General features: G+C 43.9%; 63 protein-coding genes (2 of these 63 only partly in view). 45 read left to right on the top strand and 18 right to left on the bottom strand.

The genetic code is table 11. The features are described from left to right. From rny to mutL, 13 genes are all read left to right on the top strand, one after another. Positions 1-609 carry the 3' portion of a ribonuclease Y gene (rny, locus tag MHB63_20240; protein ID MEK3808863.1) on the top strand. The gene continues 954 nt to the left of window position 1, outside the view, so only the last 609 of its 1563 coding nucleotides appear in the window; its start codon lies beyond the left edge, outside the window; the stop codon is at positions 607-609. A gap of 119 nt (positions 610-728) precedes the next feature. After that, a complete protein-coding gene (locus tag MHB63_20235; GenBank protein MEK3808862.1) occupies positions 729-1523 on the top strand; it encodes a TIGR00282 family metallophosphoesterase in 795 nt (264 codons plus the stop codon). 197 nt (positions 1524-1720) lie between these two features. Next, positions 1721-1981: a stage V sporulation protein SpoVS gene (gene spoVS, locus MHB63_20230; protein ID MEK3808861.1), complete on the top strand. Its 261-nt coding sequence runs from the start codon at positions 1721-1723 to the stop codon at positions 1979-1981. Between the two features lie 88 nt (positions 1982-2069). Further along, entirely contained in the window at positions 2070-2987 is a 918-nt protein-coding gene (locus MHB63_20225) for a dipeptidase (protein MEK3808860.1), read from the top strand. Between the two features lie 190 nt (positions 2988-3177). Beyond that, on the top strand, positions 3178-4914 hold the full coding sequence (locus MHB63_20220; GenBank protein MEK3808859.1) for a 2-oxoacid:acceptor oxidoreductase subunit alpha: 1737 nt from the start codon (positions 3178-3180) through the stop codon (positions 4912-4914). Continuing rightward, positions 4915-5781, top strand: coding sequence for a 2-oxoacid:ferredoxin oxidoreductase subunit beta (locus MHB63_20215; GenBank protein MEK3808858.1), 867 nt, complete (start codon positions 4915-4917; stop codon positions 5779-5781). Positions 5782-5987: 206 nt separating this feature from the next. After that, complete coding sequence (gene tdh / locus MHB63_20210; GenBank protein ID MEK3808857.1) at positions 5988-7028, top strand: L-threonine 3-dehydrogenase; 1041 nt, start codon at positions 5988-5990, stop codon at positions 7026-7028. Between the two features lie 21 nt (positions 7029-7049). After that, complete coding sequence (locus MHB63_20205) at positions 7050-8228, top strand: glycine C-acetyltransferase (GenBank protein ID MEK3808856.1); 1179 nt, start codon at positions 7050-7052, stop codon at positions 8226-8228. 203 nt (positions 8229-8431) lie between these two features. Continuing rightward, entirely contained in the window at positions 8432-9961 is a 1530-nt protein-coding gene (gene miaB, locus MHB63_20200) for a tRNA (N6-isopentenyl adenosine(37)-C2)-methylthiotransferase MiaB (protein MEK3808855.1), read from the top strand. Between the two features lie 4 nt (positions 9962-9965). Then, a complete protein-coding gene (locus MHB63_20195; protein ID MEK3808854.1) occupies positions 9966-10400 on the top strand; it encodes a RicAFT regulatory complex protein RicA family protein in 435 nt (144 codons plus the stop codon). 480 nt (positions 10401-10880) lie between these two features. Then, complete coding sequence (gene cotE, locus MHB63_20190; protein MEK3808853.1) at positions 10881-11426, top strand: outer spore coat protein CotE; 546 nt, start codon at positions 10881-10883, stop codon at positions 11424-11426. A gap of 138 nt (positions 11427-11564) precedes the next feature. After that, positions 11565-14159, top strand: coding sequence for a DNA mismatch repair protein MutS (gene mutS / locus MHB63_20185; protein ID MEK3808852.1), 2595 nt, complete (start codon positions 11565-11567; stop codon positions 14157-14159). A 16-nt stretch (positions 14160-14175) separates the two neighbouring features. Further along, positions 14176-16026, top strand: coding sequence for a DNA mismatch repair endonuclease MutL (mutL, locus tag MHB63_20180; GenBank protein MEK3808851.1), 1851 nt, complete (start codon positions 14176-14178; stop codon positions 16024-16026). A 200-nt stretch (positions 16027-16226) separates the two neighbouring features. Here mutL and MHB63_20175 read toward each other — a convergent pair whose 3' ends face one another. Continuing rightward, complete coding sequence (locus MHB63_20175; GenBank protein MEK3808850.1) at positions 16227-17198, bottom strand: alpha/beta fold hydrolase; 972 nt, start codon at positions 17196-17198, stop codon at positions 16227-16229. Between the two features lie 18 nt (positions 17199-17216). Further along, entirely contained in the window at positions 17217-17549 is a 333-nt protein-coding gene (locus tag MHB63_20170) for a hypothetical protein (GenBank protein MEK3808849.1), read from the bottom strand. A gap of 291 nt (positions 17550-17840) precedes the next feature. On the opposite strand from MHB63_20170, the gene MHB63_20165 reads away from it, so the two are divergent. From MHB63_20165 to MHB63_20155, 3 genes are all read left to right on the top strand, one after another. Next, complete coding sequence (locus tag MHB63_20165; GenBank protein MEK3808848.1) at positions 17841-18029, top strand: hypothetical protein; 189 nt, start codon at positions 17841-17843, stop codon at positions 18027-18029. 1 nt (position 18030) lies between these two features. Further along, positions 18031-18504 carry a spore coat protein gene (locus tag MHB63_20160; protein MEK3808847.1) on the top strand — a complete coding sequence of 158 codons (474 nt, stop codon included), beginning with the start codon at positions 18031-18033 and terminating at the stop codon, positions 18502-18504. Between the two features lie 144 nt (positions 18505-18648). Continuing rightward, complete coding sequence (locus MHB63_20155) at positions 18649-21306, top strand: NTTRR-F1 domain (GenBank protein MEK3808846.1); 2658 nt, start codon at positions 18649-18651, stop codon at positions 21304-21306. Positions 21307-21358: 52 nt separating this feature from the next. On the opposite strand, the gene MHB63_20150 is transcribed toward MHB63_20155, so the two are convergent. Then, positions 21359-21838: a hypothetical protein gene (locus MHB63_20150; protein ID MEK3808845.1), complete on the bottom strand. Its 480-nt coding sequence runs from the start codon at positions 21836-21838 to the stop codon at positions 21359-21361. A 135-nt stretch (positions 21839-21973) separates the two neighbouring features. On the opposite strand from MHB63_20150, the gene MHB63_20145 reads away from it, so the two are divergent. The 4 genes from MHB63_20145 to spoVK all read left to right on the top strand — a co-directional run bounded on the left by MHB63_20145 (position 21974) and on the right by spoVK (position 24850). Next, a complete protein-coding gene (locus MHB63_20145) occupies positions 21974-22357 on the top strand; it encodes a YmaF family protein (protein ID MEK3808844.1) in 384 nt (127 codons plus the stop codon). A gap of 114 nt (positions 22358-22471) precedes the next feature. Beyond that, complete coding sequence (gene miaA / locus MHB63_20140) at positions 22472-23413, top strand: tRNA (adenosine(37)-N6)-dimethylallyltransferase MiaA (GenBank protein MEK3808843.1); 942 nt, start codon at positions 22472-22474, stop codon at positions 23411-23413. A 36-nt stretch (positions 23414-23449) separates the two neighbouring features. Further along, the gene (gene hfq, locus MHB63_20135) at positions 23450-23674 is read left to right on the top strand and encodes an RNA chaperone Hfq (protein MEK3808842.1); all 225 of its coding nucleotides are present in this window, start codon (positions 23450-23452) and stop codon (positions 23672-23674) included. Between the two features lie 225 nt (positions 23675-23899). Then, positions 23900-24850, top strand: a complete 951-nt coding sequence (gene spoVK, locus MHB63_20130; protein MEK3808841.1) for a stage V sporulation protein K — start codon at positions 23900-23902, stop codon at positions 24848-24850. A gap of 36 nt (positions 24851-24886) precedes the next feature. Here the strand turns inward: spoVK and MHB63_20125 are convergent, their stop codons facing one another. Next, positions 24887-25489, bottom strand: coding sequence for a trimeric intracellular cation channel family protein (locus tag MHB63_20125; GenBank protein MEK3808840.1), 603 nt, complete (start codon positions 25487-25489; stop codon positions 24887-24889). 240 nt (positions 25490-25729) lie between these two features. Here MHB63_20125 and hflX point away from each other — a divergent pair, with 240 nt between their 5' ends. The 4 genes from hflX to glnA all read left to right on the top strand — a co-directional run bounded on the left by hflX (position 25730) and on the right by glnA (position 30167). After that, positions 25730-27001, top strand: a complete 1272-nt coding sequence (hflX, locus tag MHB63_20120) for a GTPase HflX (protein MEK3808839.1) — start codon at positions 25730-25732, stop codon at positions 26999-27001. Next, positions 26994-28262: a methionine gamma-lyase family protein gene (locus tag MHB63_20115; protein ID MEK3808838.1), complete on the top strand. Its 1269-nt coding sequence runs from the start codon at positions 26994-26996 to the stop codon at positions 28260-28262. Before hflX ends, MHB63_20115 begins: the two co-directional genes overlap by 8 nt. A 98-nt stretch (positions 28263-28360) precedes the next feature. Further along, positions 28361-28765 (top strand): MerR family transcriptional regulator, encoded by a 405-nt coding sequence (locus MHB63_20110; protein ID MEK3808837.1) that lies wholly within the window; start codon positions 28361-28363, stop codon positions 28763-28765. Between the two features lie 67 nt (positions 28766-28832). Then, a complete protein-coding gene (gene glnA / locus MHB63_20105; GenBank protein MEK3808836.1) occupies positions 28833-30167 on the top strand; it encodes a type I glutamate--ammonia ligase in 1335 nt (444 codons plus the stop codon). A gap of 50 nt (positions 30168-30217) precedes the next feature. Here glnA and MHB63_20100 read toward each other — a convergent pair whose 3' ends face one another. Together MHB63_20100 and lexA are read right to left on the bottom strand one after the other, a co-directional pair. Then, complete coding sequence (locus tag MHB63_20100; protein MEK3808835.1) at positions 30218-31660, bottom strand: hypothetical protein; 1443 nt, start codon at positions 31658-31660, stop codon at positions 30218-30220. A 96-nt stretch (positions 31661-31756) separates the two neighbouring features. Continuing rightward, a complete protein-coding gene (gene lexA, locus MHB63_20095) occupies positions 31757-32377 on the bottom strand; it encodes a transcriptional repressor LexA (protein MEK3808834.1) in 621 nt (206 codons plus the stop codon). Positions 32378-32536: 159 nt separating this feature from the next. Here lexA and yneA point away from each other — a divergent pair, with 159 nt between their 5' ends. The 6 genes from yneA (at position 32537) to MHB63_20065 (ending at position 36876) form a co-directional block, all read left to right on the top strand. After that, a complete protein-coding gene (gene yneA / locus MHB63_20090) occupies positions 32537-32848 on the top strand; it encodes a cell division suppressor protein YneA (protein MEK3808833.1) in 312 nt (103 codons plus the stop codon). Between the two features lie 13 nt (positions 32849-32861). Then, a complete protein-coding gene (locus MHB63_20085) occupies positions 32862-33509 on the top strand; it encodes a recombinase family protein (protein MEK3808832.1) in 648 nt (215 codons plus the stop codon). 70 nt (positions 33510-33579) lie between these two features. Beyond that, the gene (locus tag MHB63_20080) at positions 33580-33810 is read left to right on the top strand and encodes a DUF896 domain-containing protein (protein MEK3808831.1); all 231 of its coding nucleotides are present in this window, start codon (positions 33580-33582) and stop codon (positions 33808-33810) included. A gap of 171 nt (positions 33811-33981) precedes the next feature. Further along, positions 33982-35988, top strand: a complete 2007-nt coding sequence (gene tkt, locus MHB63_20075) for a transketolase (protein MEK3808830.1) — start codon at positions 33982-33984, stop codon at positions 35986-35988. Between the two features lie 137 nt (positions 35989-36125). Beyond that, positions 36126-36572, top strand: coding sequence for a sporulation inhibitor of replication protein SirA (gene sirA, locus MHB63_20070; protein ID MEK3808829.1), 447 nt, complete (start codon positions 36126-36128; stop codon positions 36570-36572). Between the two features lie 85 nt (positions 36573-36657). After that, positions 36658-36876 (top strand): YneF family protein, encoded by a 219-nt coding sequence (locus MHB63_20065; protein MEK3808828.1) that lies wholly within the window; start codon positions 36658-36660, stop codon positions 36874-36876. A 65-nt stretch (positions 36877-36941) separates the two neighbouring features. Here the strand turns inward: MHB63_20065 and MHB63_20060 are convergent, their stop codons facing one another. After that, positions 36942-37121, bottom strand: a complete 180-nt coding sequence (locus tag MHB63_20060) for an aspartyl-phosphate phosphatase Spo0E family protein (protein MEK3808827.1) — start codon at positions 37119-37121, stop codon at positions 36942-36944. A 266-nt stretch (positions 37122-37387) separates the two neighbouring features. On the opposite strand from MHB63_20060, the gene MHB63_20055 reads away from it, so the two are divergent. The 3 genes from MHB63_20055 (at position 37388) to MHB63_20045 (ending at position 39147) form a co-directional block, all read left to right on the top strand. Further along, positions 37388-38095, top strand: a complete 708-nt coding sequence (locus tag MHB63_20055) for a cytochrome c biogenesis protein CcdA (GenBank protein ID MEK3808826.1) — start codon at positions 37388-37390, stop codon at positions 38093-38095. A gap of 115 nt (positions 38096-38210) precedes the next feature. Further along, entirely contained in the window at positions 38211-38570 is a 360-nt protein-coding gene (locus tag MHB63_20050; protein ID MEK3808825.1) for a response regulator, read from the top strand. A gap of 97 nt (positions 38571-38667) precedes the next feature. Beyond that, positions 38668-39147, top strand: coding sequence for a CcdC protein domain-containing protein (locus MHB63_20045; GenBank protein ID MEK3808824.1), 480 nt, complete (start codon positions 38668-38670; stop codon positions 39145-39147). A gap of 38 nt (positions 39148-39185) precedes the next feature. Here the strand turns inward: MHB63_20045 and MHB63_20040 are convergent, their stop codons facing one another. The 6 genes from MHB63_20040 to MHB63_20015 all read right to left on the bottom strand — a co-directional run bounded on the left by MHB63_20040 (position 39186) and on the right by MHB63_20015 (position 42415). Then, positions 39186-39611 (bottom strand): DUF2621 domain-containing protein, encoded by a 426-nt coding sequence (locus MHB63_20040; GenBank protein MEK3808823.1) that lies wholly within the window; start codon positions 39609-39611, stop codon positions 39186-39188. A gap of 71 nt (positions 39612-39682) precedes the next feature. Beyond that, the gene (locus MHB63_20035) at positions 39683-39877 is read right to left on the bottom strand and encodes a hypothetical protein (GenBank protein ID MEK3808822.1); all 195 of its coding nucleotides are present in this window, start codon (positions 39875-39877) and stop codon (positions 39683-39685) included. Between the two features lie 185 nt (positions 39878-40062). Beyond that, positions 40063-40206: a YflJ family protein gene (locus MHB63_20030; GenBank protein ID MEK3808821.1), complete on the bottom strand. Its 144-nt coding sequence runs from the start codon at positions 40204-40206 to the stop codon at positions 40063-40065. 247 nt (positions 40207-40453) lie between these two features. Beyond that, positions 40454-40648 carry a hypothetical protein gene (locus MHB63_20025; protein ID MEK3808820.1) on the bottom strand — a complete coding sequence of 65 codons (195 nt, stop codon included), beginning with the start codon at positions 40646-40648 and terminating at the stop codon, positions 40454-40456. 296 nt (positions 40649-40944) lie between these two features. After that, complete coding sequence (locus MHB63_20020; protein ID MEK3808819.1) at positions 40945-41346, bottom strand: Hsp20/alpha crystallin family protein; 402 nt, start codon at positions 41344-41346, stop codon at positions 40945-40947. 922 nt (positions 41347-42268) lie between these two features. Then, complete coding sequence (locus tag MHB63_20015) at positions 42269-42415, bottom strand: small acid-soluble spore protein P (GenBank protein MEK3808818.1); 147 nt, start codon at positions 42413-42415, stop codon at positions 42269-42271. Between the two features lie 128 nt (positions 42416-42543). Here MHB63_20015 and MHB63_20010 point away from each other — a divergent pair, with 128 nt between their 5' ends. Next, the gene (locus MHB63_20010) at positions 42544-42807 is read left to right on the top strand and encodes a hypothetical protein (GenBank protein ID MEK3808817.1); all 264 of its coding nucleotides are present in this window, start codon (positions 42544-42546) and stop codon (positions 42805-42807) included. Positions 42808-42839: 32 nt separating this feature from the next. On the opposite strand, the gene sspO is transcribed toward MHB63_20010, so the two are convergent. After that, the gene (sspO, locus tag MHB63_20005; protein ID MEK3808816.1) at positions 42840-42989 is read right to left on the bottom strand and encodes a small acid-soluble spore protein O; all 150 of its coding nucleotides are present in this window, start codon (positions 42987-42989) and stop codon (positions 42840-42842) included. A gap of 243 nt (positions 42990-43232) precedes the next feature. Here sspO and acnA point away from each other — a divergent pair, with 243 nt between their 5' ends. The 7 genes from acnA (at position 43233) to MHB63_19970 (ending at position 48205) form a co-directional block, all read left to right on the top strand. After that, positions 43233-45959 carry an aconitate hydratase AcnA gene (gene acnA / locus MHB63_20000; protein ID MEK3808815.1) on the top strand — a complete coding sequence of 909 codons (2727 nt, stop codon included), beginning with the start codon at positions 43233-43235 and terminating at the stop codon, positions 45957-45959. A 126-nt stretch (positions 45960-46085) separates the two neighbouring features. Next, positions 46086-46610, top strand: coding sequence for a redoxin domain-containing protein (locus MHB63_19995; protein ID MEK3808814.1), 525 nt, complete (start codon positions 46086-46088; stop codon positions 46608-46610). 104 nt (positions 46611-46714) lie between these two features. Beyond that, positions 46715-46846: an FbpB family small basic protein gene (locus tag MHB63_19990; protein ID MEK3808813.1), complete on the top strand. Its 132-nt coding sequence runs from the start codon at positions 46715-46717 to the stop codon at positions 46844-46846. A gap of 66 nt (positions 46847-46912) precedes the next feature. Beyond that, on the top strand, positions 46913-47056 hold the full coding sequence (locus MHB63_19985) for an acid-soluble spore protein N (protein ID MEK3808812.1): 144 nt from the start codon (positions 46913-46915) through the stop codon (positions 47054-47056). Between the two features lie 73 nt (positions 47057-47129). Continuing rightward, the gene (gene tlp, locus MHB63_19980; GenBank protein ID MEK3808811.1) at positions 47130-47360 is read left to right on the top strand and encodes a small acid-soluble spore protein Tlp; all 231 of its coding nucleotides are present in this window, start codon (positions 47130-47132) and stop codon (positions 47358-47360) included. A gap of 99 nt (positions 47361-47459) precedes the next feature. Next, positions 47460-47882, top strand: coding sequence for a thioesterase family protein (locus tag MHB63_19975; GenBank protein ID MEK3808810.1), 423 nt, complete (start codon positions 47460-47462; stop codon positions 47880-47882). Between the two features lie 2 nt (positions 47883-47884). Next, positions 47885-48205 (top strand): hypothetical protein, encoded by a 321-nt coding sequence (locus tag MHB63_19970; GenBank protein ID MEK3808809.1) that lies wholly within the window; start codon positions 47885-47887, stop codon positions 48203-48205. Here MHB63_19970 and MHB63_19965 read toward each other — a convergent pair. The 3 genes from MHB63_19965 to plsY form a co-directional block, all read right to left on the bottom strand. After that, entirely contained in the window at positions 48199-48501 is a 303-nt protein-coding gene (locus MHB63_19965) for a HesB/YadR/YfhF family protein (GenBank protein ID MEK3808808.1), read from the bottom strand. The genes MHB63_19970 and MHB63_19965 overlap by 7 nt on opposite strands. A gap of 59 nt (positions 48502-48560) precedes the next feature. Further along, positions 48561-49688 carry a CapA family protein gene (locus MHB63_19960; GenBank protein MEK3808807.1) on the bottom strand — a complete coding sequence of 376 codons (1128 nt, stop codon included), beginning with the start codon at positions 49686-49688 and terminating at the stop codon, positions 48561-48563. A 99-nt stretch (positions 49689-49787) separates the two neighbouring features. Then, complete coding sequence (plsY, locus tag MHB63_19955; GenBank protein ID MEK3808806.1) at positions 49788-50372, bottom strand: glycerol-3-phosphate 1-O-acyltransferase PlsY; 585 nt, start codon at positions 50370-50372, stop codon at positions 49788-49790. Between the two features lie 112 nt (positions 50373-50484). On the opposite strand from plsY, the gene MHB63_19950 reads away from it, so the two are divergent. From MHB63_19950 to parC, 3 genes are all read left to right on the top strand, one after another. Continuing rightward, positions 50485-50892: a CoA-binding protein gene (locus MHB63_19950; protein ID MEK3808805.1), complete on the top strand. Its 408-nt coding sequence runs from the start codon at positions 50485-50487 to the stop codon at positions 50890-50892. A gap of 453 nt (positions 50893-51345) precedes the next feature. Further along, positions 51346-53310: a DNA topoisomerase IV subunit B gene (gene parE, locus MHB63_19945; GenBank protein MEK3808804.1), complete on the top strand. Its 1965-nt coding sequence runs from the start codon at positions 51346-51348 to the stop codon at positions 53308-53310. A gap of 3 nt (positions 53311-53313) precedes the next feature. Then, entirely contained in the window at positions 53314-55737 is a 2424-nt protein-coding gene (parC, locus tag MHB63_19940) for a DNA topoisomerase IV subunit A (GenBank protein ID MEK3808803.1), read from the top strand. 192 nt (positions 55738-55929) lie between these two features. On the opposite strand, the gene MHB63_19935 is transcribed toward parC, so the two are convergent. After that, positions 55930-56238 (bottom strand): hypothetical protein, encoded by a 309-nt coding sequence (locus tag MHB63_19935; GenBank protein ID MEK3808802.1) that lies wholly within the window; start codon positions 56236-56238, stop codon positions 55930-55932. Positions 56239-56423: 185 nt separating this feature from the next. Between MHB63_19935 and MHB63_19930 the strand changes: the two genes are divergently transcribed. Beyond that, positions 56424-57671: the 5' portion of an alanine/glycine:cation symporter family protein gene (locus tag MHB63_19930; protein ID MEK3808801.1), read on the top strand. Its footprint extends 162 nt past the window's final position; only the first 1248 of its 1410 coding nucleotides appear in the window; the start codon lies at positions 56424-56426; its stop codon lies beyond the right edge, outside the window.

Below are 57671 nucleotides of genomic sequence, written 5' to 3'. Positions count from 1 at the left end.
TTGATCAAGATCATGGGCCGTCTGAAGTTCAGAACGAGCTACGGTCAAAATGTCCTGAAGCACTCCATGGAAGTTGCCTACCTCTCCGGCCTAATGGCTGCAGAGCTTGGCGAAGATGTTACTTTGGCAAAACGTGCAGGCTTGCTGCATGATATCGGTAAAGCAATCGACCATGAGGTAGAAGGAAGCCATGTTGAAATCGGTGTGGAACTTGCTACTAAGTACAAGGAGCATCCGGTTGTCATCAACAGTATTGCTTCTCACCATGGCGATCAGGAACCGACTTCCGTTATTGCGGTTCTGGTTGCGGCAGCAGATGCTTTATCTGCAGCACGTCCGGGCGCAAGAAGCGAAACGCTTGAAAATTATATTCGCCGACTTGAAAAACTTGAAGAGATTTCTGAATCGTACGAAGGTGTTGAAAAATCCTTCGCCATTCAGGCAGGCCGTGAAGTTCGCATCATGGTTAAGCCGGATACGATCGATGATCTACAGGCTCACCGTCTGGCACGTGATATCCGCAAGCGGATTGAAGAAGAGCTGGATTACCCAGGTCACATTAAAGTAACAGTCATTCGTGAAACAAGGGCTGTTGAATATGCAAAATAAAGCGATGCATCCCGCATCGCTTTATTTTTTGCCCGGAACTGAAATACAGGGGCCTACTTTAAGAAGATCTAAGCCAAACTAAAGAAAAAGACATATTTGCAGAGAGAAGGTTTTACAGCATGAAACTATTATTTGTCGGAGATGTCGTCGGCTCACCGGGCCGGGACATGATCAAAGAATATTTGCCAAAGCTTAAAAAGAAGTTCAGACCATCCTTAACTATCGTAAATGGAGAGAACGCTGCTCATGGAAAAGGACTCACACAGAAAATCTATCATGAGCTGATTCAGGCGGGAGCACAAGTCATTACGATGGGGAATCACACGTGGGATAAACGGGAGATTTTTGAATTTATTGAAGAGGTTCCTCATTTGATCCGCCCAGCCAATTTTCCTGAAGGGACACCAGGCGAAGGCATTACCTATATTAAAGCGGACGGAAAAGAAGTTGCTGTGATTAATCTTCAGGGCCGGACCTTTCTTGCTCCGATTGACTGTCCGTTTAAAAAAGCGGATGAGCTGATTGAGGAAGCTCGAAAACGAACACCTATTATCTTTGTAGATTTCCATGCTGAAGCTACAAGTGAAAAGCAGGCGATGGGCTGGTATCTGGACGGAAAGGCATCAGCTGTTGTCGGAACCCATACACACGTTCAGACGGCAGATGAACGGATTCTTGATCACGGGACTGCCTTTATTACAGATGTCGGCATGACAGGACCGTATGACGGCATACTCGGAGTTGAGCGGGAAGCTGTCATCAAACGCTTTTTAACAAGTCTGCCCGTCCGTTTTGAAGTAACGGAAGGCAAGGCGCAGCTGAGTGCAGTTGTAGTCGATATCAATGATAAAACAGGTAATGCATCAAAGATTGAACGGATTTTAATTAATGATGATCACATGTTTTTTGAATAGATCATTTATTTTGAAATTTTAGAAAAAATAAATGAACAAGCAGGAATACTCTTTCCCTCTAGTGAATATAGTATCAATGGAATGACTGTATAAGAGGTTTAGAAGGCTCATAAAGGGGATGAGCCCTCCGAACAGATCCGGTAATACACGATCCAATGTACATTCACGATCTATTGAAAACAAGGGGGATTCTAGAAATGGAAATATTAAAAGTTTCAGCAAAGTCCAATCCTAACTCCGTAGCGGGGGCTCTTGCAGGCGTTCTGCGGGAAAGAGGAGCTGCCGAGATACAGGCCATTGGCGCAGGCGCCCTTAATCAGGCCGTAAAAGCTGTAGCCATTGCCAGGGGATTTGTTGCCCCGAGCGGCGTTGACCTGATCTGCATACCCGCATTTACGGATATTCTCATTGATGGTGAAGAGCGTACTGCGATAAAATTAATTATTGAGCCTCGTTAAATAGAGAAGAGTACAGCCTGTTTGCGGGATACGCAAGCAGGCTTGTTTTTTCATAAATAAGGCCTTGCCGGAGAAGAGTTGATTTCTTATGCGTATCTTTGATGCTCATTGTGATCTGCTGTATAAGCTTTGGAAAGATCCTGAAAAGAGCGAATGGAACGATTTGAATCTTCACGTAACCATTGAGAAGCTCTTCAGATTTGGAGCGAAAATTCAGTGCTTTGCTATTTTTGTGCCAGTAGAGGCAGTTAATAAAAAAGAATGCGCGCTTGCACAGGCTGCCATTTTTCACGAGCGCATTCTTGAACGCTATGAAAAAATCAGGCTGATCAAAACAAAGCAGGATGCAGACCTCCTGAAGGAAGATGAAATCGGGGCCATCCTGACACTTGAAGGATTGGAACCCATCGGCCATGATCTTCAAATGCTGTCTGTTTTTTATCATCTGGGTGTAAGAGCAGCCGGGCTTACCTGGAATTTTGCAAACCTGCTTGCAGACGGCGCGCTCGAAACAAGGAATGCGGGACTTACCTTTTTTGGAAGGCATGCAGTTTCAAAACTGAATGCGTATAAAATGTGGACGGACGTTTCCCATTTGTCTGAGAGAAGTTTCTGGGATGTCATTGAACTGGCGGACTATCCGGTAGCAAGCCATTCCAATTCCTACGCTCTCTGTCCGCACCCGAGGAATTTAAAAGAAGATCAGCTGAAGGCGGTCGCTGAAAAAAAGGGAATCATCGGGATTACATTTGTTCCGCAGTTTACGGCGTCCCATGCACAAGCCGGCATGAAGCACATATTGAATCATCTTGATTATATTGTTGGCATTGTAGGGGAAGATGCGGTAGGATTCGGTTCGGATTTTGACGGAATTGACGAAACGGTAGAGGGTCTTGAAGGGTATGAGCAATATCCTTATCTCGTAAACACGCTTCTGAGGCACTATTCGGAAAGACAGACGGAAAAATTTCTTTGCCTTAATTTTATCAATGCGATTTCATTCTGACACAATAGATGGAAGATTTGAAAAAATCAAATAAATTCGCGGCGAAAACAGGTTTATTTGCCTGAAACGCTTGTTTTTTTCTCTTTATCGTTCTACAATTGTAACGTTTAGTACATAATCTGACGAAGTGTATCAGCTCTAAACAGAGCAAAAAATATATGAGTGTTTCTTAAGAAGGGGTGTAAGGCACATGATCAGTCAACTTTCATGGAAAGTTGGAGGACAGCAGGGCGAAGGTATTGAAAGTACAGGTGAAGTCTTTTCAATTGCTTTAAATAGAATGGGATATTATTTGTATGGGTACCGCCATTTTTCATCCCGAATCAAGGGCGGCCACACGAACAATAAAATTCGCGTAAGCACAACCCAAGTCCGCGCTATATCCGATGACCTTGATATATTAGTAGCTTTTGACCAGGAAACGATTGATGTGAATGTGTATGAGCTTCGCAAAGGCGGGCTTGTGATTGCAGATTCAAAATTTAATCCGACTATTCCGGATGACTGCAGCGCTGTCCTTTATTCTGTTCCATTTACAGAGATTGCAACAGAGCTTGGAACGTCTCTGATGAAAAACATGGTAGCGATAGGCGCAACAAGTGCGGTTCTTGACCTTGGAACAGAACAGTTCCAGAATGTTGTTCAGGAGATCTACGGAAGAAAAGGCCAGCAGATTGTCGAGAAGAACCTTGAGGCCATTGCAAAAGGCTCAAGTTACATGAAACAGGAGCTGCAGTTTGACCGCGATGATCTGTACCTTGAAAAAGCAGACGGAAACAAGCGCATGTTTATGATCGGAAATGATGCCATTGCACTCGGTGCTGTAGCAGGCGGGGCCCGGTTTATGGCTGCCTATCCGATTACTCCGGCTTCTGAAATTATGGAATACTTAATTAAAAAGCTGCCTGATTTTGGCGGAACGGTCATTCAGACTGAGGATGAAATTGCCGCATGTACAATGGCGATCGGAGCAAACTATGCCGGAACACGGACACTGACTGCTTCAGCAGGGCCTGGACTGTCATTAATGATGGAGGCAATCGGATTATCCGGTATCACCGAACAGCCGCTTGTCATCGTGGATACGCAGCGCGGAGGCCCGAGTACAGGTCTTCCGACTAAGCAGGAACAGTCAGATCTGATGGCCATGATTTACGGAACACACGGGGAGATCCCTAAGATTGTGATGGCGCCAAGTACGGTTCAGGAAGCTTTTTATGATACCATCGAAGCCTTCAACCTTGCAGAGGAATACCAGTGTCCGGTCATCCTTCTCACAGACCTTCAACTGTCACTGGGCAAACAGACGGTCGAACCGTTAGACTATGATAAAATTCAGATCCGCCGCGGCAAGCTCGTTCAGGAAGAACTTCCGGAAATCGAAAACAAAGGATATTTCAAACGCTTTGAAGTGACAGATGACGGCGTTTCTCCGCGTGTTCTGCCAGGTATGAAGAACGGCATTCACCACGTGACAGGTGTTGAGCATGATGAGACAGGAAAGCCTTCAGAAGTGGCAACGAACCGGAAAGCCCAGATGGACAAACGTCTCAGAAAGCTTTCAGCCATGAGGTTTGATACGCCTGTTCATCAGAATCTGATTCACCCTGAACCAGATGTTTTATTTGTCGGCTTTAACTCAACGAGAGGAACAATCGAAGAGGCAATGGTACGCCTTGAAAAGGACGGCGTGAAAGCAAATCACGCACATGTCCGCCTTCTTCATCCATTCCCGGCAGATGAAATGCTTCCGCTTGTTAAGGCAGCAAAAAAAGTCGTTGTAGTCGAAAACAACGCGACTGGCCAGCTTGCCAGCCTGATCAAAATGAATGTCGGCCATGCAGAGAAAATTTCCTCGATCTTAAAATACGATGGAAATCCGCTCTTGCCGCATGAAGTTCATTCAAAATGCAAGGAGTTGTTCTAAATGGCGACATTTAAAGAATTTCGAAATAATGTAAAACCAAACTGGTGTCCGGGTTGCGGAGACTTCTCCGTGCAGGCTGCCATTCAGCGCGCTGCCGCAAATGCAGGCCTTGAGCCGGATCAGCTTGCCGTTGTATCAGGCATCGGATGTTCCGGACGTATTTCAGGATATATTAATGCGTATGGGTTCCACGGCATTCACGGCCGCTCCCTCCCGATCGCCCAGGGCGTTAAAATGGCGAATAAAGATTTGACGGTTATCGCCTCCGGCGGTGACGGCGACGGGTTTGCCATCGGCATGGGACATACCATTCATGCGATCAGAAGAAACATTGATGTCACTTATATCGTGATGGACAATCAGATCTACGGCCTGACAAAAGGCCAGACATCACCGCGAAGCGATGTCGGATTCAAAACGAAGAGTACACCTAAAGGGTCCATAGAATCTTCTCTTTCTGTTATGGAAATGGCTCTTACAGCAGGTGCAACGTTTGTGGCCCAGAGCTTTTCAACCGACTTAAAAGACTTGACAGCCATTATTGAAGCGGGAATTAAACATAAAGGCTTCTCGCTGATCAATGTATTCAGCCCTTGCGTAACGTACAACAAAATCAACACGTATGACTGGTTCAAGGAAAATCTCACAAAGCTTGCAGACATCGAAGGATATGATCCTTCTAACCGGATGCAGGCCATGCAGACGCTGATGGAGAAAAACGGTCTTGTAACAGGACTGATTTACCAGAATGCCAATCAGCCGTCCTATCAGGAGCTCGTTCACAATTACAGCGAAGAGCCGCTGTCTCATGCAGACCTGAAAATCAGCGAAGAGAAGTTTAACGAACTTCTTGCCGAATTTATGTAAGCCAGAAAACGTCTATCTCCGGATAGGCGTTTTTAAGTGTTTTTGAGTCAGATCAAACTCGTTTGCAAAACTTTTTCTGCACTTTTTTCCGAGTGTGTGCAAGTGTCTTTTTGAAGAGGACACCCATCTTTACACTGCTTTTCAAGGATGATAAACTTCAACTATGATAACGTATTAAGCAGTTTTTTAAGCAGGGAGTGTTCTTTGTGAATGGAAAAATGAAAGCGGTTGTGAAGCATCACAGAGGATTTGGAGCCGAGCTGAAAATGGTGGATATTCCTCAGATTAACGATCACGAAGTACTGATTAAAGTAAAAGCTACGTCCATCTGCGGGACAGATGTTCATATTTATACGTGGGATGCCTGGTCGGAAAGCCGTGTAAATCCTCCATATGTTTTTGGCCATGAATTCTCCGGAGAGGTTGCGCAGGTTGGAAGCAAAGTGACAAACGTTGAGGTTGGAGATTTTGTTTCTGCTGAAACGCACCTTGTATGCTACGAATGTCCGCAATGTCTGACAGGAAACTATCATATCTGTAAAAATACGAAGATTATCGGCGTCGACACAGACGGCTGTTTTGCAGAATACGTGGCGCTTCCGGCAGTTAACCTCTGGAAAAATCCGAAGGAAATGCCGTTTGATACAGCGTCCATACAGGAGCCGATGGGAAATGCCGTACATACTGTCCTTGCCGGTGATGTAGCAGGCAAAAGCGTCGCTGTTATTGGCTGCGGTCCGATCGGCATCATGGCAGCAGGCGTTGCAAAAGCTGCAGGAGCATCACAGGTGATTGCGCTCGATTTAAATGACTACAGGTTGAATCTTGCAAAAGAAATGGGAGCAACAGCCGTCATCAATTCCAAGGATGAGAATCCGCTTGAAAGAATCAGCGAATTGACCGACGGAAATGGCGTCGATGTTGTGTGCGAAATGTCCGGCCACCCGGCTGCGATGGATCAGGGGTTCAAGATGGTGACAAACGGCGGCCGTGTGTCCATTTTAAGTCTCCCGGTCCGGCCTGTAGAGATTGATGTTACGAATGATATTGTATTTAAAGGTATAACCGTACAGGGCATAACAGGCAGAAAAATGTATGAAACATGGCAGCAGGTTTCGCGTCTTTTAAAATCAGGCCAGGTTGATGTCACGCCGCTGATTACCCATCACTTCCCGCTTGAAGACTTTGAAAAAGGCTTCAATTTAATGATCGAAGGAAATTGTGGTAAAGTCGTATTACATCCTTAAACATGAACTGGAGGGGCTATGATGAAAGGGTTTGAATACTTACAGGCAGAACTTGATGAAATGAAACAAAACGGGACGTTCCGAAAATTGATTCCGCTCGAATCTGATCAAAAGTCAAAAGTCGTTATCGGAGGAAAAGAACTGATTCAGCTTTCTTCAAACAACTATCTTGGGCTCACCACACATCCAAGACTTGTAAAAGCATCAGTAGAAGCTGCCCAAAAATACGGGGCCGGAACTGGCTCGGTCAGAACAATCGCAGGAACATTCTCCATGCATGAAGAGCTTGAGCAAAAGCTTGCCGAGTTTAAGCATACGGAAGCAGCGCTTGTGTTTCAGTCCGGTTTTACAACAAACCAGGGCGTGCTGTCTTCTATTCTGACAAAAGAAGATGTGGTCATTTCTGATGCTTTAAACCATGCATCCATCATTGATGGCATCAGACTGACTAAAGCAGCCCGCAAAGTGTATAATCACGTGGATATGGCTGACCTTGAACGCGCATTGAAAGAATCAGCAGACTTCCGTGTCCGCATCATTGTGACAGACGGTGTTTTCTCAATGGACGGCAATATCGCTCCGCTTCCGGAGATTGTCGAGCTTGCTGAAAAATATGACGCCCTCGTTATGGTTGATGATGCGCATGCTTCAGGTGTACTCGGCAAAAATGGCCGCGGCACAGTTAATCATTTTGGTCTTGACGGACGTGTACATATTCAGGTGGGAACATTAAGCAAAGCGGTAGGAGTTCTTGGCGGATACGTCGCAAGTACACGAACGCTGATTGACTACCTTATTCAAAAAGGACGCCCGTTCTTATTCAGCACATCTCATCCTCCTGCTGTCACAGCAGCATGCATGGAAGCAATCAATGTATTGCTTGAAGAGCCTGAGCTGATTGACAAGCTTTGGGAGAATGCAAAGTTTTTCAAAAAGGGTCTTGAAGATCTTGGTTTTGACACCGGGAAAAGCGAAACTCCGGTTACGCCTGTCATTGTCGGTGATGAAGCGCTGTCTCATCAATTCTCTGATAAACTGAGAGAATACGGCGTCTTTGCTCAGGGAATCGCATTCCCTACAGTTGCAAAAGGGCAGGCCCGCGTACGCACAATCGTCACAGCTGAGCACTCAACCGAAGAGCTTCAGCAGGCACTGGACATTTTTGAAAAAGCGGCAAAAGAGCTGAACATCCTTAAGTAATCGAAAAGAGAGGCTCGCAGCCTCTCTTTTTTTGCCGCAGTCAGAAGCCCTGCTTTTCTTTTTTTTCTCAATCATTTACTATAGACGTATGTCCTTTCTGAATATTTTATTGTTTTGTTCTTTAAGAACAGATATACTATAAAATTGGTATACTCTCACCCTGAGTGAGACGGTTTGAAAGGCCTGAAAGGAGACTGTTTTACATGAATGAAAAGCAGCGTCTGGAAAGCACGCAGGTAACGCCTTCGGACAAAAAATCCGAGAAGGATTACAGCAAGTATTTCCAGGCCGTGTACATGCCTCCTTCTTTAAAGGATGCTAAAAAACGCGGTAAAGAAGAAGTGAAATATCAAAATGATTTTAAAATCTCAGAAGAATTCAGAGGCCTCGGCAACGGAAAGAAATTCCTGATCAGAACGTACGGCTGTCAAATGAACGAGCACGATACGGAAGTAATGGCCGGGATTTTTACTGCACTTGGATATGAAGTAACAGCCGCAGCAGAAGATGCTGATGTGATTCTTTTAAATACATGTGCCATCCGTGAAAATGCAGAAAACAAAGTGTTTGGCGAAATCGGCCACTTAAAAGCGCTGAAACGCGAAAGACCGGGCCTTCTGATCGGCGTCTGCGGATGCATGTCCCAGGAAGAATCGGTTGTTAACCGGATTATGAAAAAGCATCAGCATGTGGACATGATCTTCGGCACACATAACATTCACCGCCTGCCGAATATTCTTAGCGATGCCTATATGTCCAAAGAAATGGTCATTGAGGTCTGGTCTAAAGAAGGCGATGTGATTGAAAATCTGCCGCGCGAACGCAAAGGCAAAATAAAAGCATGGGTCAACATTATGTTCGGCTGCGATAAGTTCTGCACGTACTGCATCGTTCCGTACACCCGCGGAAAAGAACGCAGCAGACGTCCGGAAGAAATTATTCATGAAGTAAGACAGCTTGCAGCAAGCGGCTATAAAGAAATTACCCTGCTTGGACAGAACGTAAATGCATACGGCAAAGACTTTGAAGACATGGAATACGGACTTGGCGATCTGATGGATGAAATCCGCAAGATTGACGTAGCCCGTGTCCGGTTTACAACAAGTCATCCGCGCGATTTTGATGATCATCTGATTGAGGTCCTTGCAAAAGGCGGAAATCTTCTTGATCATATCCATCTTCCTGTACAGTCTGGAAGCTCGGAAGTGCTGAAGCTAATGGCGCGCAAATACGACCGTGAAAAGTATATGACACTCGTCAAGAAAATCAAGGAAGCGATTCCAACGGCTTCTTTAACGACGGATATCATCGTCGGATTCCCGAACGAAACAGATGAGCAGTTTGAAGAAACGCTCTCTATGTACCGCGAAGTGGAATTTGACAGTGCGTACACGTTCATTTACTCTCCGCGCGAAGGAACGCCTGCAGCGAAAATGCAGGATAATGTTCCGATGGAAGTGAAAAAAGCACGCCTGCAAAAACTGAACAAACTGGTTAATGAGATCTCAGCGAAAAAAATGATGGAATATGAAGGACAGGTTGTGGAAGTCCTTGTTGAGGGCGAAAGCAAAAACAACCCTGAAGTGCTTGCCGGGTATACATCAAAAAGCAAGCTTGTAAACTTCAGAGGTCCAAAATCAGCCATCGGCGAGATTGTAAAAGTGAAGATTACGAAAGCAAAAACATGGTCTTTAGACGGGGAAATGGCAGAAGAAGCAATAGAGGTGAAATAGGGGGATGACAGTGTATACTAAAGAAGAAATCGTGGCCAGAGCACGTGAATTGGCGCAAATGGTAGCTGATACAAAGGAAGTTGAGTTCTTCAAAAAAGCAGAAGCTCAAATTAACGAGAATCAGAAAATCCGCGAAAAAGTAGCAAGCATTAAAAGCCTTCAAAAACAGGCAGTCAATTTTCAGCACTACAGCAAGCAGGAAGCTCTTAAACAAGTAGAAGACAAAATTGACAAACTTCAGGAAGAACTCGATGAACTTCCGATCATTCAGGAGTTCAAGGAATCTCAAGTTGAAGTAAATGATCTGCTCCAGCTGATCGCCGTTACAATATCAAATCATGTAACAGACGAAATTATCCGCACGACAGGCGGAGACCTTCTGAGCGGGGAAACAGGTTCAAAAGTGAATAACTCACCCGGCTCAGCCTGCAGCAGCTGAAAAAATGTCCTTTCTGTGAAAACAGGAAGGACATTTTTTTTATTCAATTATCAATTTAAATCATGTTCTAAATAATCACGTTGGCTGTTCAATAACGGTTAATTGAACTAATAGGAATTGAAACAGCACGATTTCAGTGAAAAAACCGTAAAAATCTCTAACAAAACTATGTTCCAAATAATCATATATAAAACCGCAGCCAGCAAAGGCCAAACCCGCCTTTGCTGAAAACCTCTACTAAAATGAACGGCTGTATCATATTTATAGGACGAACAAGATTTTATCCTATATGCCTGCAGCACAGCGGGAATTGGGTTTTCTTTTAAATTTTTAGGCACATTTCTGGGCGTACACGCATAGAATGAAGTATACCGATTCATGTATTGGCGGTACCTATTATTTATTCCTTTTAAGCAGCAGCACAAACCATACTAGCCCAGCATAGGATTAAATGAAGATGATTGAGGAGGGTATGTACGAATGGCTGAATACAGAGAAATAATCACGAAAGCGATAGTTGCGAAAGGCAAAAAGTTTACTCAATCCACCCACAGCATTGCTCCTTCGCAAAAGCCGACAAGCATTCTGGGCGGCTGGCTGATCAACCATAAATATGATGCAAAAAAGGTTGGGAAAACAGTCGAGGTAGAAGGTACTTATGACATCAATGTCTGGTATTCGTATGCAGACAATACGAAAACAGAAGTTGTCACAGAAAAAGTTTCATATGTTGACGTCATTAAGCTGAAATATAAAGATAACAACTTTCTTGACGATGAACATGAAGTGATTGCAAAAGTGATGCAGCAGCCTAACTGCATGGAGGTTAACATTTCTCCTAACGGCAGCAAAGTTGTCGTTTCAGCTGAGCGTGAGTTTTTGGCAGAGGTTGTCGGAGAAACAAAAGTGGTTGTTGCCATCAACAACGAAGGCTTTGTTGAATCAGATGAGGACTGGGAAGAGGATCTTGACGATGAGTTTGAAGACCTGAATCCTGAATTTCTTGTAGGCGGAGACGAAGAGTAAGAGGAAACTGGGGAGAATTATCTTCCTGGTTTTTTCTTTGGCAAAAACTCGAGCTTCTAGTATTCCCCAAACCAAAATTACTGGCATCTATGCTATAATTAAGGTTGTTTTGAAACGCAAGGTTAATGGGGGATTACAATGGCAGCATATACGCCGATGATACAGCAATATTTAAAGATAAAGGCAGAGTATCAGGATGCCTTTTTATTTTTTCGCCTAGGCGACTTTTATGAAATGTTTTTTGAAGATGCTAAAAAAGCATCTGCTGAACTTGAAATCACACTGACGAGCAGAGACGGAGGCAGTGCCGACAGAATTCCAATGTGCGGCGTTCCGTATCACTCTGCACCAGGATATATTGAAACATTGATTGAGAAAGGCTACAAAGTGGCCATTTGTGAACAGACGGAAGATCCTAAACAGGCTAAAGGTGTTGTGCGCAGGGAAGTCGTTCAGCTGATCACACCGGGAACAGTCATGAATGGCAAAGGCCTTCAGGAAAGAGAAAACAATTACATAGCCTCTGTATCCGAGTTCTCATCCTGCTTCGGATTTGCTGTTACGGATCTGTCTACCGGAGAAAACCAGGTCACTCTTTTAAACGGATTTGATGAAGTGATCAATGAGATGTATTCACTGAATGTAAGAGAGCTTGTCGCAGATCCTGACTTTCCGCAGGACGTACTGAAAAAGGTGACAGAGAGATCAAAAGTGACAATTTCTTTTCAGTCTGCAGAAAAATGGGATGCTTTTGCCCCCATTATGGACCACCTGACAGATGACCGGCTGAAAGAGACATTTGGCAGACTGTGCACTTATCTGCAGAAAACGCAGAAAAGAAGCCTCGATCACCTGCAAAAAGTAAAAGTGTACAAGCTTCAGGATTTTATGAAGATTGATATCTATTCAAAAAGAAATCTTGAATTGACAGAAACGATCCGTTCCAAAGGCAAAAAAGGATCGCTCTTATGGCTGCTTGATGAGACGAAAACAGCTATGGGCGGACGGATGCTGAAACAATGGATTGACAGGCCGCTGCTGTCTAAAACGGAAATAGAAAGCCGTCTCGATACGGTTCAGACGCTGCTGAATCACTATTTTGAACGCGAGGATCTCAGAGAGAAACTGAGAGAAGTGTACGATCTTGAACGCCTTGCAGGCCGAGTCGCTTTCGGCAGCGTCAATGCAAGGGATTTGATTCAGCTTAAAAAATCACTGCAGCAGGTTCCTGCTATTAAAGAAGTTTTATCCGGGATAAATCACGCTGCGCTTCGTGAAATGGAGCACAAGATTGATCCATGCACAGAGCTGTGTGAATTGCTTGACACTGCCCTTGTTGAAAACCCGCCTCTTTCGATAAAAGACGGAAACATTATGAAGGATGGGTTTCATGAACAGCTTGATCAATTCAGGGATGCAAGCAGAAACGGGAAGTCATGGATCGCGGAGCTTGAACAGCAGGAGAGAGTCCGCACTGGCATTAAATCACTGAAAATCGGATACAATCGTGTGTTCGGATACTATATTGAGGTTACCCGGGCAAATGCCCATTTACTTGAAGAGGGAAGATATACACGCAAACAGACACTTACGAATGCTGAACGGTTTATTACTCCTGAACTCAAGGAAAAAGAAACACTCATTCTTGAAGCAGAAGAAAAAATGGTTGATATCGAATACCAGCTGTTTACTGAACTGAGAGAACAGGTCAAACGCTATATTCCAAACCTGCAGTCTCTTGCCAAGTGCTTAAGCGAACTGGACGTCCTCCAGTGTTTTGCTGTTATCAGTGAAAAGCGCCATTATACAAAACCTCTGTTCTCAGATGGCGAACTGTTCATCAAAGACGGAAGACACCCGGTTGTTGAGAAAGTGATGAATTCACAGGAGTATGTTCCAAACGACTGCTATTTCTCGAACGATCGCGGAATGCTTTTAATTACGGGTCCGAATATGTCCGGTAAAAGCACCTACATGAGACAAGTGGCCCTGACGAGTATTCTTGCGCAAATCGGCTGTTTTGTTCCGGCTTCAGAGGCGGTGCTTCCGGTCTTTGACCAGATCTTCACAAGAATTGGAGCTGCCGATGATTTAATATCAGGACAAAGTACATTTATGGTCGAAATGCTTGAAGCCAAAAATGCGATTGTCCATGCAACCGGCAAAAGCCTGATTCTGTTCGATGAGATCGGCAGGGGAACATCCACATATGACGGCATGGCATTGGCCCAGGCAATTATTGAGCATATTCATCACCATATTGGAGCAAAAACACTCTTTTCCACGCACTATCATGAGCTTACAAGTCTTGCAGATGAACTGCCGATGCTTCAAAACGTTCATGTATCAGCGGTTGAAGAGAATGGAAAAGTTGTGTTTCTTCATAAAATTAAAGAAGGTCCTGCAGATAAAAGCTACGGAATTCATGTTGCAGAACTGGCAGAACTCCCACAGAACCTGATCAAGAGGGCAAAAGAAATTCTTGAAGGACTGGAGGGGGAACAAACGGTCAAAGCTCCTGCTGCCGTTCAGGAAAAAAGGGAAACCTTCGAAAAAACGGATGATGCCCAGCTGTCTTTCTTCAGTGAGCAGCCGGCCAGAAAAGAAAGCGGCAGACAGGCTCCCAAAAAAGATCTTCTTGTACTTGAGCAAATCCGGGCCATCAATCTGCTTGAAATGACGCCGCTTGATGCAATGAATGAGTTGTATCAGCTGCAAAAAAAATTAAAATAGCTGGAAGGTGAATAGGATGGGGAAAATAGTCCGCCTAGACGATTCACTGTCAAATAAAATCGCTGCCGGTGAAGTAGTAGAGCGTCCGGCTTCTGTCGTAAAGGAACTGGCAGAAAACAGCATAGATGCCGGAAGCACCGTGATTGAAATTCACGTGGAAGAAGCCGGCCTTGCAAAAATCCGCATTATCGACAATGGGGAAGGCATTCAGCCCGAAGACTGCCTTAATGCTTTTCACAGACATGCGACAAGCAAAATCAAAGATGAGAATGACCTGTTCCGCATCAGAACACTTGGTTTCCGGGGAGAAGCTCTTCCGAGTATCGCGTCCGTATCGCATATTGAGCTTAAAACAAGCACAGGTGACGGAGCGGGAACACGAATGGTTCTAAAAGGCGGAAAAGTGGAAGTGCACGAATCAGCCTCAAGCAGAAAAGGCAGCGACCTCACTGTGTCGAATCTGTTTTTCAATACACCTGCACGGCTGAAATATGTAAAGACAGTTCATACAGAGCTCGGGAATATAACAGATGTTGTGAACCGTCTGGCACTGTCCAATCCAAATGTATCATTTAAGCTGACTCATAACGGGAAACAGCTGCTTCATACGAGCGGCAACGGGGACGTGCGCCAGGTCATTGCAGGCATATACGGCCTTCCGATTGCCAAAAAGATGATTCCAATCCATCTGCAGTCACTTGATTTTGAAGTAAAAGGTTTTATCTCTCTTCCGGAAATAACAAGAGCTTCAAGAAACTACATTTCTACGATTGTTAATGGCAGATTCATCAAGAATTATCCGCTAGTAAAAGCGATTCAGCAGGGGTATCATACGCTTTTGCCGATTGGACGGTTCCCTGTCGTTTTTCTTGAAATACAAATGGATCCGATACTTGTGGATGTTAATGTGCATCCTGCCAAGATGGAAGTGCGCCTCAGCAAGGAAGCTGAATTGAATGAACTGATAACAAGCGGAATCAAACAAGCATTTTCAAAAAAACAGCTGATACCGGATGCCGCACTGCCGAAGCGAAAAGAAAAAGCACCGGAAGAACAGCAAAGCTTTACATTCAGCCACGTCAAAAAAGACGAACCCATTTTACCGGTGAGGAAGACAGAATCACAGGCCGTCGCCTTTCAAGTAAAGGAGGATTTTCCTATTGCTGCGGGAGAGGAAGCAGACTATTCCTCTGAAGCTGGTGATGAAACTCTGACGATAACAGAGGAAGCAGCAGTGGAGAAGGAGTACACAGACCGGGGCGCAGATCATTCAAGCACTGAATCCCTTATTCCGGTCCTTTATCCAATCGGCCAAATGCACGGCACATATATCCTCGCCCAAAATGAGAACGGACTCTATATAATTGATCAGCATGCTGCACAGGAACGGATTAATTATGAATATTATAAAGAAAAAGTGGGACAGGTCGCTTCAGAAGTTCAGGAGCTCCTCGTTCCCATCACGCTGCATTACTCAGCGGATGAAGCAGTCATTTTGACAGAGAAAATGCCTGAACTTGCCCAGGTCGGAATTTTTCTGGAGCCTTTTGGAGGAAACAGCTTTATCGTCCGTTCACACCCTCAGTGGTTTCCAAAAGGAGAAGAAGGAAGCATCATTGAAGAAATGATACAGGAAGTCCTTGATCATCGGCAGGCAGACGTTAAAAAAATCAGAGAAGAAGCGGCCATCATGATGAGCTGCAAAGCAGCGATAAAAGCAAACCATCATCTCCGCCAGGATGAAATATTTGCGCTGCTTGAAACCCTGAGAAAAACGGCAGATCCCTTTACATGTCCCCACGGCAGACCCATTATCATTCATCATTCCATTTATGAAATGGAAAAGATGTTTAAGCGCATTATGTGAAACAAGCCCCGCACTGATCTGTGCGGGGCTTGTTTTCGTCATTAGAACCTATCTGCAAAAAATCCTGAAAAATCACTTTTGTCCAGCAGAATCCCAAAAAAGAAACCGGCATAAATAATAGCTGAAAATCCGCAGTATTCCGTTACTGGGTCTGTTTTAGGCATGGAAGAGCAAATCATCATTTTCTATCCCCCTCATTGTTACGATCTCGGGGGCAGCCACTTATCCAGAAATTCAGGCAGCTGGCCTTCTGAAATGGTTACCCCCGTGTGTCCTTTTTTACTTAACATAAACGTCTTATCCTTGCTTGCAGCATGTTTCATGATGGAACTGCTCTGTCTGACTGACACAAGCTGGTCACTTTCTCCGGAGATCACAAGAAGATTGCAGGAGATGTTTTTAAGCTCAGCTTTTTTGTTTTTGATTGTGAGCTCTCCGCTGATCAAACTGTTTTCTTTAACTAATTTTAAAACCACGTCTTTTACAAAAGCACCCGGCATCGGGAGATAAGAATTCGCCCATTTATTAAACCTCATCCATTTCTGCATATAGGCTTCATCATCTGTTTTCCCTAAAAGAGCGAGGTAGGGTGTAAAGTATACGGGAGATGTAAGCAGCCTCATGCCGGCTTTTACACGGGCTGCAGAGATTAAAGTATTCCATTCCATCATCTGTTCAATATCAGTCTCATCCGCAGCTCTTAATGCAGTCAGCCATTTATCATAAAGGTGGGTTTCTTCAAAATCCACGGGAGCAGTGTAAAGGATCAGGTTCTTTATCTTTAGGTCTGTTACAGCAGCAAATATCGCCGCAAGAGTGCCTCCTAAACAATAGCCTATGACCGTCAAACTCTCTGCCCGGGAGTGAAGTAGCGTTCTTTTTGCTGCTTTTTGAATATACTTCGCAACATAATCCTCCAGCGTGTCATCTTTATCTTCATAACCGGGTTCTCCAAACTCAAGCAAGTAAACGTCAAAACCGGCTTGGATGAAAGAGGCAATCACGCTCTTTCCAGGAAAAAGGTCCAGAATATCCGGACTGTTTACAGGAGAATAAATGAGAAAAAGAGGAGTTTGATAGTTTCTCACCGCAGGAGGATAATGCCACAGAGTGATTTTATTTAACTGCCATACAGGGGTTTTGCTCAAGCCTGTCGGACTGATATGAGTCACTTTAAGCAGAGCTCCTCTCTATTTTTTTTTGTTTTTAGAGACTAAATTTCTCATTTCATCAAGTTTTGAATCGATCTCCAGAAGTTTCTCTTCAATGGAATCGATTTTTTCTTCTGTTCTAACGACGAGTTTGGATGTATTTGCTGTATCTTCATTGCCGGGAATTTTTTGTGCAGGAATCAGGATGCCGAATAATTTCTGCAGATCAGGGTTTTTTTGAGTGTTTGCGAGAATTCGGGTTAAATCCGTGTTATTAAGTTTTGCCTTTATGGTCTGATTGAGGTTTGACTCTAACTGAAAGCCTGCCTTTTTAACCAAGTCACTCAGTTGCAGGTTTTTCTTTTTTTGCATTTGATTTCCTCCTTCCCTTAATCGTAATGAGAAAATACAGGTGAAGCCACCTGTATTTTCAATGCTGCAGAGAAAGGCAGATTCTCTTTGTTGCTGAATCTTATTAATAGAGTATGTTCGACAAAAAATATAGATTGGGTTAATAAATCATGATTTTCGCCAATTTTTAAGGAATAAAGACATAAACGTTCAGCAGAAAAAATCGAAAAATGTGTTTTTGCAGGAGGTTATTTCCCCATACAGATAATCCTGCTGAGAATATGATGGAGTAAACAGGAAGGAGAGATGGTCATGATCAACCGTAAAACAACGGATCTGTTTGTCAAAATGCTTCTCGACAAATATGGATTGGAAACTAAGCTGAAAGCTATTCCGGAGGATAAGAAAAAACCTCTTAGAGACATGGTCACTGAATTAAATGGTCAAGTTGAGGATTTCCTCAATAATTTAAAATCCAAAACTGAGAAAGGGGGGAAATAATATGGGAAGAAACAGAGTAATTATGTCTAATTGCCGCCATGAAGAAGAAGTTGCAGGCGAAATGGACATGAGTATGGGCGGAAGCGGCCTTGGATCTGCAAATGGCGTATCTGAAAGAGCAAGACAATCTGTTCGCGCAGGCCAAAGATCATCTGAGAGAATCAGCATTGTCGATTCTACAGATGTAAACGTATTGACAATTGATGTTCAGGCTGCAATTGCACTTCAAGCTGCTATTCAGGCTGCCATCGTACTCATTGTCAGACTTTCTTTCGCTGATGATATTGAGCGGGCTGATCAGTTCAGTGAAGAGTTATTCCAGTTTGCAAGCATTGATCAAGTAAATGAGCAGGAAATTCTCATCAAAGATTCTCACAACGTTAACGTTGGAGCGCTTGATCTTGATCTTGTTATTACAATTCAGCTGTTAATTCAAGTCTTGGCAGCTCTTGCACTAACCCTGGATATTCTGTAACTCTATGAGTTAGAAGAGGTGTCCCAATTATTGGGGCACCTTTTTAATTCTTGTATTTTGCTGTCCAAAACATCAGCGAGATATCCATTTATATGACTGAGCATAGGATACATAGATAATTTGAACATCTGGCGGTGAAAAATTTTGATTGAAATCAATCGTATTGTAAATGGTGATTTTGGAACAGGTTCTTTTAATCCGTGGATAGTTTTGAATGCGGAGATTGTCCCATTAGCTGGGGGGATTACTGGATATGCTGCTGCATTAGACGGAAGTTTATATAATTCTTTTATCTATCAATTGGTTTCTGTTAATCAGGGGGAACAATTTACTTTTAAGGCTGAGCTGGTCAAGTCAAGCCCGATGCCAAGCGGATTAATTACGGTATCTGTAAATTATTATGATAAAAATCTTGCGTTTCTTGGATACGGACTTCTTGAATCAATCAATGACAGTTTTTTTGACTCTTATGCAGAATCGGATGAGGCGAGGCTCGTTATGGATGTCGATGCTGTTCCTGAAAATGCAGCCATTGCACTTGTTCTTATAAATTCTTTACCTGGACAAATCGTTTCTGACATATATGTTCTGAATGTCTCTCTTCTGTATAGAGAACAGCCTGTCAGTGGTCCAACAGGTCCGACAGGTCCAAAGGGGCCGTCTGGAGAAGCCGGTCCTCAAGGTGTGACAGGTCCAACCGGAGCTACAGGTCCAACTGGATTACAGGGACCACAAGGGATTACAGGTCCAACCGGAGCTACTGGTGCTGCAGGAGCAACAGGAATTACAGGATCTCAGGGCATACCGGGTCCAACGGGATTGACAGGAGCAGCAGGTATCCGGGGTCCACAAGGGATTACAGGACCTCAAGGCATACCGGGTCCGACTGGCGTTGCTGGTGTTAATGGAGCAACCGGCTCAACAGGAACTCAGGGGCCACGAGGAATTACGGGTCCAACAGGAAGTCAGGGACTGCAAGGAATAATGGGTCCAACCGGATCTCAGGGAATAACAGGTGTTCAAGGTCCAACCGGGGCTACTGGTGCTGCAGGAGCAACAGGATTAACTGGAATTACAGGAGTTCAGGGCATAACTGGTCCGACTGGTGCTCAAGGACCAACGGGATCCACGGGTGCATCAGGAATTCAGGGACTACAAGGGATTACTGGTCCAACCGGAGCTACTGGTGCTGCTGGAGCAACCGGATTAACCGGATCAACAGGAATTACAGGAGTTCAGGGCATACGGGGTCCGACTGGTGCTCAAGGTCCAACGGGATTGACAGGAGCAACCGGAATTCAGGGCCCACAAGGGATAACAGGTCCAACCGGTGCTGCAGGAGCAACAGGATTAACAGGAGCAACTGGTATTCAGGGACCGCAAGGAATAACGGGTCCAACCGGATTTCAGGGAATAACAGGTCCTCAGGGTATTCAGGGAATAACTGGTGTTCAAGGTCCAAACGGATTGACAGGAGCAACAGGAATACAGGGACCACAAGGGATTACAGGTCCAACCGGAGCTGCTGGTGCTGCTGGAGCAACCGGATCAACAGGAATTACAGGAGTTCAGGGCATACGAGGTCCAACTGGTGCTCAAGGTCCAATCGGATTGGCGGGAGAAACAGGTATCCAGGGCCCACTAGGCATTACAGGTCCAACTGGAGCTACTGGAGCTGCTGGAACTACAGGATCAACAGGATTAACAGGAATTACAGGACCGCAGGGCATACCGGGTCCAACTGGTGCTCAAGGTCCAACGGGATTCACGGGTGCATCAGGAATTCAGGGACTACAAGGGATTACTGGTCCAACCGGAGCTACTGGTGCTTCAGGAGCAATCGGATCAACAGGAATTACAGGAGTTCAGGGCATAACTGGTCCGACTGGTGCTCAAGGTCCAACCGGATTGACAGGAGCAACAGGAATACAGGGACTACAAGGGATTACTGGTCCAACCGGAGCTGCTGGTGCTTCAGGAGCAACCGGATCAACAGGACCGCAGGGTATACTGGGACCAACTGGTGCTCAAGGACCAATCGGATTGACAGGAGCAACAGGTATCCAGGGGCCACAAGGAATTACGGGTCCAACAGGATTGACAGGAGCAACCGGATTTCAGGGAATAACAGGTCCTCAGGGTATTCAGGGAATAACTGGTGTTCAAGGTCCAATCGGATTGACGGGAGCAACCGGAATACAGGGACCACAAGGGATTACAGGTCCAACCGGGGCTACTGGTGCTGCAGGATCAACAGGATTAACAGGAATTACAGGACCGCAGGGCATACCGGGTCCGACAGGTGTTCAAGGTCCAGCTGGATTGGCGGGAGAAACAGGAATACAGGGCCCAACCGGTGTTCAGGGTCCAACTGGTGCAACTGGACCAGACGGAGTTTCTATATCACAGACATCCAGTTCTGCAGCAAATACTTCGGGTTCTTCTATTTCTGTCATACTGTTGGGTTCCCTTGTTCCGCTGCCTTCTAAAAATCTTTCAAATGAAGTCAGTGCAAACGGAGCCAACACCATTTTCACTGTATTGCCGGCCGGCAGATATTATTTAACATTTTCAGTCAGATTATCTGCTTCTCTGCTTTTGGGTGTAAGGCTGCTGATCAATGGATCCGCTGTTGATGAACTTGACTGCAGGCCTTCACTTGCCGCTTCATTTTTTAATGCAGGTTTTATTTTCGATTTGCCAGCAGGAACCGCATTAAGTCTTCAGATGTACGGTTTGCTGGGAACGGCTGTTCTCCAGACGGGTGCAGGTGCTTCTATGACGATATTGAGAATTGGATAAACTACAATAAGAAGACCGGACAAAAAGAGTCCGGTCTTCTTACTAATGGTTACTAATCAAACTGGCTGCAGCTGCTCCCATACTTAATAACATCATAAATTGATCTGCCATCAGACGAATGCGTCTCTGAATATTTAAATGGCAGAAGCGAAAAGAAAACAAAGTAAACAGAAAAATAGACAAATTGATAAAAGAAGATGTGCGGATTCAGCAGCCCTGCATGAATCATAGAATTTACGATAGTGATGGAGGCCAGGTTAAAAATGGATCCTCCTGCATATACAAGTACGTGTGTCCACTTGCTTTCCCATCTCAATCGTTCGTACTGGCAAAAAGAGTCCAAAAAGTAGTATTGATTAATTTGCAGCTTTCCTACTCTGAGCAAAGATTTCCCTCTCCCTAACGTAAAAAAGGCCTTTCCTCCAAATATCCAAACAAAGACAAAGTGCCCAAGCTGATGAATGAAGGCAACGATGGGCAGAACAAAAAAGAATGCCCAGAAAAAAGTAATCATATCCTCCAGCTGAAACAACGGGCATGCCCCTCTCATTAGAATTACTTTTTAGTTTCCCTGTTTTACTTAGTTAAAACGGCAATTTGAGATATTTATGACCCTTTGCTCCATAACTTTCATATTTTAATAAAAAGCATGAAAGGAAGCTGCCTTATGAAGGAAATGAATGTTCGGGAGCCTCTGCCTGTTCCGCATGCTCACTTTTATCAGGGCGTGACAGAGGAACAGGAAGGTCACACGCATGCACTGCTTGGATTTTCAAAACCGATCAACGGTACATCATTTGACAGGCATTACCACTATGTAGAAGGGGTTACGACGTTTGACAACAATCATTATCACCGCTTTTATGTTAAAACCGGACCGCCCATTCCCATGCTTGACGGCACTCACTATCATCTGTTTTATGGAAAGACTTACAGAAACTACACAGAAGGAGAGCCGACTCAGTTTGGAGGGGTTGTATACTCTCCGCAGCAGAAACAGGTTCATCAGCATTTGTTCAGCGGAAGAACAAGCGGACCAATCGGATATTAATCCATCAAGGCCGTTTGAGCATGCTGATATCTGGAAATAATAAACTGGTGTTCAATGATTTAAAGTGATAAGATGTTGAAAAGCGGATATAAAGCAAGAAAGTGTGATTACAGGTTGAAGAAAGAAAAACTGCTCGTGATTATTGGACCGACTTCAGTCGGGAAAACAAAGTTGAGCATTGAGCTTGCCAAAAGGCTGAACGGTGAAATCATAAGCGGGGACAGTATGCAGATCTACCGCGGGATGAATATTGGGACGGCAAAAGCCACTCCTGAAGAAATGGATGGAGTGCGCCATCACCTGATTGATATTAAAAATCCTGATGAGTCATTTTCTTCGGCTGAATTTCAGGAATTAGCCCGTCCTCTTATTACCGATATTCACTCAAGAGGCAAGTTTCCAATCATTGCCGGCGGGACAGGCATGTATATTCAGTCTGTTATCTATGATTATCAGTTTACAGAACAGGCAGCAGATCCTGAGTACAGGAAGATGCTTGAAGAAGAAGCTGCAGCCATGGGCAATGAATTTATACACAAGAAATTGTCAGATGCAGATCCGGAATCAGCTCAAAGAATTCATCCGAATAACGTGAGGAGAGTCATCAGGGCTCTTGAAATCTTCCGCTGCACTGGCAAAACGATGACAGAGTTTTTAAACGAACAGGAGAAGGTGCTGCTCTACGACCTTGTCATTGTCGGGTTAACGATGGAACGAAGCGAGCTCTACGAACGTATTGATCACAGAGTTGATCTTATGATGGAGCAGGGGCTGCTTGCTGAGGCAAAACAGCTGCATGAAAATGGGATCCGTGACTGTCAGTCTGTCCAGGCCATCGGCTATAAAGAACTTTACGCCTATTTAGACGGCAAGTCTTCTTTAGATGATGCAGTGGATCAGCTGAAACAGAACTCCCGCCGCTATGCGAAGCGCCAGCTTACATGGTTCCGCAACAAAATGGACGTGGAATGGTTTGATGTTAGCAGCCCGCATGATGCAAATGACAGATTCAATGAAATTTTCACTTATATAGCAGGAAAGCTTCAATTAAGCTAGAATACATAAAACATAGAGAAAAGAGGAGGACGAAACATGAAACAGACAGTCAATATCCAAGACCAATTTTTAAACTCAATGCGCAAAGAAAGTACATTTGTTACGGTGTACCTTCTGAACGGATTTCAGCTCAGAGGCCTTGTTAAAGGATTTGACAACTTTACAGTCCTGCTGGAAACAGAAGGCAAGCAGCAGCTGATTTTCAAACATGCGATTTCAACGTTTGCGCCTCAGAAACATGTTTCCCTTGAAATAGAATAGACAGTCAAAATCAGCCTTCATATGCGGAGGCTGATTTTTTATTTGTCTTTTCCCTGAAGTCTGCTTATGATCAGGAAATGGATTTATTTCTCGGGAAAGCGCAGATTCCATCAATATTCAGCAATATTTTCTCCCCGGAAAAATAATTTCATCTTTTAGATAGGCATTTGTCACGATTTTGCCCCTAGCAACGTATAGTAATAAAAGAATGTGAGGTGAACATCTTTGGATCAAGCAGTCACATTTAAAAACAACGGGCAAATTAATGTGATTCTTAGCGGCCAGAAAAAGGTCTATCATGAGCGAATCAGCGAAACAGCCACATATGAACTGAAAATTCCCAAAACAGAACCGCAGCATGCCATATTAAATGAAATTGAAGCAGAGCTGAATACGCTTGTAGGCATGGATGAACTGAAGCGGATGATTAAAGAAATTTATGCATGGATTTTTATTAATAAAAAGCGGGAAGAACAGGGGCTGAAAGCGGGAAAACAGTCTCTTCATATGATGTTCAAAGGAAATCCCGGCACAGGGAAAACAACAGTGGCCAGATTGATCGGGAAATTATTTTTCCAGATGAATGTGCTCTCAAAAGGCCATTTGATTGAAGCGGAACGCGCAGATCTTGTGGGAGAATACATTGGACATACCGCACAGAAAACACGGGACCTGATTAAAAAATCTCTCGGAGGCATTCTTTTTATAGATGAAGCTTATTCCCTTGCCCGCGGGGGAGAAAAGGATTTTGGGAAAGAAGCCATTGACACTCTCGTTAAGCATATGGAAGATAAACAGCATGAATTTGTTCTTATACTAGCGGGCTATTCCAAGGAGATGGATCATTTTCTATCATTAAATCCCGGCCTCCATTCGAGATTTCCGCTCGTGGTAGATTTTCCGGATTATTCAGTTGAACAGCTGATGGAAATTTCAAAGCGCATGATGAAGGAAAGAGAATATTCATTCAGCAAAGAGGCTGAAATGAAATTCCGTGAGCATCTGAATGACATGAAAACAAACCTTGCCCCATCAAAATTTTCAAATGGCAGGTATGTCAGAAATATCATTGAAAAATCCATCCGCTCCCAGGCAATGAGACTTCTTACAGCCAATCAATTGGGGCGGGACGAACTTGTCACGATCTTGAGTCAGGATCTGGTGATTAAGGAATAAGCAAATGTACGAAAAAAGCCGCGGCTGCGGCTTTTTCTAATGGTGGATGGAGCGGTTTGGAAGCTGCCATTTGTTTGTATAAGAGAGAACTCTGCAAACAACGAGCAGAATAAACAGTGTATAAAGCTGAACAGGTGATTGGGCGAGATCAAATCCGATAATAAGACCAGCAAGGACAGCCCACACTGCATAAATTTCTGATTTTAACACAAGCGGTTTTCTTCCTGCCAGCAAATCCCGGACGATTCCGCCGCCGCTTCCTGTGAGTACAGCAGCCACAACAACCGCACTGATCGGATGATTCATCTCTGCAGCATACAGCGCTCCTTGAATAGCGAATGCCGAAAGTCCGATCGCATCGGTGAAATTTCCCCACTTCTGCCAGTGTTTAAGCAGGTTATTGGGGAATAAAAAGACGGTCGTCATGGCAACAAGCGCTATTTGAAAGAGCGTCCCCTGTTCCCATAAAGCTGACACCGGCACGCCAATGAGAATATTTCTGATGGCTCCTCCTCCAAATGCAGTGACAATGCCAAGAATATACACCCCGAGAATATCATATTCCTCTTCCATCGCAACAATGGCGCCGCTCACTGCAAAAGCAATCGTGCCGATGATGCTTAATACTTCCCACGTCATATATGTATCCCCTTTTTCGCAGATGTCAACTATCATCAATTACAAGTACTGGGCTGCAGGAAAGCAGCCGTCTTGATTTTATATGCGTATCCGGTTTAATGCAATCCTTTTCTTTTAAAGTAGTCTTTGAAAGGTTCCTATGTGCGTAAAATCGTAAAGCATTAGTGGATTCTTTGTTTTTTTGGTATGATAAAGAAGCAAAATTATGAGTAAAAGGATGGTACCCGTTTGAAAGAGACAATGAATACCGGGAGTGAAAAAGTCATTCTGGTCGGATGCCAGCTACCGAAGACAGAAGATGAAGCGTTCAGTTATACAATGAGCGAGCTTGCCTCCCTTACTAAAACAGCGAATGGAGAAGTGCTCGTCCAGCTGTCGCAGAAGAGAGAGCGCATCCACCCGGCAACATACATAGGAAAAGGCAAAGTTGAAGAACTGCTGGCTCTTTCAGAAGAGCTTGCGCCCGACTTAATTATATTTAATGATGAGCTTTCTCCAAGTCAGCAGCGGAATCTGTCGGCTGCCCTTGATGTGAAAATTATAGACCGCACACAGCTGATTCTTGATATATTTGCGACGCGTGCAAAATCAAAAGAAGGCAAGCTTCAGGTGGAGCTTGCGCAGCTTCAGTATCTTTTGCCGAGGCTGAGCGGACAGGGAATCAATCTTTCAAGACAGGGCGGCGGAATCGGCACGAGGGGGCCGGGCGAAACGCAGCTTGAAACAGACCGAAGACATATTAGAACACGCATACATGAAATTAAACTGCAGCTTGCTGCAATCGTCAGCCACCGGAACCGCTATCGTGAAAGAAGAAAGAAAAATCAGGCTTTCCAGGTAGCTCTGGTCGGCTACACCAACGCCGGGAAATCGACATTGTTTAACCGGATTACAGACGCTGGCACATTTGAAGAAGACCTGCTTTTTGCCACACTTGATCCAATGACTAGGAAGATGACACTGCCATCTGGCTATCAGGCTCTTTTAACAGATACGGTAGGGTTCATACAGGATCTGCCGACAACGCTAGTTGCAGCTTTCCGCTCTACACTTGAAGAAGTGAAAGAGGCGGATTTGATTCTGCATGTTGTGGACAGTTCAAATGAAGATTACGTCAATCATGAAAAAACGGTCTATAAACTGCTTGAAGAACTGAAGGTCACGACGATTCCGGTCTTAACGGTATATAACAAGCAAGATAAGCAGTCGCAAGGCTTTGTTCCTTCCCCAAAAGGCGAGCATGTGCTGATCAGCGCCTTTTCAGATGCGGATATTGCAAAACTGAAACAGAAGATTCAGTCGTTTTCGATGGAGCTGATGGAAGAATACAGCATTGATGTGCCTGCTTCAGAAGGCAAGCTTCTGGCTTTATTGAAAACAGAAACAATGGTAGGGCATTTTGCCTTTAATGAAGAAGAAAATCATTATGAAATACAGGGACACTTCCTGCCGGGGCATGCAGCTTCCGGCCAGATAGAGATGTATAAGAGAAAGGGAAACAAACATGTTTAACCAATTGAAGTACGGCGATAAGCTTGCGCAGCTAGCTGCACAGGCAGAAGAAAAAATTAGAGATACCCACAAAAAAATTGATGAACGAATGGAAATGAACCAGTTTCGGGTTCTTCAAAGCTACAGAGACCATAGAGTAAGCGACTCTCATTTTATCCCGACCACAGGATATGGGTATGATGATCATGGACGGGATACGCTGGAACAGATTTATGCGGATGTTTTCGGCGGGGAGTCAGGGCTTGTAAGGCCACAGATCATTTCAGGCACCCATGCCATTTCCATTGCCCTGTTCGGAGTTCTGCGTCCATTTGATGAACTTCTATATATAACGGGAAAGCCTTATGATACCCTTGAAGAGATTGTAGGCATCAGAGGCAGCGGCACCGGTTCACTCAGCGAATTCAAAATCGGTTACCGGGCAGTTGAACTGAAAGAAGATGGCGGCATAGATTATGATGCCGTCGGTGCTGCCATTACAGAAAAGACAAAGATGATCGGCATTCAGCGCTCAAAAGGATATGCCACAAGGCCTTCTTATACCCTTGCAGAAATCAAGCAGATGATTGACTTTGTCAAATCCATTAAGCCTGATGTTGTCGTTTTCGTGGACAATTGCTACGGAGAATTTGTTGAAGAACTTGAACCTTGTCACGTTGGTGCTGACCTTATGGCAGGTTCGCTTATTAAAAACCCTGGCGGCGGACTTGCGAAAACAGGCGGTTATATCGTTGGGCGCAAGGATCTTGTGGAAGCATGCTCCTACCGGATGACATCACCGGGAATCGGGGCTGAGGCAGGTGCGTCCCTTTACAGTCTTCAGGAAATGTATCAGGGATTTTTCCTTGCTCCGCACGTTGTTGCACAATCTTTAAAAGGTGCTGTGTTTACAGCAGCGATGCTTGAACTTGCAGGGCTTAAAACGAACCCGTCATGGGATGCAGTCCGCACAGACCTTATTCAGTCTGTCCAGTTTGAGCAGTCCGATTTAATGGTTGCGTTCTGCCAGGCCATTCAATATGCATCACCGGTCAATTCGCACGTGACGCCATATCCGAGCTATATGCCGGGATATGAGAACGATGTCATAATGGCTGCAGGTACATTCGTACAGGGAGCAAGCATCGAACTTTCGGCAGACGGTCCGCTGCGTCCCCCGTATACAGCGTATGTTCAGGGCGGATTAACGTATTCGCATGTGAAAATTGCCATCTGTTCTGCTCTTGATCATCTTCTGGATAAGAATTTAATTCGTCTGTAACCCAATATAAATACAAATGTCATTTTTCCTAACATAGTGTTGACACATTATATGACATGGAATATAATATGATTAAGTTAAGAAAAGGAGGGAATACAATGGGTGATACGATTCGACGCTCGATGCCCTTATTCCCGATCGGAATTGTCATGCAGCTGACAGAACTCTCTGCCAGACAAATTCGATATTATGAAGAAAACGGCTTGATTTTCCCTGCAAGAACAGAAGGGAACAGACGCCTATTTTCATTTAATGACGTAGATACGCTTCTTGAAATAAGAAGCCTTATCGAACAAGGCATTAACATGGCCGGCATCAAGCAGATTTTTTCTTCTAAGGATAAAAGCATGGAACGCGAGGAAGAAGGCCAGCCTAAAAAAGTGGAAAAACCGGATTTGACCGACGCTGAACTCAGAAAGCTTCTGAAAGCTGAACTGATGCAGGCCGGAAGGTTTCAGAGATCATCGCTCAGACAGGGTGACATGTCTAGATTTTTCCATTAATTAACGCAGCTTCACTTAAATTTTCACAATAAATATTACTTAGTATTGTTAGGAGAGGATTTTCACAATGGCAAAGTATTCGAGAGAAGATATTGTACGCTTAGTACAAGAAGAAAACGTAAAATACATCAGACTGCAGTTCACGGACATCCTTGGAACAATCAAAAACGTAGAAATTCCTGCAAGCCAGCTTGAAAAAGCACTTGACAACAAATGTATGTTTGACGGATCTTCAATTGAAGGATTTGTCCGCATCGAAGAATCTGACATGTATCTGTATCCTGATCTTGATACGTTTGTTATTTTCCCTTGGACATCTGAAAAAGGCAAAGTTGCACGTTTCATCTGCGACATCTACAGCCCGGACGGGACACCATTTGATGGAGATCCGCGCAACAACTTAAGACGCATGCTGAAAGAAATGGAAGACCTTGGATTCACTGACTTCAACCTTGGGCCTGAGCCTGAATTCTTCCTTTTCAAGCTTGACGAAAAAGGAGAACCTACTCTTGAGCTAAACGATCACGGCGGCTACTTCGACCTTGCTCCGACTGACCTTGGAGAAAACTGCAGACGCGACATCGTGCTTGAGCTTGAAGAAATGGGCTTTGAAATTGAAGCATCCCACCATGAGGTAGCTCCTGGCCAGCATGAAATTGACTTTAAATATGCAGGCGCTGTAAAAGCTTGTGATGATATCCAAACGTTTAAACTTGTCGTTAAAACAATTGCGCGCAAACACGGATTGCATGCTACATTCATGCCAAAGCCGCTGTTTGGAGTAAACGGATCTGGAATGCACATGAACCTCTCTCTTTTCAAAGACGGAGTGAACTCATTCTATGACAAAAACAGTGAACTTGAGCTGAGCGAAACAGCTAGACATTTCATCGCCGGCGTAATCAAGCATGCTCCAAACTTCACAGCTGTTACGAATCCGACAGTTAACTCATATAAGCGTCTAGTTCCTGGCTACGAGGCACCATGCTATGTTGCCTGGTCTGCACAAAACAGAAGCCCGCTTATCCGTATCCCTGCTTCACGCGGACTAAGCACACGCGTAGAAGTGCGCAGTGTTGACCCTTCTGCAAACCCGTACCTTGCAATGAGCGTATTGCTTGCTGCTGGTCTTGACGGCATTAAAAACAAACTTGCTGCTCCAAAACCGATTGACCGCAACATCTATGTCATGACGAAAGAAGAGCGCGTTGAGAATGGAATCGTTGATCTTCCTGCAACTCTTGCACAGGCTCTTGATCTTCTGAAAACAGACGAAGTGATCATCAACGCACTTGGCGAGCATTTGTTTGAGCATTTTGTAGAAGCGAAAGAAATTGAATGGGATATGTTCCGCACTCAAGTTCACCCATGGGAACGTGAGCAGTACATGTCTCAATACTAAGAATCACACTCAAAAACCTCAGCTGTTTGCTGAGGTTTTTTTGCATGTTTTTAGTCGATTCCGTCTGATTTTCTCTTCTGTAAATAATCCTTCAGCAGTCTCATAATAGCTATTGCGGCAAGCACTGAGCCAACTGCAATTCCTGATAAAGCAACCACCAGTGAGATGTATTCAAACACAGAGTAATCTGCAAGTTTGTTCCAGCTTATGCTGCCTTTCCAGTCCTCAATAACAAGGTTCATGCCATAGATTCCGGAAATAACCGTATAAGTAGTAAGGATCAGCAGCAGGGAATTATGGCGTTTGCTGGCCAGCTTCTCCTGATTTTGATAAAGAGTGTCCATCGTATTATTCACTTCTTTATAGAGGGTCTCAATTTTAAACCGGTCTTTCATCATGACAGAAAGCTCCTGTCCTTCCGTTCTGCTGCTGATTTCTGAAAAAATATACTTAGCCGTGAAATTAGCAATCGAGCGAATCAGACCTTCCATTTTATCCTGTTTCCGGTCAATGTAGAGCTGTGAATAGCTGTATGAAAGTTTTAAAAGGACAATTTTATAGAAAAGATGCAGGATGAGATTGTAATAGAGCTGACCGACCATTTCTTCCGCGGTCACGTTCTCCTGACCCACATCATTCGTAATTTTAGTGAATGTATGATCACTCACAACGTGAAAACTGCCGGGGGACCACCTGTCGTAAATGTGATCTTGTATATACTGGCTGATATAAGCGGGATTGCTTGCGGACATATACGGTTTGCCATTTTGATCATAACCATTTATGTGCCCTGTGCGAAACAAGGTTTCAGGTGATATTTCTGCGTCCTTTTCTGTCAAAAGATAACTGCTGACAAACATTCTCTCATCAATAAAGTAGGGAAGGCTTCCAAGATAGGTTGACTGGCTGTTTTCACTCTTCTCTATATACGGGACAACAGAGGGGCACAGCTCTTCAAAGATAAAATCCTGAATCTTTTCATAAGTGCCCTGTCCTGAATGGAGAACAGTTCCTTTTTCTTCTGTAATAAACGGTTCAAGAACTCTGAAGTGATCCATAAAATCGAGTGCATCGCTCAGTATCAATGTTTTGCTGTCAGATGTAAGCTCGGTCCTGATTGTAATCATTCCAACAGAAAATGGGCAAATATACAGATCGATTGAGTGGATCGTGAAAGAATATTCATTTACAGCTGTACGAAGCGTGCATTTTCTGTCAAAGGATTTGGAGTATCTGTTAATAGCCTTATCCTTATGCTGATCTGGAAAGAGAATCTGTTCTATGTACGGCATAAAATAATGCTTCAGCCGTTTATGGGGAAGGCTCGTTTTCTCTCCGTAAAATTTGTTCTGCTGAGCGCTGCTGTTGATGCTGAAAAATTCAAATCCGCTTGCCTTAAGTTCATCAGTCAGCTGGGAGATGCAGTCCCTGTCCCATGAAAAAGGAAAAATAAACTGGGCATTTGCCCGCAGAATGGCCGGTTCTTTTGTCATAGGCACCCTCTCATCTTTTTTTCATTATTATGTTCCCCTGAGAGAAGACTGTAAAACAGGCAAATAAAAAAAACTTTGCCTGTAAAAGCAAAGTTTTCAGTGTATGTTTCTATAAACTCCAACAACTTTTCCCAAGATAACGACATGTCTGAGAATGATCGGTTCAAGTGTAGAGTTCTCCGGCTGAAGACGCACATAATCTTTCTCTTTGAAAAAACGTTTGACAGTTGCCTCATCATCCTCTGTCATAGCAACAACGATATCCCCGTTGTTTGCAGTGTTCTGCTGCTTGACAATGACCATGTCCCCATCAAGAATGCCGGCTTCAATCATACTGTCTCCCATAATCTCAAGCATGAAGATCTGATCATCGGATGCGGCGAACGTATCTGGAAGAGGAAAATATTCCTCGACGTTTTCAATGGCTGTGATCGGGGAACCGGCTGTTACTTTCCCGATTACAGGAACGTTAATCACACTTGAACGCGGAATCATCGCTGTCTCGTCCTCTAATATTTCAATCGCTCTCGGCTTTGTCGGATCCCGTCTGATCAATCCTTTGCTTTCAAGCCTGGCAAGATGGCCGTGTACAGTGGAGCTGGAAGCAAGGCCCACTGCTTCGCCGATCTCGCGGACTGATGGCGGATATCCTTTCTTTTGTACTTCAAGTTTTATAAAAGTGAGGATATCCTGCTGCCTCTTTGAAAGTTTTGTCATTTTATCCACCTCGCGTCCTGTAATTTATGTTGATTATAGCATGTTTTTCCTGCACATACAAACATAAGTTCGAAAAACGGCGTTGACAGAAACGTTTGTTCGCATTATACTGAAAGTATCAAATATGCGAACAAACATTCTATTAAGGTGGGGATTGGGTTGAAAGGTTCATTATCTTACGTTATTTCTTTCTTTGCAGTTGTCATTGTAGCTGTCTTTGCATTATCATACACAGGTGAAAAAGAAAACCTTGATCATTATGTATCCATTGAAATAGCAGAAGGTGACAGCATCTGGAGCCTTGCAGATCAATATGAGGAGCATCACCGCATGTCCAAGACCGATTTCGTTGAATGGGTGCAGGATAAAAACGGACTGTCGACAGCTGTGATCAAGACAGGAGATTCTGTGGTTCTTCCTATTGATAAACAAACCTACCATGACGGGACACAGCTTGCATCAAGAAAATAGGGAAGTGAGAACACTGAACGCAATCATCTACTGCAGAGTCAGCACAAGAAAAGAAGAACAGGAGACATCACTCGCCAGGCAAAAAGAAGAACTTTTGGCCCTTTCAGCAGCGCATGGCATGAATGTGGCAAAGGTTATTGAGGAGCAGGCGAGCGGATATGAGGTTGAAAGAGAAGGTATATTTGAAATATTTGACTGCATAAAGGAACAGAAAATTGACGCCATTGTTATTCAGGATGAGACAAGACTGGGGAGAGGGAACGCCCGCATCGCCCTTATTCATTTTTTCGCAAAAGAAGGCATTACGATATATACGGCCACGCAGAATGGAAAGCTTTTTTTGTCTGAAGCAGATTCGATGGTTCTGGAAATTGTAAGCATTGTTGAAGAATATCAGCGGAAGATCCATAATCTGAAAATTAAACGCGGCATGCAGCGGGCGGTTGAAAAAGGGTATAAACCTCAAAGGAATCTTACTAACAGAGATAAAGGGAGCGGCAGAGAGAAGAAGGAAGTGCCTGTCAGCGAAATTATCAGGCTTAAACAGAATAAACTGACATTCTCAGAGATTGCGGCTACCTTAAGAGGGTTTGGATACGAGGTTTCTAAAGCGACAGTACATAGAAGATATCAGGAGCATATGAAAGAGGAACAGGTCTAATCTGTTGTTTTTTGCCCCCATATTTAGTACGATAGCATAGTAAATCGTATTAGGTAAAGGAGCTGCAGTCATGCTGCCAAAGGAAAAGATGGCAAGAATCAATACCTTGTCCAGAAAATCAAAAACGTCCGGTCTTTCTCCGGAGGAAAAACAGGAACAGCAATCACTTAGACAGGAATATCTCAAGGCATTCCGGGGTTCTATGAAAAATACATTAAAAGGCGTTACAGTACTGGATCCGAACGGAAATGATGTAACACCTGAAAAATTAAAAGAAGAGCGCAGACGCGATCTTCATTAATCTCCGGAATACGTCAATTTTTGATGTATTCCTTTTCATTTTGCACATAATACATTAGAATAGGTTCTTACACTTCTCATTTTTGCAATTCCATGCGAAATGGTTGTATGAATAGGCCAGTAAAGCTATGATAAAAAAGTAGAATGTTATTTCTGAAAGGATGATCAATTAATGTCACATTCAATTCAAGACTTATCAATTGCTACCATTCGAACACTGTCGATTGATGCGATTGAAAAAGCAAAATCAGGACATCCTGGAATGCCTATGGGGGCAGCTCCAATGGCGTATTCGCTCTGGACGCAATTTATGAATCACAACCCTAAAAATCCTGAATGGTTCAACCGCGACCGCTTTGTCTTATCTGCAGGTCACGGATCTATGCTGCTGTACAGCCTTCTTCATTTATCAGGCTATGATTTGACGATGAATGATCTTAAAGAATTCAGACAATGGGGAAGCAAAACACCTGGACACCCTGAATTCCGCCACACAGCAGGTGTAGATGCAACAACAGGTCCTCTTGGCCAGGGAATTGGGATGGCTGTCGGAATGGCTATGGCAGAACGTCATCTTGCACATACATATAACCAAGAGTCTTATCCGGTTGTCGATCACTACACATATGCAATCTGTGGAGACGGTGACCTGATGGAAGGAATCTCTTCTGAGGCAGCTTCACTTGCAGGGCACCTAAAGCTTGGCAAATTAGTTGTTCTTTACGATTCTAACGACATTTCTCTCGATGGAGATCTTGACCGCTCATTCTCTGAAAACGTGGAAGACCGTTTCAAAGCAATCGGCTGGCAGGTGATTCGTGTAGAAGACGGCAACAACCTTGAAGAAATCGCTAAAGCGATTGAAGCTGCTAAACAAGATGAAACTCATCCTACTCTGATTGAAGTGAAAACGACAATCGGCTACGGATCACCGAATATGTCAGGAAAATCAGATGTTCACGGCAAGCCGCTTGGAGCAGATGAGATCAAACTGACGAAAGAAACATATGCATGGACATTCGAACAGGACTTCCACGTTCCTGACGAAGTGTATGCTCATTTCAAAGAATCGGCAGAACAGTTCGGTTCGAAAAAAGAACAAGAATGGAACGCTCTTTTTGATAGCTATAAAAAAGAATTCCCTGACCTTGCAAAAGCTCTTGAAGCAGGAATTAAAGGCGAGCTTCCTGAAAACTGGGATTCAGAAGTGCCTGTATATGAAGACGGCAAAGCACTTGCTTCACGTGCTTCTTCCGGTGAAGTGTTAAACGGCCTTGCGAAAAACGTTCCATACATTTTCGGAGGATCAGCTGACCTTGCAGGTTCAAACAATACTTCTATTAAGGGAGCAGCAGATTTCACAGCTGAGGACTACAGCGGACGCAACATCTGGTTCGGTGTCCGTGAATTCGCAATGGGTGCTGCACTAAACGGCATGGCGCTGCATGGCGGTCTTCGGGTTTACGGCGGAACGTTCTTTGTATTCTCTGACTACCTGCGTCCGGCAATTCGTCTTGCTGCCTTAATGGGTCTTCCGGTAACGTACGTATTTACACATGACAGTATTGCTGTAGGAGAAGACGGCCCGACTCATGAGCCGATTGAACAGCTTCCTGCCTTGCGTGCAATGCCGAACCTGTCGGTCATTCGTCCGGCAGACGGCAATGAGACTGCTGCTGCATGGAGACTTGCCCTTCAATCTGAAACGGCACCGACAGCACTTGTTCTTACCCGTCAAAATCTAAAAACGATTAAAGGTACGTCTGAAACGGCATATGAAGGAGTTTCTAAAGGAGCTTATACGATTTCTCCAAGCAAAAAAGAAACGGCTGACGCACTTCTTTTAGCATCAGGCTCTGAAGTAGGACTTGCTATCGAAGCACAAGATGCTCTTCAAAAAGAAGGCATTGATGTTGCGGTTGTAAGCATGCCGTCATGGAACCGTTTTGAAAGCCAGTCAAAAGAGTACCGCGCATCCGTACTTCCAAAAACAGTGAAGAAGCGTCTTGCTATTGAGATGGCAGCTCCTCTGGGCTGGGAGCGATATACTGGAGATGAGGGTGACGTTCTTGGCATCAACCAGTTCGGGGCCTCAGCACCAGGTGAAAGAATTATGAAAGAGTTTGGCTTTACAGTTGAAAATGTAACGGCACGAGTAAAGGCACTATTAGAAAAATAAGCCTTATGAGAGAGAACGAATATCTTCGTTCTCTCTTTTTCGACAAAAAAAGTGAAGTTTTGCCTTTCATTTAGACAAAATTCTTCCTCAACTTTCCAGTATAATAATGGGTAACCGTCATATGGAAGGGTGAAAGCATGAGACACTACACTGTCTATTTAATAGAGGAAGAGTTTGCGAATCACTTTTTTGGCCGTGAAGTAAAGCTTTTTCAGCTTTTTCAGGAATATATGCGGACTAGCCCTGAACAGCCTGAGTTTATTCACCTGAAAAAACAAATTACTTATATTACGAGAGAAATTCCGAAAGACTATATAGATGAGATGATCAGCAGCAGTTTAAACGGACGTTACAACTATGCATATTCACACAACCGCCATCATATTGAGAGTGAATCCATGCAGGGAGGAGCCATCCTTGAGATGGGGGACAGATCGGTTACAGTCACGTCAGAAGGAAGCTTTGATATGGAAGCGATTTTCTTTGAAGTTCTCAGAAAGGCGGATTCATGCTTTTTAGCGATGGATTTTGAGGAAAAGCGGCACGGGTGGCTAAAACCGATAAAAGAAAGAAAATTTGTCTAAAAAGGCAGAAATTATAGAGTATATGTTGTATAATATCCTATGGTTTAGTACACTGTAAAATAGACAACATGAAGGAGGAAAGACGATGGATCTGTGGGTAGTCATTCTAGTAGGCGTTCTGGCTTTGCTTGCCGGAGTAGCACTAGGATTTTTCATTGCTCGCCAGTATATGATGAGTTATTTAAAGAAAAATCCGCCAATTAACGAGCAAATGTTAAAAATGATGATGATGCAAATGGGCATGAAACCGTCCCAGAAGAAAATCAACCAAATGATGAAAATGATGAACAATCAGGCAAAATAAAAACCCGGTTGCGGGATTTTAATAAAAAAGCACGCTTTCAAAGCGTGCTTTTTTTGCGGGGATTTTTAAGAATATGTAACCCGTTTCATGGCAGAGTAGCTGTACCGGTTGTATTCATTCAGCAAGTGATCCAGTTCCTGGCTGTATTGAATGGACACGTTCGAATTAATTCCATTTTTAGTGGCAATTTCAATCATTTCCGCTCGTTTTTTTTCAATTAGTTTTAAGAGTTCTTGTTTAGACACGAAAACTTGTCCTTTCTGTATGTAAGTTCTGCACGAACCTTGCTGGTAATTTCTATTATATCCTAAAATGGAAAATAATTCGAAGGGAAAATAAGGATTTTTTTCTTTAATCTATGACTATTATAAAGGGAAGTCCGGACCGAATAAATCCTTTTGAGCAGATGTTAAGGAATTGACATAAAACTGTCACACAGTGAAACATATGTTTTTCAGGCAGTATTTGCTAAAATATAGTGTGACTTTAAAGTTGAAAGGAGGATGCATGGATGACGGATGTTAATGTATTCTTAGCATTTGGAGCAGGATTTCTTTCTTTTATCTCTCCTTGCTGTCTGCCTTTATATCCTGCGTTTCTGTCATACATAACAGGCGTTTCAGTCGGGGAGCTGAAGACAGAAAATGCGATGCTTCAAAAACGGAGTATGCTGCACACACTGTGCTTCCTGATTGGATTTTCCATTATCTTTATTGCTCTTGGATTTGGAAGTTCTTTTATTGCCGATTTCTTCTTTGGCTATAATGATCTGATCAGACAAATTGGCGCCATTTTAATCATTCTCTTCGGGCTTGTCATTGTGGGTGTTCTGCAGCCGGAATTTCTGATGAAGGAACGCCGGTTTGAATTAAAAAACAGACCCTCGGGGTATATCGGTTCCGTGCTTATCGGTCTTGCTTTTGCAGCAGGATGGACACCATGCACCGGACCTATTCTTACAGCTGTCTTCGGGCTTACACTGAGCAATCCAGGTTCTGCTATGCTCTATATGTTTGCCTATGTACTCGGTTTTTCCATTCCTTTTTTTATCATGGCCTTCTTTATTGGAAAGCTGGGATGGATCCGCAAGCACAGCCTGGTTATTATGAAAACGGGCGGATGGATCATGATCATCATTGGGATCATGCTGTTTTTTAACTGGATGACAAAGATTATTATCGTGATGAGCAGGCTTTTTGGAGGCTTCACGGGATTTTAGACCTATTTTTTAGAAATTTTTGAGCCTTTTTTACTACATTCTCTTCTGAAATTTGATATAATATCTCATAGAATAGTAGATCTTGCGTTCGTCGATTTAAAAAGGAGGCGCTTGCATGGCCAGAGTGCTAATTGTTGATGATGCCAAATTCATGAGATTAACCTTATCAAAGATTCTCGCATCCAAAGGACACGAGATTGCAGGAGAAGCGGAGAATGGCGCCGAAGCAGTCAAACTTTATGAAGAACTTAAACCGGACCTCGTCACGATGGACATTACGATGCCGGAAATGAACGGAATCGAAGCTTTGAGAGTGATAAGAGAAATGGATCCCGCTGCCAAAGTCATTATTTGCTCGGCAATGGGCCAGCAGAAAATGGTGGTAGAGGCCATTGAAGCAGGAGCAAAGGATTTTATTACGAAGCCATTTGATGAAACAAGAGTAAACGACGCGGTTTACCGCGTTCTGGGGTAAATTGCATGGAACGGCCATCTTTTGTGTAAAGAGATGGTTTTTTATTTGCTTCAGTAGTATATTATAGTAGTAACCATTTTAAAAAGGATTGATCACATTGGTCATTTTCTCAACAATTGCTGCTGTTATCATGGCTCTTGGCGTCATGATGATCCGCATGAGAGCTTCTAAGAAACCCGCAAGTGCCAGAAAGATTATCCTGCCGCCGATTTTTATGAGCACGGGAGCGTTAATGTTTCTGCACCCGATGTTCAGGGTGACGCCGCTTGAATTCCTGGAAGCGATCACACTGGGGTTCTTTTTCTCCATCTTTCTTATTAAAACATCAAATTTTGAAGTCAAGGAAGATAAAATCTACCTGAAGCGTTCAAAAGCCTTTGCATTTATATTAATCGGGCTTCTCGTTATCAGGATTGCACTTAAATTTTATTTGAGCAACAGCATTGATGTCGGTGAATTGAGCGGCATGTTCTGGATTCTTGCTTTCGGAATGATCGTTCCGTGGAGAATCGCCATGTATCTGTCTTTCAGAAAGCTTGAAAATCAGCTTCCTCCATCGAACATTCAGGCAACATAAAAACCCGCCGGGCTCATAAATTTGAGCCAGCGGGTTTTTTAAAATAATGCCCTGTACGGGGTATGATCAATATCTTTCTCTTTAAGACGCTTTAAAAGAAACTTATGGTCGCGCTTTGGAGTAGCTGTTATATATCCGCGAATCACAAGGTCCTGTGTAATAGTTCCCGCATTTTCCTGAAGTGCCAGCTCGCCGATTTTGCCTGCAATTTTAGCCCGGGCTACATCCCTGAAAAGTTCAGGAACCGGCTCGACCAGATCCTCAAGGAGCTGCTTTTGGCTTGTATTCCATAAGTGCCTCGTCTGTTCAATATAATACGCTTCCCAATCAAGATCTGATTTTCCGTCTTCTTTAGGCAAGCGCTTTAAAAATTTCCGGAACATGAAAAACCCGCCTATTGCGAGCATGCCTGCAAGAAAAACGACCCAAAACAGTATGAACCATAGAAACCAGCCGTCAAGCATAGTTGTAACCCCCGTCCGTCAATCAATCTGCTATTATTATACACCAGGGGAAATCGCTTGAAAAGGCTGTCTCAGCCGGAATGGACCTGCTTTGAAAGCTCAAGAAGGGATTTTTTGACGGCTGTCAGTTTATTGCGGTCCTTGCCCGTTGACAGGTGGCCCAGCAGTTCGGCATGAGCGATATAGACAGAGCGTTTATAAGACAAATCGACCCTGATCGTTCCACAATTTGTCGGCAAATACAGAATTTCATACAATAATGTCATAAACGCTCCTCCTAGAAATGGCGTTTTCTTTCTATTATATGATTAAATCAGCCTATAAAAAAGAATTATTTTCATATTTTTGTAAAAATTTGTAGGGTAATTCAGGTATTTTGACATAAAAGAAAAGACTTCCTGTCAGCAGGATGTCTTTTTTTGCGAGAAAAACGGATGTGCAAAGGCTTTATTTATTTCTCTAGTGCCTGATCATACAAATTCCGGAGGACAAACGTTTTGTACATTTTCAGTTTTCTTCTCTCAATCGGGTGCCTGGTGATTCCCATTTCTCTGAGTGCTTTCACATACCATCCCTTGGAGCCGTAATAAGCCATAAGCATACCCCTTTTGTCTTTTAGAAAAAAATATGTTTTGCCATCCGTTTTCAGAACGGCAGTGACAGAAAAAAGAAACATTTAAGCCCTGTCAACATACGCTGAAAGATAGGGGGTTTCTTAAATGGAAAAGTTCTATTGCACAAACTGCATGCTGCTCCTGGAACAAAGCAAAATGTGTCCTCGGTGCGGAAATCAGCTGATCAAAAAAATAGAAATCAATGTTCAGGCCCAAAGCACCAAACCTTCAAAAAAACCATCTGAATTGTAAACGCGGCATCTGTTCGGATGCCGTTTCATTTTCCTCAGACGGCTGTTCGGAATCCTGAACGGTTTTGCTCGCTTCATTCGAAGACATGCGGATACAATTGCCGAAATTGACTGTGCCGCCAGTAATTTCGTTGATCACAAGATTTTTAATATAGACTCCCACTGCAAACACTCTCCTTCTTCCTTATACATATGCCGGACAAGAAGGACTTGTCTGAGCAGAAACCTACAAAATGACACTTTCTGCGCAGTTTTTGGCGGGGAAAACAAAAGCGCAAGCGCCTTGGTCAGATCCGATAGGCAGAAAAGAATCCGGTGTAAAAGTCCGGGTTAGACTTTTTGACGGATTTGTTCTGACAGAGGATTTAGGCGCTTACGCTTACCGAGGATAACTTTCTTATGTTTTCCACAGTCTTTTACTCTTTATAATTTTCTGGTGTAACAATAAAAAAGCAAGCACAGCTTGCTTTAATGAGCAAATTGAACAGGGATATATGAGCTTTTGCGTGAGCAGCTGCCTTCTTTAAATATCTTTACTTCAAGAATATCATTTGAAAAAATAGCCTCAATCTTTTTATTCTCAAGTGAAAAGGGAAGTAGAACGGATCTCTCCAGCTGATCTGATTCTGTCGTCTGCCCGGCAGTCTGTGCTGTGATAATGAGCGTTTCCCGGCTAGCTCTAATCTGTATATCTTCCGGTTTTACCTCTGCGAACTCTGCCTCAACAATGTATTCCTCGCTTGTTTCAAACAAATCCACCCGGAAGGATCTGCAATCAAGGAGGGCAGAGAACGGGTCTGTGAAGAACTGGTTCATCCAGTCTTCGATACAGCTCAAATCAGATGGTTTTGAACGCTTTTTTTTGTCCATCTCATGTTGACCTCCAAAAACCATGCTACTTTCATTTTATTCAGCTCATTATCAGGACGTGAATAGAAGACAGATTGTGCAGAAATGCTGTGAAGCTGATATGCGGAAGGCAGTGCAACAGTTAATTGCGGGGCTCTTTCTATAGTTCAGTTTATTTCCTGCTGCTGTTGTTCATGCCTGGCATAAAAAGAAAAATTGCACGAACGGATGGGCCGTTTTGTGCAATTTTATAGTTGCTGTATTTGGTGGGAGCTGGAGGGGGGAAATGATTGTGGTTTGCACATTGTCCAGGTGCATCTCTCAACTCATCTTTCAGAACAAAATCCCTGAAAAGTCAAAAGCGGACTTTTTAAGGGGATATCATTTCTATGCGTAGAAGTTAAGAAGTGATTATGCTCATTGCGCTCTGCACATTGTCCAGCTCCAGCGCTCAACTCCTCTGTCAGATCGGAACCATCGGCAAAGGCAAAAAGCGCCTTTACCGCTGTTTCCTTATCTGACTCCCGGAGCTAAACGAGCTCTTCCGCTTTTCGGTATTGTCCAGCTCCGCCTCCTAGTCCTTCCGTCAGAACAAAATCACCGAAAAAGTCAAAAGCGGACTTTTTAAGGGGATATCATATGTATGCTTAGGAGTTAAAGACGTCTTTTGGTTCATTGCGCTATGCACACTGTCCAGCTCCGCCTTCTAGTCCTTCTGCCAGAACAAAATCTCCCAAAAAGTCAAAACCGGACTTTTCGGGAGATTTCTTATCTATGCTTAAGAGTTAAAGGCGTCATTACGTTCATTGAGCTCTGCACGTTGTCCAGCTCCAGCGCCTAACTCCTCGGCCAGAACGGCTCCGCCGAAAAAAGCAAACCCGGCTTTTTCCGGCGGAGCCTTTTCTGTCCTTCGGAGCTAAGCAAGGCGCTTCCGCTTTTCTAATCACATATCATGATGCGAATGATTTTTTTGCCTTGTGTGGTTGCGGTTTTTTACTTTTTTGGATCCGTCCAGCGGTTCGGGCTGGCCGGGGTTGTTTCCTTTTGGTGCGTTCTTGTGCATGTCTTTGCTGTTGTTTTTGTTTGTCATTAGTGTCACCTTCCTTTATCTATATCATGATGCAATGGCAGGTCCTTCATGCAAAAGGGAGGCTGTATAATATGACCATTGAAAAACCAAAATAAAGACAGATTCAGCCACTTTAAGGAGGGAAAATCATGCCTTATCATAAAAATAAACAGCAGGCGTTTCAGGCCGCACAGCAGGGGACTGCACAGGCGGAGAATATGTACCAGCAGCTTTCAGCAGAAACACCGGATTACGGGATTCAGCTCAGTCATTTGAAAGAAGAGATCAACGAAGCTTATGAACAGATCAACAATGCGCTTGAAGTTGCATCAGAGACGCAGAGGGAAACACTTGAACAATACAGAAGAGATTTGTCAAAGATTGTTGCTGAAGTAAATATTGAAGAACAATAAACAAAAACGACGGAAAATCCGTCGTTTTTTGTTTATTGATTAGATTTGCGTTTCTTATTATTCTGCTTCTGCGCTGCTGATAGAGGCTCATTTGAAAATTCTTCGTTGTATCCTGCCCCTTTTCCTTGAGCGGAAGCTGCATTCATGCCTTCATTTGCATGGTTAGCCTTGCGTTTGGCCATAACTGTCACCCCCATGCTGATAGTGTTTGTTTTCTTTTAAAATTGATGTGCGCGGTTACAATTCTTTCTATTGAAAAAGATCTGAAGTTTACAACTATAAGAACTACTTATGTACTTTGATAACAGCATTGTTATTTACTTATGTTAAAACATGTATTAAGATGAACATGTGCGAAGTAATTGGTGGGAGAGACCGAGGTTTCGACACAAACGTCGATTTTGATTTAAAAGGGGAGAAAACATATGACGAAACAAGAGCAATTAGCACATCACGATGTTTTCCAAGCGCGTAAAAGTTTTACAGTAGGCGGAAAAACATACAACTATTATTCATTAAAAGCATTAGAAGATGCAGGAATCGGCAATGTTTCCAAACTGCCGTATTCCATTAAAGTTCTGCTTGAATCTGTTTTGAGACAGGTAGATGGAAGAGTTATTACAAAAGAGCACGTTGAAAACCTTGCAAAATGGGGCACAGCTGAGCAAAAAGAACTTGATGTGCCATTTAAGCCATCACGCGTCATCCTTCAGGATTTTACAGGCGTTCCTGCCGTTGTTGACTTGGCATCCCTCAGAAAAGCAATGGCTGACATCGGCGGAAATCCTGATGTCATCAATCCAGAGATTCCGGTTGATCTTGTCATTGACCACTCTGTTCAAGTTGATAAAGCCGGTACATTGGACTCTCTTCAATTTAACATGGAGCTTGAGTTCGAGCGCAACGCAGAACGCTACCAATTCTTGAGCTGGGCTAAGAAAGCGTTTAACAACTACCGTGCGGTTCCTCCTGCAACAGGAATCGTTCACCAGGTAAACCTTGAGTACCTTGCAAATGTCGTTCACGCTGTAGAAGGTGCAGACGGCACATTTGAAACATATCCGGATTCACTTGTAGGAACAGATTCTCATACGACAATGATCAACGGCATCGGTGTTCTTGGATGGGGTGTCGGCGGAATTGAAGCTGAAGCAGGCATGCTTGGCCAGCCTTCATATTTCCCGGTTCCTGAAGTAATTGGCGTTAAACTTACAGGTAAAATGCCAAACGGAACAACGGCTACAGACCTTGCACTGAAAGTGACTCAGGTCCTCCGCCAAAAAGGCGTAGTAGGCAAATTCGTGGAATTCTTCGGACCTGGCGTACCGCAGCTTCCGCTTGCAGACCGCGCGACAATTGCCAACATGGCACCAGAGTATGGCGCAACATGCGGATTCTTCCCGGTTGACGGCGAATCACTTGAATATATGAAGCTTACTGGCCGCGACAGCGAGCTTGTTGATATGGTTGAGGCATACTGCAAAGAGAACGAACTTTTCTTCTCGCCTGATGTGGAGCCTGCGTACACTTCGGTTGTAGAAATTGACCTTGCAGAAATCGAGCCGAATCTTTCAGGACCTAAACGACCTCAGGATCTAATTCCTCTTTCTGCTATGCAAAAATCGTTCCAGACAGCTCTTGCTGCACCTGCCGGAAATCAGGGCTTTGGTCTTGAAGCTGCAGAAGCAGGAAAAGAGATTTCTGTTACGCTTGCAAACGGCGAAGTGACAAAAATGAAGACTGGCGCGATTGCGATTGCTGCCATTACAAGCTGTACAAACACATCGAATCCTTATGTTCTTGTAGGTGCAGGTCTTGTAGCGAAAAAAGCGATTGAAAAAGGAATGAAGGTGCCGGCTTACGTAAAAACTTCTTTAGCTCCAGGCTCAAAAGTTGTTACAGGCTACCTTGAAAATTCCGGCCTTCTGCCATATATGAACCAATTAGGCTTCAACGTTGTAGGGTACGGCTGTACGACTTGTATCGGAAACTCAGGTCCGCTTGCTGATGAAATTGAAAAAGCGGTTGCTGAAAACGATCTACTAGTTACATCCGTTCTTTCCGGAAACCGTAACTTTGAAGGACGCATCCATCCACTGGTAAAAGGAAACTATCTTGCTTCTCCGCCGCTTGTTGTGGCATATGCACTTGCAGGCACAGTGAACATTGACCTTAAAAATGATTCACTTGGAAAAGACAAAGACGGAAATGATGTCTTCTTTGATGACATCTGGCCTTCTATGGATGAGATTAATGAAATCGTTAAGCAAACGGTAACTCCTGAACTGTTCAGACAGGAATATGGCCGTGTGTTTGACGACAATGAGCGCTGGAATGCCATTCAGACAACAGATGAGGCTCTTTACAAATGGGATCAGGATTCTACTTACATTCAGAACCCTCCATTTTTCGAGAACCTGAATCCGGAGCCGGGTCTTGTTGAACCGCTCAGAAATCTCCGCGTTGTAGCTAAGTTTGGTGACTCTGTGACAACAGACCACATTTCACCGGCAGGTTCAATCGGAAAAGACACGCCTGCGGGCCGCTACCTGCAGGAAAAAGGCGTAAGCCCTAGAGAGTTTAACTCATACGGTTCACGCCGCGGTAATCATGAAGTGATGATGCGCGGTACATTTGCCAATATCCGCATTAAAAACCAAGTAGCACCTGGAACAGAGGGCGGATACACTACGTACTGGCCTACTGGTGAAGTAACGTCCATTTACGATGCATGCATGAAGTACAAACAAGACGGTACAGGCCTTGTTGTTCTTGCCGGCAAAGATTACGGAATGGGAAGCTCACGCGACTGGGCTGCTAAAGGCACAAATCTTCTTGGCATTAAAACGGTTATTGCTGAAAGCTTTGAACGCATTCACAGAAGCAACCTTGTATTCATGGGCGTTCTGCCGCTCCAGTTTAAACAAGGCGAAAATGCTGAAGTGCTTGGTTTGACTGGAACTGAATCAATCGAAGTGCTGATTGACGAGACGGTTAAGCCGCGCGACCATGTGAAAGTGAGAGCGACTGATGCAGAAGGCAATGCAAAAGAATTTGAAGTGCTTGTCCGCTTCGACAGCGATGTTGAAGTTGACTACTACCGCCATGGCGGAATTCTTCAAATGGTTCTTCGCGAGAAGATCAAAGGCTGATGATAAAGAGGGCGGACTTCCGCCCTTTTTTATTTTGTTCAATTCAGTTGTTCTTTTGAAAAAGAGATGATTTAATGAAAAAGAGACTTGTCCATTTGGGCACAGCATATACATAAACAGACAAGCATGCACCAAGGGGGAAAAACGGTGAAGAGAATACTTGCCATAGGACTGCTCGTGTTTTTGGCAGGCTATGCCGTCTGGTTTGCCATATTGCAAGAACCTGAAGAAGGACTTGAAATAGGCAACAAACCGCCGGAATTTGAAATGGAAACACTTAGTGGAGAGACCGTTACGCTTGATGATGTGAAAGGCAAAAAAGTAATGGTGAATTTCTGGGCGACATGGTGTCCGCCGTGCGAAGCGGAAATGCCGGAAATGCAAAAGCTGCAGGATGAGCATAAGGAAGAACTGGTTGTTCTGGCTGTAAATATGACGAACGCCGAGAAAAGCCTCGATGATGTGGAAACGTTTATTTCAAAGCGGAAATTAACGTTCCCTGTGGCACTTGATAAGGATGGCCGCGTCAGCATTCAATATGAGGTTTATTCCTATCCGACGACCTATTTCCTTGATGAGGAAGGCAGCATACTGAATATATCAAGAGGAGCGATGACAAAGGAAACGATGGAAAAACTTCTGGAACTGTAGGGACTGTTCATAACGAACAGTCTTTTTTCGTTTTTTTAAAAAATCCGCGATTAATTTACAGATTATTGGAAATAATGGATGTAATACATATGGAGGTGTACTGCATGAGAAAAATGAAAAAAATGACGTTTGAAGAGTTAGTGTTCGAAAATAAAAAAGAGCTCATGAAAGATCAGGAAGCTCTTGATAAGCTTGAGGAAAGAGTCGAGCAGCGTCTGCTTGACAAGCTCAGCTAAATCCAACACTTGGCTGTCATGTTCGCTTTCTCTCTGGAGAAGATAATGGAGAGGAGGCGAGTGACCATGACAAATTCAAATGACAAACAAAGCCACTTTACCCCGAACCATATCGGAACAAAGTCAAGAGGCTTTGGCGGGAATAAGGGAAAACAGATGCAAAATAAATCGAATGAACATGCACAGGTTATGCAGACTAAAGGAGAGTAATCAAGTTATCATAATTTTATTATGTTAACTAATCAGCTCCATTTTCCATCATCTTAGAAAAGGAAGTGTTCATATGGCCTATAAAGCAAATCCGGATGATCGCTCTGATAACGTAGAAAAATTGCAGGACATGATTCAAAATACAATGGAAAACATTGATAAATCCCAGGACAGCCTGCAATTTTCAAATGAAGAGGAACGTGCGCGCATTGAAGCAAAAAATGAGCGCAGAGAAGAGAGCATACAGGCTTTCCGTTCTGAAATTAAAGATGAAGCTTCTGCGCGAGAAAACGGTTATAAGTAACCGTACAGGAGACGGCTCTGTGCCGTCTCTATTTTTGTGCGAAAAAAAAGCTTATGGTATGATAATGGATATTCATGGTGTGATTAGGAGAGGAACTAGATGCTTGTTTCAAAAAAAGAAATAGAAGTAAGATATGCAGAAACAGATCAGATGGGCGTTGTCTATCATGCCAATTATCTGATCTGGATGGAAGTAGGAAGAACAAAACTTGTTCAGGACCTTGGCTTTTCTTATGCTGAAATGGAAAAAGAGGGCGTTATTTCACCTGTTATCGACCTGCAGGTCCGCTATAAAAAGCCGCTTACATATGGAGATGCCGTGACAGTCCATACATGGATTGAAGAGTACAATGGATTTAAAGTAGCTTATGGCTACGAAATGTACACTCCCCAGGGAGAGCTTGCTCTTCAGGCGGTATCCAATCACGTGTGTGTAAAAAAGGACACATTTAAACCCATTCAAATCAGAAAAGCTTATCCTGAATGGCATAAAGCATACGAGAAAGCGAAAAAGAAGGGATAACCTTGGCATTCGGGATAAATCGGGGCGAACTTAACGAGTGGAAGTCGCAAGTGGAAAAAGGTGAAATCGCCTTTCTTACTCATTTCTGGATGGATCCGCGCTTCAAGAACTCGCATGCTGTCACAAAAGCAGGATGTTCTGACGTGGGCAAACTAATCAGGTGGGGAGAAAGATACGGGCTGAAAAAAGAGTGGATTCATGACTACAAAAACCTGCCGCATTATGACCTTATGGGGGAACTGCAGCTCAGAGTTCTGAAGGATAATGGGCTGAGCAGCCATATTGAGCGGTTTCATCTGAAGAAAAAACCCGCGGATCATTGATCTGCGGGTTTTTTATAGTCAAATACAGGTTCGCCTCTATCATGGTCATAATCGACAATCAGATCATTCTGATCAAAGTACCAGACATCGCTTTCCTCGATGAAAAACGTGATGCCGTTCTTCTCTGTTTTGGCACCGGCTTCTTTAGGGGAGTCTTTGACAACACCCAGCGAAAAACCTTTTTGAATGGTGCTGCTGCCGCCATATCTCACAAAGAAGCGAAAAGAGTCCCCGCTTTCGATGTTCATTTCTTCCTGATACCATTTTACAGCTTCGTCACTCATATGTATTTTCATGAAAGCTTCACTCCTTCTCTCATACTTTACCACGAAAAAGCAAATCAAAACGCATTTTTTTACTCGCTTTGGTTTAAGTATTGAAACATATGCTCCTGAATTTCTTTATTTTGGGCAGCATTGACGTTTTTCAGTTCTTTTACACGGTATGTGCGATTGTTCTGGCTCACAACAATCGTCGGCTCAAAGGATGGTTCATCGAGCTGGATCTGCTTGTTTCCATTCTCCGCTTTTTTGCTGATTTTAATGGAGAAAATTCCGCCAATATCCTTATAGTCGCTGACTTGTCCCGAAAGGAAGTTTCCGAGAGAGTAGACGACAAAAGTTCTGTTCCCGTCCTGTCCATTTACCCATTCCATTGGCTGCAGGACGTGGGGATGGTGGCCGATGACAAGGTGAACGCCCTCATCAGCCAAAAAACGGGCAAGCTCCTGCTGTTCTTCGTTCGGGAGCCTGATATATTCAACTCCCCAGTGCATGCTGACGATGACCGCATCTGCCTGTTTTTTCATTTCCTGTATTTCCCGTTTCATTTTAGTCTTATCAATCAGGTTCACAAGGTGGGGTTTTCCTTCTGGTACCGGAATGCCGTTTGTTCCGTATGTGTAGGCGAGAAATCCAAGTTTAATGCCGTTGACATTTAAGATTCTCGGCTCTTCAGCATCTTTCGGACTGCGGTAGGAGCCAACATAAGGCATCTGAATCTCGTCGTAGCGCGCCGTTGCATTTAATATCGCTTTTTCTCCTCTGTCAAGCGTGTGGTTATTCGCTATCCCTGCAATATCAACCCCTGCATCCTGAAAAGCGTCAATCACCTCAAAGGGACTGTTAAAAGAAGGGTAGGTAGACAGCCCGATTTCTGTCCCGCCGATCATCGTTTCCTGATTGGCAAATGTGATGTCGGCCTGTCCGATCAGAGGTTTTACATCTTTGATCATGGGCTTAAAATCGTATGTACCTGAAGGCTGTTTTGCATCATTGTATACTCTGCCGTGTATGAGAATATCTCCGATTGCAGACAATGTCAGCTCAGACTGAAACGATTTTGACTGATGCTTTGTCTGGATGGTTTGATGAAGCTCCACTTTCTTTTGAGGGGCTTCAGCGGGGTCTGCTGCCAGGAAAAAGGCAGCTGTGCCCATTGCAGCAATGGCTGCAGCGGCTGTAATAATCCATTTTTTCTTCATGATGGTATCTCCTAAAAGGTTTCTTTTCCTTCATCATATACGAAGTGCTCAAAAAAGAAAACGTTTTACGGAAAACAGAAAAAGCCGCCAGGGGCAGCTTTAAATCCATTTTACTTTAGGTTCTGTTTTTTCTTTAATGCGTTTAATGTTTGCACGGTGGCGGTATATAACAAACAGGGCCAGCACACTGACAACGGACGTCAGAATGACATCACCGTAAAAGATGCTGAAGACGACTGCATAGATGCCCGTCAGCATGGACGACAGAGATACATACTTCGTCAGGTAAAGGAAAAGAAAAAAGACCGCAAGCATCGTAACAAACATCAGCGGTGCCGAGAAAAGCAAAATGCCGCCTGAAGTAGCAACGGCTTTTCCGCCTTTAAATCCTGCAAAAACCGGGTATGTATGGCCGATGACAGCGAATACGCCAATCAGAAGCGGGTGAACACCTTCAAATCCGAAAAGAACGGGCAGAGAGGCTGCAAGTGTCCCTTTCAGAATATCTGCGGCAGTAACAAGCAAACCGGCTTTAACCCCAAGCGTTCTAAACGTATTCGTACCTCCAAGGTTGCCGCTTCCATGTTCGCGGATGTCAATTCCGTATCCCGCTTTGCCTACAATCAGGCCTGAAGGAATGGAACCCAGCAAATAAGCTAAAATAATAATGGCAGCAATGAACAATGGATCCGCTCCTAACACTTTAAAAATAGATAATCTTATTTTATCATGTAACTAGCACTTAAGACTACGTCATAAAAAGAAAAAACCAAAAAAGGAGTGTCCAAAGATGAATATAGAAATCCCATCAAGAGAAGAAATCGGCAAGATTTTAAAGAAAAGCAGGCGCATTGCTGTTGTAGGATTGTCCGATCAGCCTGACAGAACGTCTTACATGGTCAGCAAAGCTATGCAGGATGCAGGGTATGAAATTATTCCGGTAAATCCTATGGTTAAAGAAGTGCTGGGAGTAAAAGCAGTCAGTTCTTTAAAAGAAATCGACGGACACATTGATATTGTAAATGTATTCAGAAGATCCGAACATCTCCTGGCTGTGGCAGAAGAGTTTCTTGAGGCAGACGCGGATGTGTTCTGGGCGCAGCTCGGGCTTGTAAATGAGGAAGCCTACAAGCTCCTTAAGAATAAAGGATATACCGTCATTATGGACCGCTGTATTAAAGTTGAACATGCTTTAACAAAATAAAAAAATCACATGGGCCATGTCCCATGTGATTTTTTTGTCCGTCCCACACCATCAACACAGCGGCAAACGGGCCGATAAATAGCTATGAGAGGAATGCTTTCCCCTTTTTTTGCATATCAGATGAGATTCAGCCCAATACTGGATAAAAATGATTGTTATCGGACGCGTCTATTAAGGTGAGAGCAAATTCAACATTTTTCCAAAAAATTTTCAATTTTGCCGTACATCTGCTAAGATTTAGTTTGCGAATCTTACGGCAGCAGATAAAATATAGCATAGGCATTTATTTTTATACGCTGTCATTTCTAATCAATGGTAAACTTAAAAAGAGTAATAGGTAAAGGCTTGTCACGCTGTCCGGATGTAAGATACAATAGATGCAAACGTACGTTCTTGTTTGCGGGACAGTTTATTATCAGCGGCACTTGTTTTTTTGAAAGGAGCTTAAATCGTTTGAGTAAGCAGCAATTTGAGTACAATGATGATGCGATCCAAGTATTAGAGGGGCTTGAGGCTGTGCGCAAAAGACCGGGGATGTATATCGGCAGCACGGATGCAAGAGGGCTGCATCACCTCGTTTATGAAATCGTGGATAATTCCGTCGATGAAGCACTCGGCGGATTTGGCGACCATATCATTGTCAAAATACATAAAGACAACAGTATATCTGTTACAGACAAAGGCCGGGGGATGCCAACCGGCATGCACAAACTCGGAAAACCAACAGCGGAAGTCATCATGACTGTTCTCCATGCAGGAGGAAAATTCGGTCAGGGAGGCTATAAAACCAGCGGCGGACTTCACGGTGTAGGTGCATCGGTTGTAAATGCCCTTTCTGAATGGGTGACTGTCACCATTCACCGCGATGGATTTACGTATCAGCAGCGGTTTGAAAATGGAGGGAAACCAGTTACAACGCTTGAGAAGATCGGGAAATCAGCCAAAACGGGCACAATTATTCACTTCAAGCCGGATCCCGTTATTTTTAGTACAACGACCTATAATGCAGAAACATTAAGCGAGCGCTTACGCGAATCAGCCTTTCTTTTAAAAGGCTTAAAAATAGAACTGATTGACGACCGGAATCAGACGAAAGAAGTCTATCATTATGAAACCGGAATTGAAGCCTTTGTATCCTATCTTAATGAAGAAAAGGATTCCCTTCATAACGTCGTTTTCTTCGAAGGGATGCAAAACAGCATTGAAGTGGAATTTGCCTTTCAGTTTAATGATGGCTATTCGGAGAATATTCTCTCTTTCGTCAATAACGTGCGCACGAAAGACGGCGGCACACATGAAGCTGGATCGAAGACCGCAATGACACGCGCTTTTAATGAATACGCCAGAAAAACAGGCATTTTAAAAGAAAAAGATAAAAATCTTGATGGATCAGACATACGCGAGGGCCTCTCTGCTATAGTTTCTGTCCGTATACCGGAAGAGCTTCTTCAGTTTGAAGGACAGACCAAAGGTAAGCTTGGAACGAGTGAGGCAAGATCAGCGGTAGATGCTGTTGTTTCAGAGAACCTTGCCTATTTTCTTGAGGAAAATCCGGAAACGAGCACGCTTTTAGTCAGAAAAGCGATTAAGGCCTATCAGGCAAGAGAAGCTGCCAGAAAAGCGCGGGAAGAAGCAAGAAGCGGGAAGAAACGAAAGCGGTCTGAAGCGACGCTGAGCGGGAAGCTGACGCCTGCACAATCAAGAAACCCCCAGAAAAATGAACTGTACCTGGTGGAAGGAGACTCTGCGGGAGGCTCAGCAAAGCAAGGGAGAGACCGGCGTTTTCAGGCAGTTCTTCCTCTGCGCGGAAAAGTGATTAACACTGAAAAAGCGAAGCTTGCGGATATTTTCAAAAATGAAGAAATCAATACCATTATTCATGCGATCGGCGCAGGTGTCGGTGCAGATTTTCAGGTGGACGACTGCAATTACGACAAAGTTGTCATTATGACGGATGCCGACACAGACGGCGCCCATATACAGGTGCTGATCCTTACTTTCTTTTACCGTTATATGAAACCGCTGATTGAAGCGGGGAAAGTGTTTATTGCCCTGCCTCCCCTGTACAAGGTGAGCAAAGGCACCGGAAAAAAAGCCGTCATCGAGTATGCGTGGTCTGATGAAGAACTTCAGGGCGTACTGAAAAAAGTCGGCCGTGGATATATGATCCAGCGCTATAAGGGTCTTGGCGAAATGAATGCTGATCAGCTCTGGGAAACAACGATGGATCCTGCAACAAGAACGCTTATCAGGGTGCGTATAGATGATGCTGCACGTGCTGAGCGCCGGGTAACAACTCTTATGGGAGACAAAGTAGAGCCGAGAAGAAAATGGATTGAAAGCAATGTCGCATTTGGGCTTGATGAAGAAACAAATATTCTTGAAAACGAAAACTTATCCGTCACAGAGGAGGAATAACAGATGACACAACAAGAAAAATACCGCGATCTCCCTCTTGAAGATGTGATAGGTGACAGGTTCGGCCGCTACAGCAAATACATCATACAGGACCGAGCGCTGCCTGATGCCCGTGACGGGCTGAAGCCTGTGCAGCGCAGAATCCTGTATGCCATGCATGTTGACGGCAATACAAACGATAAAAACTTCAGAAAATCAGCAAAAACAGTCGGTAATGTTATCGGTAATTATCATCCTCACGGAGACACATCTGTTTATGATGCCATGGTAAGGATGAGCCAGGACTGGAAAGTGCGCAATCTCCTGATTGAGATGCACGGCAACAACGGAAGCAATGACGGCGACCCGCCTGCTGCGATGCGTTATACAGAGGCGCGTCTTTCACCGATTGCATCTGAGCTTCTAAGGGATATCGATAAACGGACAGTAGAATTTGTGCCGAACTTCGATGATACAAGCAGTGAACCTCTTGTTCTGCCTGCCATGTATCCAAATCTCCTTGTAAACGGGTCAACAGGTATATCAGCGGGTTACGCAACAGACATTCCGCCTCACCATCTTGGAGAGGTCATTGATGCTGTGATGAAACGCATTGACAAACCGGACTGCACAGTTGACGAACTCATGACTGTCATAAACGGCCCTGATTTTCCGACCGGAGGCATTATTCAGGGAATTGACGGCATCAAGAAAGCTTATGAAACTGGTAAAGGGAAAGTCATTATCCGGGGAAAAGCGGAGATTGAAAGCGTCAGGGGCGGCAAACAGCAGATTGTCATCACAGAAATTCCATTTGAAGTAAATAAGGCAAACCTTGTGAAGCGCATGGACGAGTTCCGGATTGAGCGAAAGCTTGACGGCATTGCTGAGGTCCGTGATGAAACTGACCGGACCGGAATGAGGATTGTCGTGGAACTTAAAAAAGACGCTGATGCACAGGGAATCCTGAATTACCTGTACAAAAACAGCGACCTGCAGGTTCCTTATAATTTTAATATGGTGGCCATACATAACAGACGCCCGACACTCATGACGCTGCCTGCCATTCTTGATGCTTATATTTCGCATCAGAAGGAAGTCATCACAAACCGCTCCAAATACGACCTTGAAAAGGCCAAAGAGCGCCAGCATATCGTCGAGGGACTCATTAAAGCCCTGTCTATCCTCGATGAGGTGATCGCTGTTATCAGGGCATCCAAGGACAAACGGGATGCAAAGGATAACTTAATTGCAAAGTTTGCGTTTACAGAAATTCAGGCTGAAGCCATTGTATCCCTTCAGCTTTACAGATTAACAAACACGGATATCACGGCTCTTCAAAATGAAGCGAAAGAGCTTGATGAAAAAATAGCACAGCTTCTTGATATCCTGAACAATGAGAAAAAACTGTATCAGGTGATCAAAACAGATTTGAAAAAAATCAAAAAAACCTATGCGGATCAAAGACGCTCTGTCATTCAGCATGAGATTCAGGAAATAAAAATCAACCTTGAAGTAATGATTCCGTCAGAAGACGTCATTGTTACAGTAACAAAGGACGGCTATATCAAACGTACGAGCAGCCGTTCATACTCTGCATCAAACGGCCAGGATTTCGGCATGAAAGAAACAGACAGGCTGCTCGGGAAATTTGACATTAATACAACCGAAACCATTCTGCTGTTCACGAGCAAGGGCAATTACATCTATTGTCCGGTTCATGAAATTCCTGATATCCGCTGGAAGGACCTCGGCCAGCATATTGCCAATCTTGTCAGCCTGGAACGGGATGAACAGCTGATAAAGGCCATGCCTGTTAAAGATTTTGAAGCCGCGCAGTACCTGCTCTTTGTCACAAAGAACGGGATGGTCAAAAAAACCGAACTGAAATTGTACAAGGCCCAGCGGTACTCGAAAGCGTTAATGGCTGTCAATCTTAAAGGCGATGACGAGTTGGTCAATGTATTTATGACATCCGGAAACGATGATCTGTTCCTCGCGACGCAGTTCGGATATGGATTGTGGTTTGCTGAAGAAGAAGTCGGCATTGTGGGCGCAAGAGCAGCAGGAGTAAAAGGAATGAATCTGAAAGAGGGAGATACAGTAGCAGGCGCTGCGGTTTTCCCTGCAGGAAACATTCCACAGATTGTCATTGTCACACAGCGGGGCGCTGCAAAGAAAATGTCGTTTAAAGAATTTGAAAAGACTTCAAGAGCCAAGCGGGGATTAATTATGCTGAGAGAGCTGAAGAACAATCCTCACAGAGTCGTTGGCATGCACCTTGTCAATCAGTCGAGCAAACTGATGCTGAAGACAGAAAAAGGGCATACAGAAGAAGTTCACGCAGCTCAGCTGCGCGCAAATGACAGGTACAGCAACGGATCCTTCTTTATCGATGAGGGAGATTCCGGGTCAGTTAAAGAAGTATGGGTGCCAGTCACCCAGTAAATGAAAAGACATCCCTTTCATTAAAGGGATGTCTTTTTTGCGTCTTATTTATTTTTAGAGAAATATTCAGTAAACGCGTGCATAATCTCAATTCCCTGATACAAAAATAGACTGAAGGCCGTTAATGAAAAACCAGTCACCATAATTAGTCTCATCCAGAACATCGCATTTCCCTCCTTTTTTAAAAAAATTCTAGGGTCTTAGCGATGTACGGCCATAATAGGAGGACTGGTAAAAAACAGACAGCAGAAATTTCTTGAACAGGCCTGCTGAAGCTGACAAAGCAGCAATCACAGCGGCCGCTAAAAGTACAGGTATCAAGCTTGACTCGCTTTGATCCATGCTGAAAGGCATTTTCTCGTATTCAGCTTTATCCGCTGTAACCAGCTGAACATGCTCTTCAACATCAAAAGCCGGTGTCTTTACGGGATGATGCTGCACATGCGGCGAAACCCCGGTCAGGAGAAGGACAATGAGAAATAGAAAAATCGTCTGTCTCATAACATTCCTCCTTTTAAATCGTGCAATCGAATATACATAATCATAACGCAAAAAGACGGATTCGAACAGTGGAAACTTTTTTCGTTTTTACTGTGCAAAACGACAATTTCTGATATACTCTAACTTTGTGATGTTAGGAAGCCTAACATGAAGTTAGAAAATTTATTTTTTTCAGGAGGTTTAATATGGATTTTTTAAATGGAATGATTTCCGGAGGGAATACAATTCTGTGGTCATACTTGCTGATCTATATGCTTGTAGGAATTGGTTTGTATTTCACAGTCCGTTCAAGATTTGTCCAATTCCGCTACTTTGGCGAAATGTTCAGGCTTCTAAAGGAACCTGCAATGGTATCCAAAGAAGGCAAGAGAGGCATTTCGTCCCTGCAGGCATTCTTTATCAGTGCAGCATCAAGGGTTGGCACCGGTAATTTAGCGGGAGTAGCTATTGCCATTGCCGTCGGAGGACCGGGTGCGGTTTTCTGGATGTGGCTGATTGCGCTTGTAGGAATGGCTTCAAGCTTTGTAGAAAGCACACTTGCGCAGGTCTACAAAGTAAAAGACGGAGATCAATTCCGCGGAGGCCCTGCTTACTATATGGAAAAAGCGCTGAAGGCAAGGTGGATGGGCATCCTTTTTGCCGTTTTAATAACGTTATGCTTCGGACTGATTTTCAATGCTGTTCAGGCCAATACCATTGCTCTTGCTTTTGACAGTGCATTTGCTGTGGATAAAACGGTTATGGGCATCATTTTGGCTGTCTTCACCGCACTAATTATTTTCGGCGGTCTGAAAAGGGTAGCTGCAGCATCCCAGATCATCGTGCCTGTTATGGCGCTGATCTACATAGCTGTTGCTCTTGTCGTTGTTATTATGAACATTACAGAAGTGCCGAACGTCATCGCCGTCATTTTTGCAAATGCTTTTGGATTTGAGCAGGCAGTAGGCGGAGGTATTGGCGCTGCAGTTGAAAACGGAATTAAAAGAGGACTGTTCTCGAATGAAGCGGGTATGGGAAGTGCACCGAACGCTGCTGCTACGGCAAACGTTTCGCACCCTGCTAAACAAGGTTTCATCCAGACGCTAGGCGTGTTTTTCGACACGATTATCATCTGCAGCACAACAGCATTCCTGATTCTTCTGTTTGACACTACACCGGATCCTTCGCTGGACGGTATTCAAATTACCCAGGCAGCTTTGCAGTCTCACATCGGAGACTGGGCAGGCACGTTCCTGGCTGTAGCGATTCTGCTGTTCGCATTCAGTTCGGTTATTGGAAACTACTACTACGGGGAAACAAATATTGAGTTTTTAAACGGAAGCAAAACCGTTCTGTTTATCTACCGTTTAGCAGTAGTCGGGATGGTTATCTTCGGGTCGGTATCAGGTTTCCAGCTTATTTGGGATATGGCTGATCTCTTTATGGGTCTTATG

Source organism: Bacillus sp. FSL H8-0547 (assembly GCA_038002745.1).
Taxonomy (GTDB): Bacteria; Bacillota; Bacilli; order Bacillales; family Bacillaceae; genus Bacillus_P.
The sequence above is the reverse complement of the archived record's forward strand: the minus strand, read 5'-3'. Positions and strand labels throughout refer to the sequence as shown.

What these genes read in the sequence shown, in the direction of transcription:
- MHB63_20110 (MEK3808837.1), top strand. Translation starts at nt 28,361, where the DNA reads ATGGGTGATACGATTCGACGCTCGATGCCCTTATTCCCGATCGGAATT.
- MHB63_19935 (MEK3808802.1), bottom strand. Translation starts at nt 56,238, where the DNA reads ATGAGACAGACGATTTTTCTATTTCTCATTGTCCTTCTCCTGACCGGG.
- miaB (MEK3808855.1), top strand. Translation starts at nt 8,432, where the DNA reads ATGAATGAAAAGCAGCGTCTGGAAAGCACGCAGGTAACGCCTTCGGAC.
- MHB63_20145 (MEK3808844.1), top strand. Translation starts at nt 21,974, where the DNA reads ATGAAGGAAATGAATGTTCGGGAGCCTCTGCCTGTTCCGCATGCTCAC.
- MHB63_20160 (MEK3808847.1), top strand. Translation starts at nt 18,031, where the DNA reads ATGGGAAGAAACAGAGTAATTATGTCTAATTGCCGCCATGAAGAAGAA.
- MHB63_20030 (MEK3808821.1), bottom strand. Translation starts at nt 40,206, where the DNA reads ATGGCTTATTACGGCTCCAAGGGATGGTATGTGAAAGCACTCAGAGAA.
- parC (MEK3808803.1), top strand. Translation starts at nt 53,314, where the DNA reads ATGACACAACAAGAAAAATACCGCGATCTCCCTCTTGAAGATGTGATA.
- MHB63_20020 (MEK3808819.1), bottom strand. Translation starts at nt 41,346, where the DNA reads ATGGACAAAAAAAAGCGTTCAAAACCATCTGATTTGAGCTGTATCGAA.
- mutL (MEK3808851.1), top strand. Translation starts at nt 14,176, where the DNA reads ATGGGGAAAATAGTCCGCCTAGACGATTCACTGTCAAATAAAATCGCT.
- MHB63_19985 (MEK3808812.1), top strand. Translation starts at nt 46,913, where the DNA reads ATGACAAATTCAAATGACAAACAAAGCCACTTTACCCCGAACCATATC.
- MHB63_20010 (MEK3808817.1), top strand. Translation starts at nt 42,544, where the DNA reads ATGCCTTATCATAAAAATAAACAGCAGGCGTTTCAGGCCGCACAGCAG.
- MHB63_20170 (MEK3808849.1), bottom strand. Translation starts at nt 17,549, where the DNA reads ATGCAAAAAAAGAAAAACCTGCAACTGAGTGACTTGGTTAAAAAGGCA.
- MHB63_20015 (MEK3808818.1), bottom strand. Translation starts at nt 42,415, where the DNA reads ATGACAAACAAAAACAACAGCAAAGACATGCACAAGAACGCACCAAAA.
- MHB63_20100 (MEK3808835.1), bottom strand. Translation starts at nt 31,660, where the DNA reads ATGACAAAAGAACCGGCCATTCTGCGGGCAAATGCCCAGTTTATTTTT.
- MHB63_19990 (MEK3808813.1), top strand. Translation starts at nt 46,715, where the DNA reads ATGAGAAAAATGAAAAAAATGACGTTTGAAGAGTTAGTGTTCGAAAAT.
- MHB63_20050 (MEK3808825.1), top strand. Translation starts at nt 38,211, where the DNA reads ATGGCCAGAGTGCTAATTGTTGATGATGCCAAATTCATGAGATTAACC.
- MHB63_20065 (MEK3808828.1), top strand. Translation starts at nt 36,658, where the DNA reads ATGGATCTGTGGGTAGTCATTCTAGTAGGCGTTCTGGCTTTGCTTGCC.
- hfq (MEK3808842.1), top strand. Translation starts at nt 23,450, where the DNA reads ATGAAACAGACAGTCAATATCCAAGACCAATTTTTAAACTCAATGCGC.
- lexA (MEK3808834.1), bottom strand. Translation starts at nt 32,377, where the DNA reads ATGACAAAACTTTCAAAGAGGCAGCAGGATATCCTCACTTTTATAAAA.
- MHB63_20115 (MEK3808838.1), top strand. Translation starts at nt 26,994, where the DNA reads ATGTTTAACCAATTGAAGTACGGCGATAAGCTTGCGCAGCTAGCTGCA.
- MHB63_20215 (MEK3808858.1), top strand. Translation starts at nt 4,915, where the DNA reads ATGGCGACATTTAAAGAATTTCGAAATAATGTAAAACCAAACTGGTGT.
- hflX (MEK3808839.1), top strand. Translation starts at nt 25,730, where the DNA reads ATGAATACCGGGAGTGAAAAAGTCATTCTGGTCGGATGCCAGCTACCG.
- sspO (MEK3808816.1), bottom strand. Translation starts at nt 42,989, where the DNA reads ATGGCCAAACGCAAGGCTAACCATGCAAATGAAGGCATGAATGCAGCT.
- mutS (MEK3808852.1), top strand. Translation starts at nt 11,565, where the DNA reads ATGGCAGCATATACGCCGATGATACAGCAATATTTAAAGATAAAGGCA.
- MHB63_19975 (MEK3808810.1), top strand. Translation starts at nt 47,460, where the DNA reads ATGCTTGTTTCAAAAAAAGAAATAGAAGTAAGATATGCAGAAACAGAT.
- MHB63_20225 (MEK3808860.1), top strand. Translation starts at nt 2,070, where the DNA reads ATGCGTATCTTTGATGCTCATTGTGATCTGCTGTATAAGCTTTGGAAA.
- MHB63_20195 (MEK3808854.1), top strand. Translation starts at nt 9,966, where the DNA reads ATGACAGTGTATACTAAAGAAGAAATCGTGGCCAGAGCACGTGAATTG.
- acnA (MEK3808815.1), top strand. Translation starts at nt 43,233, where the DNA reads ATGACGAAACAAGAGCAATTAGCACATCACGATGTTTTCCAAGCGCGT.
- MHB63_20235 (MEK3808862.1), top strand. Translation starts at nt 729, where the DNA reads ATGAAACTATTATTTGTCGGAGATGTCGTCGGCTCACCGGGCCGGGAC.
- MHB63_20055 (MEK3808826.1), top strand. Translation starts at nt 37,388, where the DNA reads ATGACGGATGTTAATGTATTCTTAGCATTTGGAGCAGGATTTCTTTCT.
- MHB63_19995 (MEK3808814.1), top strand. Translation starts at nt 46,086, where the DNA reads ATGCACCAAGGGGGAAAAACGGTGAAGAGAATACTTGCCATAGGACTG.
- MHB63_20165 (MEK3808848.1), top strand. Translation starts at nt 17,841, where the DNA reads ATGATCAACCGTAAAACAACGGATCTGTTTGTCAAAATGCTTCTCGAC.
- MHB63_20080 (MEK3808831.1), top strand. Translation starts at nt 33,580, where the DNA reads ATGCTGCCAAAGGAAAAGATGGCAAGAATCAATACCTTGTCCAGAAAA.
- MHB63_20040 (MEK3808823.1), bottom strand. Translation starts at nt 39,611, where the DNA reads ATGCTTGACGGCTGGTTTCTATGGTTCATACTGTTTTGGGTCGTTTTT.
- MHB63_19965 (MEK3808808.1), bottom strand. Translation starts at nt 48,501, where the DNA reads ATGAAAATACATATGAGTGACGAAGCTGTAAAATGGTATCAGGAAGAA.
- MHB63_20035 (MEK3808822.1), bottom strand. Translation starts at nt 39,877, where the DNA reads ATGACATTATTGTATGAAATTCTGTATTTGCCGACAAATTGTGGAACG.
- tlp (MEK3808811.1), top strand. Translation starts at nt 47,130, where the DNA reads ATGGCCTATAAAGCAAATCCGGATGATCGCTCTGATAACGTAGAAAAA.
- tkt (MEK3808830.1), top strand. Translation starts at nt 33,982, where the DNA reads ATGTCACATTCAATTCAAGACTTATCAATTGCTACCATTCGAACACTG.
- sirA (MEK3808829.1), top strand. Translation starts at nt 36,126, where the DNA reads ATGAGACACTACACTGTCTATTTAATAGAGGAAGAGTTTGCGAATCAC.
- MHB63_20220 (MEK3808859.1), top strand. Translation starts at nt 3,178, where the DNA reads ATGATCAGTCAACTTTCATGGAAAGTTGGAGGACAGCAGGGCGAAGGT.
- glnA (MEK3808836.1), top strand. Translation starts at nt 28,833, where the DNA reads ATGGCAAAGTATTCGAGAGAAGATATTGTACGCTTAGTACAAGAAGAA.
- spoVS (MEK3808861.1), top strand. Translation starts at nt 1,721, where the DNA reads ATGGAAATATTAAAAGTTTCAGCAAAGTCCAATCCTAACTCCGTAGCG.
- MHB63_19960 (MEK3808807.1), bottom strand. Translation starts at nt 49,688, where the DNA reads ATGAAGAAAAAATGGATTATTACAGCCGCTGCAGCCATTGCTGCAATG.
- cotE (MEK3808853.1), top strand. Translation starts at nt 10,881, where the DNA reads ATGGCTGAATACAGAGAAATAATCACGAAAGCGATAGTTGCGAAAGGC.
- MHB63_20125 (MEK3808840.1), bottom strand. Translation starts at nt 25,489, where the DNA reads ATGACGTGGGAAGTATTAAGCATCATCGGCACGATTGCTTTTGCAGTG.
- MHB63_20205 (MEK3808856.1), top strand. Translation starts at nt 7,050, where the DNA reads ATGAAAGGGTTTGAATACTTACAGGCAGAACTTGATGAAATGAAACAA.